The sequence below is a fragment of the Nakamurella sp. GG22 genome, assembly GCF_052976845.2.
Window position 1 is genome coordinate 1 of sequence record NZ_JBRIIO020000009.1, and the last position, 57,671, is coordinate 57,671.

The 57,671-nt window shown below is 68.7% G+C and carries 51 protein-coding genes and 1 pseudogene (1 of these 52 running past the window's edge); 32 read left to right on the forward strand and 20 right to left on the reverse strand.

All coding sequences use genetic code 11. The features are described from left to right. The first annotated feature begins 201 nt into the window (after nt 1-201). The 3 genes from ACVBEQ_RS11505 to ACVBEQ_RS11515 all read left to right on the forward strand — a co-directional run bounded on the left by ACVBEQ_RS11505 (nt 202) and on the right by ACVBEQ_RS11515 (nt 4,879). Nucleotides 202-576, forward strand: coding sequence for a hypothetical protein (locus ACVBEQ_RS11505; protein WP_447153404.1), 375 nt, complete (start codon nt 202-204; stop codon nt 574-576). A 328-nt stretch (nt 577-904) separates the two neighbouring features. Then, complete coding sequence (pknB, locus tag ACVBEQ_RS11510) at nt 905-3,157, forward strand: Stk1 family PASTA domain-containing Ser/Thr kinase (RefSeq protein ID WP_447153405.1); 2,253 nt, start codon at nt 905-907, stop codon at nt 3,155-3,157. A 180-nt stretch (nt 3,158-3,337) separates the two neighbouring features. Further along, nucleotides 3,338-4,879 carry a S1C family serine protease gene (locus ACVBEQ_RS11515; protein WP_447153406.1) on the forward strand — a complete coding sequence of 514 codons (1,542 nt, stop codon included), beginning with the start codon at nt 3,338-3,340 and terminating at the stop codon, nt 4,877-4,879. 136 nt (nt 4,880-5,015) lie between these two features. On the opposite strand, the gene ACVBEQ_RS11520 is transcribed toward ACVBEQ_RS11515, so the two are convergent. The 4 genes from ACVBEQ_RS11520 to ACVBEQ_RS11535 are packed head-to-tail and all read right to left on the reverse strand — an operon-like array spanning nt 5,016 to nt 7,516. Further along, on the reverse strand, nt 5,016-5,660 hold the full coding sequence (locus ACVBEQ_RS11520; protein ID WP_447153407.1) for an aminodeoxychorismate/anthranilate synthase component II: 645 nt from the start codon (nt 5,658-5,660) through the stop codon (nt 5,016-5,018). A gap of 57 nt (nt 5,661-5,717) precedes the next feature. Continuing rightward, nucleotides 5,718-5,873 carry a hypothetical protein gene (locus ACVBEQ_RS11525; RefSeq protein ID WP_447153408.1) on the reverse strand — a complete coding sequence of 52 codons (156 nt, stop codon included), beginning with the start codon at nt 5,871-5,873 and terminating at the stop codon, nt 5,718-5,720. 3 nt (nt 5,874-5,876) lie between these two features. Next, on the reverse strand, nt 5,877-6,764 hold the full coding sequence (locus ACVBEQ_RS11530; RefSeq protein WP_447153409.1) for a class E sortase: 888 nt from the start codon (nt 6,762-6,764) through the stop codon (nt 5,877-5,879). Further along, entirely contained in the window at nt 6,761-7,516 is a 756-nt protein-coding gene (locus ACVBEQ_RS11535; protein WP_447153410.1) for a DUF881 domain-containing protein, read from the reverse strand. Before ACVBEQ_RS11535 ends, ACVBEQ_RS11530 begins: the two co-directional genes overlap by 4 nt. A gap of 146 nt (nt 7,517-7,662) precedes the next feature. On the opposite strand from ACVBEQ_RS11535, the gene crgA reads away from it, so the two are divergent. Both crgA and ACVBEQ_RS11545 read left to right on the forward strand, forming a co-directional pair. Then, on the forward strand, nt 7,663-7,950 hold the full coding sequence (gene crgA / locus ACVBEQ_RS11540; protein ID WP_447153411.1) for a cell division protein CrgA: 288 nt from the start codon (nt 7,663-7,665) through the stop codon (nt 7,948-7,950). 89 nt (nt 7,951-8,039) lie between these two features. Continuing rightward, nucleotides 8,040-8,468: a PH domain-containing protein gene (locus ACVBEQ_RS11545; protein ID WP_447153412.1), complete on the forward strand. Its 429-nt coding sequence runs from the start codon at nt 8,040-8,042 to the stop codon at nt 8,466-8,468. Between the two features lie 21 nt (nt 8,469-8,489). Here ACVBEQ_RS11545 and ACVBEQ_RS11550 read toward each other — a convergent pair whose 3' ends face one another. From ACVBEQ_RS11550 to ACVBEQ_RS11560, 3 genes are all read right to left on the reverse strand, one after another. Then, the gene (locus ACVBEQ_RS11550; RefSeq protein ID WP_447153413.1) at nt 8,490-9,422 is read right to left on the reverse strand and encodes a rhomboid family intramembrane serine protease; all 933 of its coding nucleotides are present in this window, start codon (nt 9,420-9,422) and stop codon (nt 8,490-8,492) included. Between the two features lie 34 nt (nt 9,423-9,456). Beyond that, nucleotides 9,457-9,993 carry a peptidylprolyl isomerase gene (locus tag ACVBEQ_RS11555; protein WP_447153414.1) on the reverse strand — a complete coding sequence of 179 codons (537 nt, stop codon included), beginning with the start codon at nt 9,991-9,993 and terminating at the stop codon, nt 9,457-9,459. Nucleotides 9,994-10,064: 71 nt separating this feature from the next. Continuing rightward, on the reverse strand, nt 10,065-10,682 hold the full coding sequence (locus tag ACVBEQ_RS11560) for a DUF2020 domain-containing protein (RefSeq protein WP_447153415.1): 618 nt from the start codon (nt 10,680-10,682) through the stop codon (nt 10,065-10,067). A gap of 142 nt (nt 10,683-10,824) precedes the next feature. On the opposite strand from ACVBEQ_RS11560, the gene ACVBEQ_RS11565 reads away from it, so the two are divergent. Further along, a complete protein-coding gene (locus tag ACVBEQ_RS11565) occupies nt 10,825-11,244 on the forward strand; it encodes a Fur family transcriptional regulator (protein WP_447153416.1) in 420 nt (139 codons plus the stop codon). On the opposite strand, the gene ACVBEQ_RS11570 is transcribed toward ACVBEQ_RS11565, so the two are convergent. Next, nucleotides 11,245-12,342, reverse strand: coding sequence for a cation diffusion facilitator family transporter (locus ACVBEQ_RS11570; RefSeq protein ID WP_447153417.1), 1,098 nt, complete (start codon nt 12,340-12,342; stop codon nt 11,245-11,247). A 23-nt stretch (nt 12,343-12,365) separates the two neighbouring features. On the opposite strand from ACVBEQ_RS11570, the gene ACVBEQ_RS11575 reads away from it, so the two are divergent. The 6 genes from ACVBEQ_RS11575 (at nt 12,366) to ACVBEQ_RS11600 (ending at nt 18,423) form a co-directional block, all read left to right on the forward strand. Next, entirely contained in the window at nt 12,366-12,839 is a 474-nt protein-coding gene (locus ACVBEQ_RS11575; protein WP_447153418.1) for an NUDIX hydrolase, read from the forward strand. 96 nt (nt 12,840-12,935) lie between these two features. After that, nucleotides 12,936-13,646 carry a head GIN domain-containing protein gene (locus ACVBEQ_RS11580; RefSeq protein ID WP_447153419.1) on the forward strand — a complete coding sequence of 237 codons (711 nt, stop codon included), beginning with the start codon at nt 12,936-12,938 and terminating at the stop codon, nt 13,644-13,646. 263 nt (nt 13,647-13,909) lie between these two features. Then, a complete protein-coding gene (locus tag ACVBEQ_RS11585; RefSeq protein ID WP_447153420.1) occupies nt 13,910-14,110 on the forward strand; it encodes a hypothetical protein in 201 nt (66 codons plus the stop codon). Nucleotides 14,111-14,327: 217 nt separating this feature from the next. Next, nucleotides 14,328-14,636: a hypothetical protein gene (locus tag ACVBEQ_RS11590; protein WP_447153421.1), complete on the forward strand. Its 309-nt coding sequence runs from the start codon at nt 14,328-14,330 to the stop codon at nt 14,634-14,636. A 71-nt stretch (nt 14,637-14,707) separates the two neighbouring features. Beyond that, nucleotides 14,708-17,059: a sulfatase-like hydrolase/transferase gene (locus ACVBEQ_RS11595; protein WP_447153455.1), complete on the forward strand. Its 2,352-nt coding sequence runs from the start codon at nt 14,708-14,710 to the stop codon at nt 17,057-17,059. Continuing rightward, on the forward strand, nt 17,041-18,423 hold the full coding sequence (locus ACVBEQ_RS11600) for an anaerobic sulfatase maturase (protein ID WP_447153422.1): 1,383 nt from the start codon (nt 17,041-17,043) through the stop codon (nt 18,421-18,423). The genes ACVBEQ_RS11595 and ACVBEQ_RS11600 overlap by 19 nt, the downstream gene beginning before the upstream one ends. A gap of 9 nt (nt 18,424-18,432) precedes the next feature. On the opposite strand, the gene ACVBEQ_RS11605 is transcribed toward ACVBEQ_RS11600, so the two are convergent. Further along, the gene (locus ACVBEQ_RS11605) at nt 18,433-18,699 is read right to left on the reverse strand and encodes a hypothetical protein (RefSeq protein ID WP_447153423.1); all 267 of its coding nucleotides are present in this window, start codon (nt 18,697-18,699) and stop codon (nt 18,433-18,435) included. 280 nt (nt 18,700-18,979) lie between these two features. Between ACVBEQ_RS11605 and zwf the strand changes: the two genes are divergently transcribed. From zwf to ACVBEQ_RS11620, 3 genes are all read left to right on the forward strand, one after another. Beyond that, nucleotides 18,980-20,476, forward strand: coding sequence for a glucose-6-phosphate dehydrogenase (gene zwf / locus ACVBEQ_RS11610; protein ID WP_447153424.1), 1,497 nt, complete (start codon nt 18,980-18,982; stop codon nt 20,474-20,476). 88 nt (nt 20,477-20,564) lie between these two features. Beyond that, nucleotides 20,565-24,248, forward strand: coding sequence for a BTAD domain-containing putative transcriptional regulator (locus ACVBEQ_RS11615; protein ID WP_447153425.1), 3,684 nt, complete (start codon nt 20,565-20,567; stop codon nt 24,246-24,248). A 142-nt stretch (nt 24,249-24,390) separates the two neighbouring features. Continuing rightward, nucleotides 24,391-25,806 carry an FAD-binding oxidoreductase gene (locus tag ACVBEQ_RS11620; RefSeq protein ID WP_447153426.1) on the forward strand — a complete coding sequence of 472 codons (1,416 nt, stop codon included), beginning with the start codon at nt 24,391-24,393 and terminating at the stop codon, nt 25,804-25,806. 87 nt (nt 25,807-25,893) lie between these two features. On the opposite strand, the gene ACVBEQ_RS11625 is transcribed toward ACVBEQ_RS11620, so the two are convergent. The 4 genes from ACVBEQ_RS11625 to ACVBEQ_RS11640 form a co-directional block, all read right to left on the reverse strand. Beyond that, complete coding sequence (locus ACVBEQ_RS11625) at nt 25,894-26,682, reverse strand: deoxyribonuclease IV (RefSeq protein ID WP_447153427.1); 789 nt, start codon at nt 26,680-26,682, stop codon at nt 25,894-25,896. Between the two features lie 82 nt (nt 26,683-26,764). Beyond that, the gene (locus ACVBEQ_RS11630) at nt 26,765-27,592 is read right to left on the reverse strand and encodes an ABC transporter permease (RefSeq protein WP_447153428.1); all 828 of its coding nucleotides are present in this window, start codon (nt 27,590-27,592) and stop codon (nt 26,765-26,767) included. Then, on the reverse strand, nt 27,589-28,614 hold the full coding sequence (locus ACVBEQ_RS11635; RefSeq protein ID WP_447153429.1) for an ATP-binding cassette domain-containing protein: 1,026 nt from the start codon (nt 28,612-28,614) through the stop codon (nt 27,589-27,591). Before ACVBEQ_RS11635 ends, ACVBEQ_RS11630 begins: the two co-directional genes overlap by 4 nt. A gap of 223 nt (nt 28,615-28,837) precedes the next feature. Beyond that, nucleotides 28,838-29,053, reverse strand: coding sequence for a hypothetical protein (locus tag ACVBEQ_RS11640; RefSeq protein WP_447153430.1), 216 nt, complete (start codon nt 29,051-29,053; stop codon nt 28,838-28,840). A gap of 128 nt (nt 29,054-29,181) precedes the next feature. Here ACVBEQ_RS11640 and ACVBEQ_RS11645 point away from each other — a divergent pair, with 128 nt between their 5' ends. Beyond that, nucleotides 29,182-29,571 carry a DUF7715 family protein gene (locus tag ACVBEQ_RS11645; RefSeq protein WP_447153431.1) on the forward strand — a complete coding sequence of 130 codons (390 nt, stop codon included), beginning with the start codon at nt 29,182-29,184 and terminating at the stop codon, nt 29,569-29,571. Nucleotides 29,572-29,701: 130 nt separating this feature from the next. Here the strand turns inward: ACVBEQ_RS11645 and ACVBEQ_RS11650 are convergent. From ACVBEQ_RS11650 to ACVBEQ_RS11675, 6 genes and pseudogenes are all read right to left on the reverse strand, one after another. Next, nucleotides 29,702-30,639 (reverse strand): annotated as a pseudogene (locus tag ACVBEQ_RS11650) (hypothetical protein); the annotation flags it as partial. Between the two features lie 107 nt (nt 30,640-30,746). Continuing rightward, the gene (locus tag ACVBEQ_RS11655) at nt 30,747-31,868 is read right to left on the reverse strand and encodes an AAA family ATPase (RefSeq protein WP_447153432.1); all 1,122 of its coding nucleotides are present in this window, start codon (nt 31,866-31,868) and stop codon (nt 30,747-30,749) included. Between the two features lie 67 nt (nt 31,869-31,935). Beyond that, nucleotides 31,936-32,349 carry a response regulator gene (locus ACVBEQ_RS11660; protein WP_447153433.1) on the reverse strand — a complete coding sequence of 138 codons (414 nt, stop codon included), beginning with the start codon at nt 32,347-32,349 and terminating at the stop codon, nt 31,936-31,938. Next, nucleotides 32,346-34,400 (reverse strand): sensor histidine kinase, encoded by a 2,055-nt coding sequence (locus ACVBEQ_RS11665; RefSeq protein ID WP_447153434.1) that lies wholly within the window; start codon nt 34,398-34,400, stop codon nt 32,346-32,348. The genes ACVBEQ_RS11660 and ACVBEQ_RS11665 overlap by 4 nt, the downstream gene beginning before the upstream one ends. Before the next feature lie 131 nt (nt 34,401-34,531). Next, nucleotides 34,532-35,872: a patatin-like phospholipase family protein gene (locus ACVBEQ_RS11670; protein WP_447153435.1), complete on the reverse strand. Its 1,341-nt coding sequence runs from the start codon at nt 35,870-35,872 to the stop codon at nt 34,532-34,534. A gap of 127 nt (nt 35,873-35,999) precedes the next feature. Next, nucleotides 36,000-36,428 (reverse strand): hypothetical protein, encoded by a 429-nt coding sequence (locus ACVBEQ_RS11675; protein ID WP_447153436.1) that lies wholly within the window; start codon nt 36,426-36,428, stop codon nt 36,000-36,002. Between the two features lie 158 nt (nt 36,429-36,586). Here ACVBEQ_RS11675 and ACVBEQ_RS11680 point away from each other — a divergent pair, with 158 nt between their 5' ends. The 12 genes from ACVBEQ_RS11680 to ACVBEQ_RS11735 all read left to right on the forward strand — a co-directional run bounded on the left by ACVBEQ_RS11680 (nt 36,587) and on the right by ACVBEQ_RS11735 (nt 51,629). After that, on the forward strand, nt 36,587-37,357 hold the full coding sequence (locus ACVBEQ_RS11680) for an SDR family oxidoreductase (RefSeq protein WP_447153437.1): 771 nt from the start codon (nt 36,587-36,589) through the stop codon (nt 37,355-37,357). Nucleotides 37,358-37,404: 47 nt separating this feature from the next. After that, nucleotides 37,405-37,668, forward strand: coding sequence for a DUF1918 domain-containing protein (locus ACVBEQ_RS11685; RefSeq protein ID WP_447153438.1), 264 nt, complete (start codon nt 37,405-37,407; stop codon nt 37,666-37,668). 16 nt (nt 37,669-37,684) lie between these two features. Continuing rightward, entirely contained in the window at nt 37,685-39,235 is a 1,551-nt protein-coding gene (locus tag ACVBEQ_RS11690; protein ID WP_447153439.1) for a bifunctional aminoglycoside phosphotransferase/ATP-binding protein, read from the forward strand. A 249-nt stretch (nt 39,236-39,484) separates the two neighbouring features. Further along, nucleotides 39,485-40,048 carry a hypothetical protein gene (locus tag ACVBEQ_RS11695; RefSeq protein ID WP_447153440.1) on the forward strand — a complete coding sequence of 188 codons (564 nt, stop codon included), beginning with the start codon at nt 39,485-39,487 and terminating at the stop codon, nt 40,046-40,048. Between the two features lie 30 nt (nt 40,049-40,078). Next, the gene (locus ACVBEQ_RS11700; RefSeq protein ID WP_447153441.1) at nt 40,079-40,531 is read left to right on the forward strand and encodes a hypothetical protein; all 453 of its coding nucleotides are present in this window, start codon (nt 40,079-40,081) and stop codon (nt 40,529-40,531) included. Between the two features lie 47 nt (nt 40,532-40,578). Next, complete coding sequence (locus ACVBEQ_RS11705) at nt 40,579-41,505, forward strand: PAS domain S-box protein (RefSeq protein ID WP_447153442.1); 927 nt, start codon at nt 40,579-40,581, stop codon at nt 41,503-41,505. 70 nt (nt 41,506-41,575) lie between these two features. Then, nucleotides 41,576-43,228, forward strand: coding sequence for a hypothetical protein (locus tag ACVBEQ_RS11710; RefSeq protein WP_447153443.1), 1,653 nt, complete (start codon nt 41,576-41,578; stop codon nt 43,226-43,228). Continuing rightward, nucleotides 43,225-44,151, forward strand: a complete 927-nt coding sequence (locus tag ACVBEQ_RS11715; RefSeq protein ID WP_447153444.1) for a hypothetical protein — start codon at nt 43,225-43,227, stop codon at nt 44,149-44,151. Before ACVBEQ_RS11710 ends, ACVBEQ_RS11715 begins: the two co-directional genes overlap by 4 nt. A gap of 80 nt (nt 44,152-44,231) precedes the next feature. After that, nucleotides 44,232-44,654, forward strand: a complete 423-nt coding sequence (locus tag ACVBEQ_RS11720; protein WP_447153445.1) for a ChaB family protein — start codon at nt 44,232-44,234, stop codon at nt 44,652-44,654. Beyond that, complete coding sequence (locus ACVBEQ_RS11725; protein WP_447153446.1) at nt 44,651-46,255, forward strand: DNA polymerase domain-containing protein; 1,605 nt, start codon at nt 44,651-44,653, stop codon at nt 46,253-46,255. The genes ACVBEQ_RS11720 and ACVBEQ_RS11725 overlap by 4 nt, the downstream gene beginning before the upstream one ends. A 58-nt stretch (nt 46,256-46,313) precedes the next feature. Next, nucleotides 46,314-47,711, forward strand: a complete 1,398-nt coding sequence (locus tag ACVBEQ_RS11730; RefSeq protein WP_447153447.1) for a sensor histidine kinase — start codon at nt 46,314-46,316, stop codon at nt 47,709-47,711. Between the two features lie 303 nt (nt 47,712-48,014). After that, nucleotides 48,015-51,629, forward strand: coding sequence for a S8 family serine peptidase (locus ACVBEQ_RS11735; protein WP_447153448.1), 3,615 nt, complete (start codon nt 48,015-48,017; stop codon nt 51,627-51,629). Nucleotides 51,630-51,670: 41 nt separating this feature from the next. Here the strand turns inward: ACVBEQ_RS11735 and ACVBEQ_RS11740 are convergent, their stop codons facing one another. After that, nucleotides 51,671-53,326: a glycoside hydrolase family 13 protein gene (locus tag ACVBEQ_RS11740; RefSeq protein WP_447153449.1), complete on the reverse strand. Its 1,656-nt coding sequence runs from the start codon at nt 53,324-53,326 to the stop codon at nt 51,671-51,673. 363 nt (nt 53,327-53,689) lie between these two features. Between ACVBEQ_RS11740 and ACVBEQ_RS11745 the strand changes: the two genes are divergently transcribed. From ACVBEQ_RS11745 to ACVBEQ_RS11760, 4 genes are all read left to right on the forward strand, one after another. Then, on the forward strand, nt 53,690-54,682 hold the full coding sequence (locus tag ACVBEQ_RS11745; RefSeq protein WP_447153450.1) for a LacI family DNA-binding transcriptional regulator: 993 nt from the start codon (nt 53,690-53,692) through the stop codon (nt 54,680-54,682). Nucleotides 54,683-54,959: 277 nt separating this feature from the next. Beyond that, complete coding sequence (locus ACVBEQ_RS11750) at nt 54,960-56,180, forward strand: ABC transporter substrate-binding protein (protein WP_447153451.1); 1,221 nt, start codon at nt 54,960-54,962, stop codon at nt 56,178-56,180. A 179-nt stretch (nt 56,181-56,359) separates the two neighbouring features. Further along, entirely contained in the window at nt 56,360-57,526 is a 1,167-nt protein-coding gene (locus tag ACVBEQ_RS11755) for an endonuclease/exonuclease/phosphatase family protein (protein WP_447153452.1), read from the forward strand. A gap of 54 nt (nt 57,527-57,580) precedes the next feature. Further along, a protein-coding gene (locus tag ACVBEQ_RS11760) for a class I SAM-dependent methyltransferase (RefSeq protein WP_447153453.1) crosses the window boundary here: on the forward strand, nt 57,581-57,671 show its start. It continues 725 nt past the right edge of the window; 91 of the gene's 816 nt are visible here — the first part of the coding sequence; its start codon is at nt 57,581-57,583; the stop codon falls past the right edge of the window.

The following is a 57,671-nucleotide window of genomic DNA, read 5'->3' on the forward strand; positions in this document are numbered from 1 at the left end:
AGTCGGTGATTAAGCTATTAAGCGCCCGGTTCATCGAGCACGAATCGATTGCGGACCGCCGGGAGTGGCCGGCCGGCCCGGCCCACCGGTTCGCTGCGGGTCGCCGGGCCACCCCGATCCGATGCGCCCGGAACCAATGTGCCCCGCTCCGATGCGGCCCGATCCGATGCGCCCGTTCGACGACCGGCGCCGCGCGCCACCATGGTCCAGCCGATCGTGGCCGAGCGGAGCGCCCCGATGGGCGGCGCCGGTGGCCGCGGGACCGCGACGGCGGCCCGGCCGGGTTCCCGCCCTCCGGCACCGGCCCCGGCACGGCAGTCGGTTCAGCCGCAGGTGGCGCGCCCACAGACGGTTCACCCGCGGCCATCCGGCCCGCCACCGATCTCTCAACCGCAGCCGCCCGCCAGATCGGCGTCACGGCGCACCGGGCTGTCGATCCTGCTCGCCGTTCTCGTCCTGCTGCTCGCCGCGCTCGTGCTGTTCGCGGTGGACCACCTCGTCGGCCAGATGTCCGCGGGACTCCTCGAGGGGTGGTCCGCAGCGGCCGGTACCAACGCACCGTCGGTGCTGCGATGACCTCGGTGCTGAGATGACGCCGGTGCTGAGATGACGCCGGTGCTGAGATGACGCCGGGGAGATGCCGACCAGTGACCCCGGCCGACCACCTCGCCCGGCGGAACGCCCCGGACAAATGGCACACTCGGCCCGGCCGACGCGGCGGCCGGAAGATCCGGTGCGGCCTCGACGCAACCCGAAGGTCCTGCTCCGCATCCTGCCCAGGGGCACCTCTGCGTGCCCTGCGAGCGGCCGGATCACCCGGCGCCGCGGTCGGCACGCCCATTCGGGCACGGCGGCACGCGGACGTTCGGCAAGGGATTTCGATGACGGGCAACAAGGGACGGCAATGACGGGATACCTGTTCGGCGATCGCTACCAGGTCGGGGACACCCTCGGCTTCGGCGGCATGTCCGAGGTGCACCGTGGCCGCGACCTCCGGCTCGGTCGGGATGTGGCGATCAAGGTGCTGCGCGCCGATCTCGCCCGCGACCCGTCGTTCCAGGCGCGGTTCCGCCGCGAGGCGCAGAACGCGGCCTCGCTCAACCACCCCGCGATCGTGGCGGTCTACGACACCGGCGAGACGACCGGTGAGGCCAGCACCATCCCGTACATCGTCATGGAGTACGTCGACGGCGACACCCTGCGCGACGTGCTGAAGAAGGAGGGTCCCCTTCCGCCTAAACGCGCGATGGAGATCGTCGCCGACATCTGCGCTGCACTCGACTTCTCGCACCGGCACGGCATCGTGCACCGGGACATCAAGCCGGCCAACGTCATGCTGAACCGGGCCGGCGCGGTCAAGGTGATGGACTTCGGCATCGCCAGGGCCGTCGCCGACGGCCAGGCCACCATGACGGCCACCGCCGCCGTCATCGGAACCGCGCAGTACCTGTCCCCGGAGCAGGCCCGCGGCGAGGCCGTCGACGCCCGCTCGGACGTCTATGCCACCGGCTGTGTGCTGTACGAGCTGCTCACCGGCGCCCCGCCCTTCACCGGCGATTCGCCGGTCGCCATCGCCTATCAGCACGTCCGCGAGGCGCCCCGCCCGCCGAGCGAGACGAAGCCGGGGCTGCCCAAGGAAATGGACGCCATCGTCCTGAAGGCGCTGAACAAGAATCCGCTGAACCGGTACCAGACAGCGGCCGAGATGCGGTCTGACCTGGTGCGGGCACTGTCCGGCCAGGCCGTCCAGGCGACCCCGCTGATGAGCGACGACGAGCGCACCGAACTGATGCGGGTGGGCCCGACGCGGGTCGGCGGCGCATCCCCGCCGTTGCTCGCCCCGCCGACCCGGGCGGTGCAGGACGACGACTGGGAGCCCGAGGAGACCGACCGGTCGAAGCGGGTGTGGGGGTTCGTCGGGATCGGGGTGCTCTGCGTCGCCCTGCTCGCCGGCGCCATCTGGCTCACCCTGCGGGTGGTCAGCGCCCCACCACCGGCGGCGCTGGTCGCGGTGCCCGACCTTCGCGGGATGACGCAGGAGGAGGCCACCGCCAAACTGCGGGAGAGCCGGCTGACCCTCGGCACCATCACCCCCACCGAGTCCAGCGACGCCGACAAGGACAAGGTCGTCAACCAGCGCCCGTCCAGCCAAACCCAGGTCGCGCAGGATTCCGCCGTCAACCTCGAGATCGGCAAGGGCGTCAGCCTGATCAGCGTGCCGAACGTGGTCAGCTACTCCCCCGACGAGGCCAAGAAGGCCTTGGAGGAGGTGAACCTGCAATACCAGGAAGTGCCCAAGTCGTCGTCTGACGCCGACAAGGGCAAGGCGCTGGCGCAGGACCCCGCCCCCCAGGCGCAGGTCAAACCGGCGACCGTCGTCAAGGTGACCGTCGGGACCGGCCTGGAAACCGTCCAGGTGCCCAACGGCCTGGTCGGCAAGTCGCTCGACGAGGCCACCGACCTGTTGACGAAGGCGAAGCTGAAGGTCGTCTCCCTGGAGGCGGACGGCGTCGAGCCGCTCAACCAGGTCAAGGCGATGGACCCCGCTGCGGGCTCGCGCGTGCAGGAGGGCACACCGGTCACTCTGACGGTGTCGAACAACCTGCTGATGGTGATGCCCAACCTGATCAACAGCAGCCCGGACCAGGCCTTCGGCCAGCTGAAGGACGCGGGCTGGGGCGGTGAGAGCGGCGACCTGGGTCGATCCGAGGTGGAGGTCACCGATCCCGCGCTGGTCGGAGCGGTGGTCAACCAGAATCCGGCATCCGGGAACGTCGTACCCAAGGTCGGAACCGCGGTGCAGGTACAGATCGGCATCCCGGCCAAGGTCGACATCCCGGACGTCGTCGGAAAGCCGGTCGCCGAGGCCAGGGCGCTGATGGCGGGCATCCCGAACGTCACCTTCGCCACGGTGGGCGGCACCCCTCCGGGCAAGGCCGGGACCGTGCAGGGCCAGTCGGTGGCCGGTCGGGTCAACGTCGGCACGCCGGTGCTGGTGAACGTCTACGGTGCGGAACCACCGCCGACGACGCCGACGACCCCACCGACGACGACCGCGCCACCGCCGTCATCGGCCGCGCCGCCGGGGCCGCCGGGGACCACGCCGCCCGCCGGTCCGCCGGCGTCCGTACCCAACTCCCGGGCGCCGGGCGGCTGACCCACGGCAAGAGGACCCTCGGCAACAGCCATGGGAAGTGACGGAGGGGCCGTGGCCATCGGCGGAAGCCGAAGGTCACAGCCCCTCCGTCGGTCTTTCACAGAACCCTGACAGTCATTCACCGGCGGAGCGCAATCGGCGCTCACCGATTCCACAAGCAGTGCGGACATGGTGAGAAGCATGAGCCAGGACATGACCCCACGACCCGGCGATCTGCCCGCCGCCGGTTCCGCTGATCGCGCGCGCCAGGGCGAGACCGCTTCCCCGCACACCCAGTACTCGGCCCCGTCGCCCGCCGACCGCCCCACCGCCACACCGCGCGTCGGTGCCGGTCCGGTGCCCCCCGGCGGCCAGGCATGGAGCCAGGACACGAACGACACCGGACCGGTCCGGGTCCAGCACCCGGCCGATCAGGCCTGGTGGGAGCCCCGCCCGAGCGGCGCCTGGTCCACCCCCGGCTGGGGTGCGAACCGATCGGCAGGCACCCCCGGCCAGCCCTACGCGGGAGCACACGGAACCAGCTCCTTCGGCGCTCCGAACCAGCCCGGTCGGGCCGGCTATCCCGGTACCGCCACCATGCCGCCGGTGCAGGATCAGCAGGCCGCACAGAAGTCGACCAAGGGCCGCCGCACCTCGACCCTGGTCGCCACCACCGCCGCCCTGGCGCTGGTCGCCGGCTTCGGCGGCGGCTACCTCGGCGGCCAGTTCAACGCCGATTCGGTGGCCGGCGACAGCTCGCTGAGCCAGCTCAGCACCAGCGCCCCCGTCTCCGACAACCGGGCGCCTGCGCCCGCGGGATCCGTGCAGGAAGTGGCATCCAAGGTGCTGCCCTCCACCGTCTCGGTGCTGGCCAGCTCCGGCTCCAGCGGCGGTGAGGGATCCGGCGTCATCCTGACCGCCGACGGAATGATCCTGACGAACAACCACGTCGTCGAGGGCGCCACGACCCTCGAGGTCCGGTTCAACGACGGGACCACCGCCGCTGCCAAGATCGTCGGCACCACCGCCACCGACGACCTGGCCGTCATCAAGGCGGAGGGCGTCTCCGGGCTCACCCCCGCGACTCTCGGCAACTCGGCCGACCTCCAGGTGGGCCAGCCGGTGGTTGCCATCGGCTCGCCGCTCGGCCTGTCCGCCACCGTCACCTCCGGCATCGTGTCGGCCCTCAACCGGCCGGTCCGCACCGGATCGGAGTCCGGCCAGGCGCAGGACACCGTCATCAACGCCGTGCAGACCGACGCCGCGATCAACCCCGGCAACTCCGGTGGCGCGCTGGTCGACATGAACGGCAGCGTCATCGGCATCAACTCGGCGATCGCCTCGCTGTCCGCCTCCGAGTCCGGCGGCCAGGCCGGCTCCATCGGCGTCGGCTTCGCCATTCCGGTCGACCAGGCCAAGCGGATCGCCAAGGAGATCATCGAGACGGGCAAGGCGACGCACGCGGTGCTCGGCGCAACGGTCTCGGACGCGGCCGGCCAGTCGAGCCAGATCCCGACCGGCGCCAAGATCGCCCAGGTGACCGAGGGCAGCGGTGCCCAGGCGGCCGGCCTGCAGTCGGGCGACGTCATCACCGCCATCGGCTACCAGACGGTGGAGAGCGCGGACGCGCTGATCGCCGCGGTGCGCTCCGCCACGCCGAACGGAACCACCAACGTGACCTTCGTCCGCGACGGCGCCGACCAGACCGTCAGCGTGACGTTGGGTTCGGCGGAAGCGAACTGACCTCCCGCGGAGTGCACTCCGCGGCGGGCCAGCTCAGTTGAGACCACAGCTGAGGGGTACGGCAGAGCCCATGACCGGGATTCCGGTCATGGGCTCTGTCGTCTGTTCTCAGGGTCGTCTGTGCTCGAGGTCGTGTTCAGACGGCGCTGAGCCGGAGCCGCTCGACGTCCGCCTCCAGGGGTGCGACAAGGCCCGCGGCGGCCGCGTCGCCGCACGCGGCAAGCCAGTTCGCCAGCATCCGGTGGCCGCCCTGGGTGAGCACCGATTCCGGGTGGAACTGGACGCCCTCGATGGCGTACTCGCGGTGACGCAGACCCATGATCACCCCGCCGGTGGTGCGGGCAGTCACCTCGAGCTCGGCCGGCACGGTTCCGTCGACCACCGCCAACGAGTGGTACCGGGTCGCGGTGAACGGGTCCGGCAGGCCGGTCAACACCCCGACGTCGGAATGCTCCACCAGTGAGGTCCGTCCGTGCAGCAGTTCCTCCGCGCGGTCGACGACGGCGCCGTACACCTCGGCGATGGCCTGATGTCCCAGGCACACCCCGAACACCGGCAGCCGGCCGGCCGCCCAGCGCACCATGTCCTCCGTCACGCCCGCGTCGGCAGGGGTTCCGGGTCCGGGCGAGAGCAGCACGCCGTCGACACCCAGGTCCTCGACCTCGTCGGTGGTGACGGCGTCGTTGCGCCGGACGATGCACTCGGCGCCGAGTTGCTCGAGGTACTGCACGAGGTTGAACACGAAGGAGTCGTAGTTGTCCACGACGAGGATGGTCGTCACCCGTCCAGCGTGGCACACCCCGCCGACTGCTTTTGCCGCCCGCGGGGGCGTGCGGGCTCAGCCGGTGGTCACCCGGTCGAACGGCAGATACGGCTCCAACCACGGGAACACGACGAAGAACAGCAGTGCCACGACGAGCAGGAACAGCAGCATCGCCTGCAGGGTACGGGCCGCTGTGGGGCCCGGAAGGTGACGCCAGATCCAGGTGTACACGCCTCAGCCCTCCGTGAGCTCGGGCGGCAGGAAGCCCGCCGACTTGCCGTAGCTCCGCACCAGCACGCCGTGGATGATCATGCGCTCGGCGTCGGAGAACTGCGGGTGACAGGTGGTCAGGGTGATCAGCCGCTCGGCGTCCGGCGGCACGGCGGTGGAGTCGACGTGCGGGACGGGCAGGATCTGTGCGTAGTCGGTCGGCTGGGTGATCTCACGGCCGAAAACGCCGTCGTAGGCACCGGTCTGGACCTCGACGCCGTCGCAGTTGGTCCGTGGCGTCTTCGTCCAGGATGCGACGTCCTCGGCCATCGGCAGCACCCGGTAGAGGAACCAGTCGTCCTCGGTCTCGACCACGATCGCGTCACAGGCGGCGAGCAACCCGAGGTCGTTGAACGGCGAACCCTTGGACACCCGGTGACCGGCCACGGCGAAATTGCCCTGCTGGCCCGGCAGCTGGGTGGTCGCGTAGTGCCCGGGGCCGATGTACAGATCGTCCGGGTCGGTTCCCTCGACGACGGTGAAGACGTAGTCCGCGCCGAATGCGGGCACGTACAGCTTGGCGAAGCCCTCGCCGGTCAAAGTCTGGTACTTGGGCGTGCGCTGCCGTGGGTCCGTCACCAGCTGGTCGGGGTCGTCGACGACCACGGTGCTGGTCGACTCGACCTCGGCCTTCGCCCAGACCCGGTCCACCGCCGAGGTGGCCGCCGCCTGCTTCTGGTGCCCGAACAGATCGGTGACGTAGACCTCGTAGACGACGAACAGCAGCACGATCACGCCGAGCGTCATCAGCAGCTGACCGGTGCCGCGCAGGAACAGTCGCACCACGTCGCCCGCCGACCGGCCGCGGCTGGTGGCCGGTCCGGTCCCGTCGGTGCGCTCGTCGACGCTCATCGTGCCGCCGCCCTGGCCGACGCGAGGCGCACCGGCGCGTCGTAGGCGGGCAGGGTCACCGAGTCGAGTTCGGTGACGGTGTACCCGAGCTGGTACTTCTCGACGTACTGAAGAAGCAGTTGCACACCCGGTTCGGCGTCGAGCGCGGCGGACATCGAGGTGGCATCACCGATCGCTGTGACGACGAACGGCGGCGAGTACGTCCGCCCCTGGAGCAGCAGGGTGTTGCCGATGCAGCGCACCGCCGAGGTGGTCAGCACCCGTTGGTCCATGATCATCATTGCCTCGGCGCCGCCCGCCCACATCGCGTTGACCACCGACTGGACGTCCTGCTGGTGGATCACCAGATCGTCCGGGTCCACGCCTGCCGGGTAGTTGCCGTCGGCGTCGCGGGGGGCGTCGGACATCGAGACCGACATGCCGGGTCCCTCCACGGCCACCAGGCCGGCAGCCGGTTCGAGAGCGGTGACCTCGTCCCTGGCCGCCTCGACCAGTGGGGAGACATCCCCCTCGGCGGCCGCGTCGATCTGTGCCTGCAACGACGCTGCCTGCGCGTCGGCGGCCAGTACGCGCTGTCCGGCCTGCCGGACGACGGCGGACAGGTCGATCGACCGGTTGCTGATGTCCTCGCCCTGTGAGTAACTACGTGCGGTGCCGAGCAGCACGCCGGCGCCGAGGCAGACGACCAGGACGCCGACCCGCCAGGCCACGGCAGCGGTGGACCGGCGGGGGCGCGGAGCGTCGTTCGTCACCGGCATCCCTCCCCCGTTCGCCGCCGGACCGGCTGTGCAGCGCGGCCGACAGCGGTCCCAACCTCTGTCAACACCGTAGGCTAGTAGCAGAGATGTACGGTTCCGGTGATCCCGGATGAGCACGGTCTTGTCAGCAGGAGGAACGAGTGCCCAAGTCGAAGGTCCGCAAGAAGGTCGCCACCACGACCGCGCGGTCGAACAACGAGGCGAACGCCGCGGCTGCGGCCGCTTCACGCGCGCACGTCGCCGCCCCGTCGTCGCCGATCTATGTCGGGATCATGCTCGGGCTGATGGTCCTCGGCCTGCTCTGGCTGGTTGTCTACTACCTGTGGGGCTCGAGCATCCCGTTCATCGCCAACCTCGGTAACTGGAACTTCGCCATCGGCTTCACGCTGATGATCGCCGGTCTGCTGATGACCATGCGCTGGCGCTGACGCCCGCATCTCCCGCAGAACAACACCGTTGTGATTCATCCCCATTGTGGACAGCTCGTGTGCACAACCCCCGCTCCAGCGCGACACCGGTGACCGAAGGATCCGACTTTCCGGGGCGGGGCTCGCTGGTCTGGCGACCACACCCCGCGCTGCTGGTGATCGGCGGCCTGGCCGCGCTCGGTTCCGTCGCGTCGGCCGTCCTGTCGTCGGACCCGCTCGATCGGCTGGTCGCGGTCTTCCTCGCCCTGGTCTTCATCGGGGTGACCGTCGTCGGCCGCCGGCGGCGGCTGGTCGGCGGCCCCCGGGGGCTGCTCGTGCAGCGGTTCTCCGACACCCGGATCGTCCCGTGGTCGCAGGTGCGCAGCGTGCACAGCGCGCGATCGGCGCGGCTGGGCATCGCCAACACCACCGTCGAGATCGACCTGCTGGACGACGATCTGCTGGTCTTCGGGCGGACCGAACTGGGGTCCGATCCCGCCGACGTCGCCGATGTCCTGATCCGGTGGTGGCGCGGCTGAGGGCGTCCTGCCGCCAGACGGTCAGTGCGCCGGGACGCAGGTGATGCCGCGGACGTTGTAGACGCAGAACCACTCGCCGATCTGGGCGTTGCGGAAGATCAGCAGGGCGGCGCAGACCACCAGCACCGCAACGGCCGTTCCCCACTGCCACTGCTGCCTGGTCTCCCTCGGCGGGAAGACCATAGAGGCACCCACGATGGCACCCACCACCAGCCCGCCGAGGTGCCCCTGCCAGGAGATCCCAGCGAACTGGAACGTCACATACACGTTCAGCGCCAGCACGATCAGCAACGGCCGCAGTTCGTAGTTGAGCCGTTTGAAGGTGACCAGCAGCGCGCCCATCAGGCCGTAGATCGCCCCGGAGGCCCCGATCGTCGGCGTGAACAGCCCGCTGAACAGCATCACGCTGATTGATCCACCGAGCAGGCTGAGCAGGTAGATCACCAGGAACCTGCCGCGGCCGAGGATCCGTTCGAGCGGGATGCCAAGGATGTACAGCGAGATCATGTTGGTCGCGATGTGGATGAGGTTGGCGTGCAGGAAGCCCGCCGTCAGCAGCCGCCAGTACTCCCCGGACGCCACCTCGATCGGCAGCAGCGCGCCGTGCTGGTACGCGGCCGAGTCGGACAGATCCATCGCGGACTGCGCCTGGACCGCGGTCAGCAGGAACGCCAGCAGGTTGATGCCGATCAGCACGATCGAGACCAGCGGCTTCTGGCCCAGCCGCGCACCGGACACCGTGCGCGGAGCCTGCTGGTCAACCCGTCCCTCGGCCACGCAGGCGCGGCACTGGAAGCCGACGCTCGCCGGCGTCAGGCACTCGGGGCAGGCCGGCCGGCCGCACCGGGAGCAGGCCAGCGCGGTGGCCCGGTCGGGGTGCCACGGGCACACGGCGACCGGCTGGGGTTGGTACCCGGCCGGTCCCTGTGACGGGTGCGGCGGTGGAGTGCTCACGTGGTCAGGCCCCGTACCGCCGCTGCCGGATCGATCAGACCGAGGCGGGCGCGTCGGTGTCCTCGACGCTGATCGAGGTGATCACCACATCGTCGGCGGGCCGGTCGAACCGGTCCGTCTTGGTGCTCTCGATGCTGTCGACGACGTCGCGGGATGCCTGGTCGGCGACCTCACCGAAGATCGTGTGCTTGTAGTTCAGGTGCGGGGTCGGGCCGACGGTGATGAAGAACTGCGAACCGTTGGTTCCGGGGCCGGCATTGGCCATCGCCAGCAGGTAGGGCTTGTTGAAGGACAGTTCCGGGTGGAACTCGTCGGCGAAGGTGTACCCGGGACCGCCGCGGCCGGTGCCGGTCGGGTCACCGCCCTGGAGCATGAAGCCGGAGATCACCCGATGGAAGATGGCGCCGTCGTAGAACGGTCCGCTCGTCTCGCCCGACGCGTTCTTGGTCGTGTACTTCGCGGTGCCCTTGGCGAGGCCGACGAAGTTGTTGACGGTCTTCGGCGCCTGGTTCGGGAACAGCTCGATCCGGATGTCGCCGCGGTTGGTGTGCAGGGTTGCGTAGAGGCTCACGGTGATCCATCCTGCCACGGCGTGCGGGCCGCCCCGCCCGGCTGGCACCGATCCGGACCGTGCGCGGGGGGTCAGAGACCCAATTTCTCGACCGTCATGACGACCATCTGCCGGCCCTTGATCGACTGTTGCTGGTTCGATTCCGCCACGATCGCGATGGTGCCCTTGGAGACCGCGTACACCGAACCGTTGTCGGTGACCATCGACCCGCCCGTCCAGCCGGGGGGCTGGTTCGCGGGATTGGACGCCTCGATCGGCACGTGCGCGTCCACCGCGGCGACAGCGGCCTGCGGGGTGTCGGCCTCGATCACCCGGACCGATGCCAGCGCGCCGCCGTCGGACCTGCTGAACACGCAGATCGGGTAGGGCTCGACGGCGATGACCTGCGTCGTCCCGGTGCGCTGGCCGTTGATCTGCGCCACGGCGTCGTCCGACAGGTAGGGGCACGGACCGTCCACCGGTGCGGGTTCGGAGGTGGCCGGCGGAGGGGCGGCGGTGATGGTGTTGCCGGCGGCCGTCGACGTCACGGTGGTCGCGATCTCGCTGGTCAGCGTGCCTGCGGTGACCGTCCTGGTGCTCGCCGGGGGCGCCGCGGTCGTACCGGTCGGCCCGGCCTGGGTCGATGAGCAGCCGGTCGCCAGCACCAGGAGCACGGCGGTCGCCAGTGCGATCCTCCCCCGGGTCGACATGAGCACACCGTAACGCGGCCATCACCGGGCGACGTGCGTCGACAGGCTGTGCGGGCCTCCCGAGTACCCTCGGCAAGCGAAGTCATCGCTGCGGCGCACGGGGGATCCGGTGCCGCGGACCCGGCAGTGGAGGCAAGCGCAGATGGTCGTCACCCAGCGTCGGAACACCACCCAGCGGGCGGCGATCCTGCAGGTGCTGGCGGGTACGGACGAGTTCGTCTCGGCCCAGGACCTGCACGGGGCGTTGCGCTCGTCGGGTTCGACGATCGGTCTGGCGACGGTGTACCGGGCGCTGCAGGACATGGCCGGCGGCGGAGACCTGGACACCGTCCGTACTGCCTCCGGCGAGGTGCTGTACCGGCAGTGCGCGCAGCCTGCACACCATCACCACCTGGTCTGCCGCCAGTGCGGGCGCACCCAGGAGGTCGAAGCGCCGAGCGTCGAGAAGTGGGCCAGGACGGTGGCGGCCGAGTACGGCTACACCAACATCAACCACGAACTCGAGCTGTTCGGCACCTGCGCCGAGTGTTCGACCGGAGGCCAGGCGCCGGACCCGGTCTGATCACGGAACCAGCGCCGGCTCGTCCGGAGCGGACAGGCTCAGCGTGCAGTCCGCGACGGCCGGCGAGCGGCGGATCTCCGCCTCCACCGCGCGCAGCCGCAGCGCCAGATGCGTCTCGGTGTCGTCACCGGTCAGGTCGACGTCGGCCACCAGGTACACCTGCCTGGGCCCGATGAACTCGAGCCGCAGCGCCGTGACGTGATCCACCGCGGGCAATGCCATCAGCGCGGTCAGCGCGGCGGACCGGGCCTCAGGGCTCACTTCCTGGCCGATCAGGAACTGCCGGTTCCGATTGATCAGCACAACGGCGACGACGGCCAACAATACGCCGACGAGGATCGAACCGATGGCGTCCGGGGTCGGCGAGCCGGTGATCTGGTGCAACGCAAGGCCACCGAACGCCAGCAGCAGGCCGATCAGCGCGGCCGCGTCCTCGGCGAACACCGCGCGCAGGGTCGGATCCGAGGTTGCCAGGACGTGGTCGAACAGATCGCGGTGCAGGTCGGTAGCCTCCCGTTTCGCCTGCCTGGTGGACTGCAGGAACGACACCCCCTCGAGCACGAACGACACCCCGAGAACGATGTAGCCGACGACGAAGTCGGTCGCCGGCTCCGGATCGAAGAGCTCCTGGACGCCGTGCATGATCGACACCGCGGCACCGGCGACGAACAGTCCCAGCGCAGCGAACAGCGACCAGACGTACGCCTCCCGGCCGAAGCCCAGCGGGTGGCCGGGCGCCGGTGGACGCCGCGAGCGTTTGTCCGCGACGATCAGGAAGATCTCGTTGCCGGTGTCCGCCCAGGAGTGCGCGGCCTCGGCGACGAGCGAAGCCGAGCCGGTGATCATCGCGGCCCAGCTCTTCGACACGGCGATCAGCAGGTTCGCGCCGAACGCGATCAGGATGGTCAGCGTGCTCTCGGATGTGCCGGAGTCGGCGGAGCCGCCCGACGCCGACCCGAGGGTGATGATCGGTCCTGGACCGGTCACCGGCTCCGGGGCCTCCGCATCGTCACCGGGGCCGTTCGGCTCGTCACGGACCGGGCGATCGCTCACCACGGCGGCACCGCCCTGCGCGGGCGACCGCCGGTCCAGCACCATGACGTCATGACGGGAACTCCGAGATGAAGCGCAGCGCGGGTCTGCTGCTGTACCGGGTCACCGGCGCTGATCCCGAGGTGCTGCTGGTGCACATGGGCGGTCCCTTCTGGGCGCGCAAGGACGAGCATGCGTGGTCAATTCCCAAGGGCGAGTTCACCGACCCGGAGAACCCGCGCGACGTGGCGATCAGGGAGTTCACCGAGGAACTCGGATCGACGCCACCGGACGGTCCGGAGGGCGATCTGGGTACGGCGAAGCAGAGCGGGAAAGCGGTCACCATATATACGCGGGAGGCTGATTTCGACGCCGCCTCCTGCCGTAGCAACACCTTCGAGATCGAGTGGCCGCCGCGCTCCGGCCGGTTGCAGAGCTTCCCCGAAGTGGACCGGGCCGAGTGGTTCGGGCTGGACACCGCCCGGCAGAAACTGGTGAAGGGGCAGGTCGTGTTTCTCGACCGGCTCAGCGCCGTCCTGACGGCCGCCGATCCGGCCGGCTGAGTGCTGGGTCGCCGGATGGGACAGCAGCGCGCAACAGTCCTAGCGTGGGGTCGGGACACGGAGGGCCCGGTATCCGGGCAGACAGGGACGGCACCGATGAAGCGTCGATCACTCGCGGCCGTCGCGGCTGCACTGCTCATCTCCACACTCGTCGCCTCGTGTGGCTTCTTCCGTGACGCGGGCGCGCAGACCACCCAGCAGCGCACCATCTCCGGAGTCACCGCGGTCCGGGTGCTCACCAGCGGTGACCTGACCATCACCGCCGGCAGTACCGAGACGCTCAGCGTCACCGCCGGCGAGAACCAGATGGCCGGGCTCACCTCTCAGGTGATCGACGGCACGCTGATCCTGGACAACAAGTCCAACGACTTCTCCGACGGGCGCATCAGTTACGCGTTGACGGTTCCTCCGCTGCAGGCCGTCGAGCTCAGCGGGTCCGGCGGAGTCGACGGCGTCGGTGTCCTGACCGGGGATGCACAGATCAGCGTCACCGGATCCGGCAATGCCACGTTGACCGGCCTCGACCTGTCGGGTGTGACAGTCGACATGACCGGCTCGGGCAACGTGACAGTCGCCGGCCGGGCGACGTCGCAGCAGGTCACCGGCACGGGATCGGGTAATTACCAGGCCGGTGAGTTCGCCACCGAACGCGCGGATGTCCGGCTCAGCGGATCGGGTGACGCCGTAGTGGACGTCACCGGGTCCCTGTCGGCGACGGTCACCGGAAGCGGTTCAGTCACCTATACCGGCAACCCTGCGGAGGTGAACCGGTCCACCACCGGCAGCGGCGATGTCGTCCCGGGCTGATCGAAACGGTAACGAGGGTCACCTGCATGAAAGTCGCAGGAACCCTCTTTCGACCGCGACGGTTTGTAGACTGAGGGAGCTGGATCGATCCAGAGCCCGTCGTACCACCGGGCACCACGAGGGCGATGACGCCCCTCCCGTCGCGCGGCATCGAAGCCCCCGACTCCATTGAGTAGTTATCCACTGAGAAGTTCGGCTCCTTCGGCATTCCGCTCGAAGGTCCATTCGGAGATCGCTGCCCCGTTCAGAAAGTCATAAGCACCATGGACCTCTCCGATGAGGGGTGGCCAGCCGACAGCGAGGCCGGGCTGACCGCACATCCCACGTTCGACACCGATCCCGCGGTGACCACCGACCACCTGCGTCGCCTCTGGCAGGCGGGCGGCCGGAGCATCACTGTCACCTATGACGAGACGACGGTCCGCCACCGCGCGTACCTCGCACACCCACGTACCGATATCTGAGGAGAACCACCATGAACGACATTCGCCAGATGTTCCGCGCAGCCCCCGGCATGGTCATCACCGTCGGCTCGCTGCTGGCCGTTGCCGCCCTGCTCGGCGTCACCGCGCTGATCATCAGCTGATCGCCACCCAAAAGATCACCAAGAAGATCGCCACCCAGAAGATCACCACCGAGAAGTTCGCCGAGCCCCAACGACCAACGGGACAGCTGCCAATCATGGACCAGGCCGGCTACGACGACGCCTTTCTGCAACTGACCGGCACACCGGAGCTGACCGCCGCCGCGGCGGCGGTCAGCAACCGTGAGCACCTGCGGCGGGACGTCGTGCGCGTCGCGAGCAGTCTGTTCTGCGCGGACGGGCTCGACCCGTCGGTCGTCAGCTTTGCCGCGGTGCGCCTCGCGGCGCACTGGGGCCGCAACGAGGAGGAGATCGACCTGATGATCGCGCACCGTTTGTTGCTGACGGCAACGGGTTTGATGGCGGCCTCTGAAGCGGCCGGCGAGCACACCACCCTTCATGGATGAGGCCAACCGCGCCCTCCCCTGGCACGGTCGGTGAAGGCGACGACCGCCGCCGGGTTCAGGAGGGATCGTCAGTGCCGACGTTCAAGGGAAAGATCGCGCTCGATATCCGTGATTCGACGCCCGACTGGGAGCCGTACCTCGCGCCGAAGGCGGCCGAGGGCGCGCCCAACGTGCTGTTCATCGCCTGGGATGACGTCGGCTACGGGACGATGGATGTCTTCGGCGGGCCCGTGGAGACGCCGACCATGCGGCGCATCGCCGACCGCGGCGTTCGCTACTCGAATTTCCACACCACGGCACTGTGCTCGCCCACCCGCGCATCGCTGCTGACCGGCCGGAATGCCACCTCCAACGGCATGGCCACCATCGCCGAGTTCAGCTCCGGTTTTCCCGGGATCTCCACCAGAATCCCGTTCGAGAACGGTTTCATCTCAGAGGTTCTGGCCGAGCACGGCTACAACACGTATTGCGTCGGTAAGTGGCACCTGACGCCGGGCGAAGAGACCAGCATGGCCGCGTTCAAGGGCCGGTGGCCGCTGGGCCGGGGCTTCGAGCGGTTCTACGGATTCCTCGGCGGCGAATCGAGTTCGTGGTACCCGGATCTCATCCACGACAACCATTCCATCGATCCGCCGGCCACCCCGGAAGAGGGCTACCACCTCTCGAAAGACCTTTCGGATCAGGCGATCCGGTTTGTCCGGGACGCCAAGGTCGTCGACCCGGACAAGCCGTTCTTCCTGTACTTCGCCCCGCAGGCCGGCCATGCGCCGCACCATGTGTTCTCCGAATGGGCCGACAAGTACAAGGGCCGATTCGACGAGGGGTACGAGGCCATGCGCGCCGGAATCCTCGAGCGGCAGAAGGAACTCGGGCTGCTGCCGGCGGACACCGAACTGTCCGTGATCAACCCGCATGGGGAGCCGTCGGCCACCGGGCCGGACGGCCAGCCCTGGCCTGTGCTGGACACGGTCCGGCCGTGGGACACCCTGTCCGACGACGAGAAGCGGCTGTTCTGCCGGATGGCCGAGGTCTTCGCCGGGTACATCTCCTACGCCGACGACCAGCTCGGCCGGCTGATCGACTTCCTGGAGTCCTCCGGCGAACTCGACAACACCATCGTTGTGGTGATCTCGGACAACGGCGCCAGCGGAGAGGGCGGGCCCAACGGCTCGTTCAACGAGTGGCGATTCTTCAACGGGGTAGCCGACACCACCGCGGAGACCCTGCCGCACATCGACGAGTTGGGCGGACCGAAGTCCTATAACCACTACAACACCGGGTGGGCGTGGGCTCTGGACACCCCGTTCCCGTACTGGAAGCGCTGGGCCGGTTACGAGGGCGGCGTCTCCGACATGTGCCTGATCTCGTGGCCGGCGAAGATTCCCGCTCAGGCGGCTGTGCGCCACCAGTACGTGCATGCCGTCGACGTCGTGCCGACGGTGTACGAACTGCTCGACATCACACCACCCGCAGTTCTCAAGGGCTATCCGCAGAACCCCATCGAGGGCGAGAGTTTCGCCGCGTCCCTCATCGATCCGAGCGTCCCGGGAAAGTCGACGCAGTTCTACACGATGCTGGGCCAGCGATCGATCTACCACGAGGGCTGGCTGGCCTGCACGGTTCACCCGCCGCTGTCCGGGTGGGGCAAGTTCGAGACCGACGTCTGGGAGCTCTACGACATCGAGCACGACCGGTCGCAGAGCACCAACCTCGCGGACAAGGAACCTGTCCGGCTGCAGGCCATGAAGGACCTCTGGTTCTACAACGCCGGCATCTTCCACGGCCTGCCGCTGGACGACCGGTCCGCCCTCGAACAGATCACCGCCGTTCGCCCGCACGGCGCACCCGACCGCGACCACTACATCTACTACCCGGACTGCGCGTCGGTCCCGGAACAGTCCGGCGTGCTGATCGGCGGCCGGTCCTACACGATTGCCGGCAGCGTCCAGATGGATGCGGCCGACGCGGAGGGCGTCATCTACGCCCACGGCGGCATCGCCGGCGGGCACAGCCTGTACGTGAAGGACAGCCGGTTGCACTACGCGTTCAACTGGGTCGGCACCTACCTGCAAGAGATCCACGGTGATCGCGACATCTCGCCGGGCTCACACGTTCTCACCGCGGAGTTCACCGCCACCGGCCGCAGCACCGACCCGAAGATGCCCGGCGCGCGCGGCGACCTGGTCCTGTACGTGGACGGTGTGCAGGTGGGGGCCGGCGAGATCACCACCCAACCCGGCTACTTCTGCGTCGTCGGCGACGGCATCACGATCGGCAGGGACGATGCCTCGCCGATCACCTCCGACTACCAAGGCCCGTTCCCGTTCACCGGGGGGAGCATCGACAAGGTTGTCGTCGACGTGTCGGGCGAGCGGTTCATCGATCACGAGGCTCAGGTTCGCGCGTGGCTCAGCCTGGACTGACCGAGCGGGCGAGTGGAACCGGAGATGCGCCGGGCGGGATGCTTCTGCCGCCCGGCGCCCCGCGGGCGTTCCACCTGCTCGCCAAGCCGACGGGCGCAGTCTGCAATCTGGACTGCACGTACTGCTTCTTCCTGTCGAAGGAGATGCTCTATCCGGGAAGCCGTTTCCGGATGGCCGACGATCTTCTCGAGATCTATCTCCGGCAATTGATCGAGGCGCACGCACACTCCGCGGAAGTGGTCGTCGGCTGGCAGGGCGGCGAGCCGACGATGATGGGCCTGGACTTCTTCCGCCGTTCGGTGGAGCTGGCCGAGACGATGCGGCTTCCCGGGCAACGGCTGGTGTACACCATCCAGACCAACGGCACGCTGATCGACGACGACTGGGCTGCCTTCTTCGCCGAGAACGGCTTTCTGGTGGGCCTTTCGATCGACGGCCCACGCGAGATCCACGACACCTACCGGGTGAACAAGGCAGGCAGGGGCAGCTTCGACAAGGTCATGGCCGGCCTCGCTGCGCTGCAGCGACACGGGGTCGAGTGGAATGCACTCACGACCGTGCACTCCGCGAACCAACGCGCCGGCCGGGAGATCTACCGGTTCCTGACCGACCAGTGCGAGGCGCGGTACCTGCAGTTCATCCCGATCGTCGAACGCACGACGCGGGCGCTGTTGCCGATCACCGATGTGGGATGGGGTGACGGCGTACGGGACCGGCCCCTCTACGTGCAGGACGGCGACCTCGTCACCGACCGGTCGATCGCACCGGACGGATTCTCACGCTTCATGATCGATGTCTTCGAGGAGTGGAAGCGCCGCGACATCGGCACCGTCTACGTGCAGATGTTCGACGTCGCGTTGGCGAACTGGTACGGCGAAACACCGAGCCTCTGCGTCCACTCCGAGACGTGCGGCCTGGCCGTCACTCTCGAGCACACGGGCGATCTGTACTCGTGCGACCACTTCGTCGAGCCCCAGTACAAACTCGGCAACATCCGCGAACATCGGCTGATCGACCTGATCGTCCTCCCACAGCAGCAGGCCTTCGGCCGCGACAAACGCGAGTCACTGCCGCAGTACTGCCTGGACTGCGATGTTCGGTTCGCCTGTCACGGCGGCTGCCCGAAGGACCGTTTCACCACGACTCCCGACGGCCGGTCCGGGCTCAACTATCTCTGCCCGAGCTACCGCGGATTCTTCACGCACATCCGCCCGGCGATGGCGGACATGACCGCGCTGTTGCGGGCGGGTGGAGCACCCGCGTCCTTGATGTCGATCTACACCGCGGAAGACGCCGGACGGGGACGGAACGAACCGTGCACCTGCGGGTCCGGCAGGAAGTGGAAGGTCTGTCACGGTCGTTGAGCCACCGCGTCAGCCGGAACCGACGAGCAGTGCGGCACCCTCGCCGGTGAGCTCGCCGGCCGCAGGGCCGCGCCCGGTGAGCAACAACAGCAACGGCCCCATCGAACCCCGGATCGGCGGGTCCGCGATGATCTCCCCGGTCGGCCGGGCCGCGGCCCGCTTCGCCTCCTCGAACATGCACCGGTTGAAGTTTCCCCTTGCCCGGATCAATGCCGGGATCACCTCCAGAGTCTCGACCAGAGCGAACGAGGCGACATGAACCGCAACATCTCTCATCGACCAGCCGGGTCAGACCGAGGGGTGCTCCCATTCCTCCGGACCCAGGTCCTGAAGGATGACTGCCAGCGCAGCGCGCTCGTCGTCGATCACTCTTCACACCGTGTCGTCGTCCACCGCGATCACTCCAGTTGTCGGCGAGTGTGACCGACCGATTCAACCAGGCGAGCAGAGCGCAGTTCGGCGCAGGTGACCCTGATGCGCAGCTGTTTAACAGATGTTGACGCGCGCGAAACGACCGTCGGTCACAGCACGGCGACGCGGTGAGATCATCTCCACCATGACCGTCGCACACGCGCAGAGCATCGCCTACCCGGCACCGGGATCCCGGCCCTCCCGTCGCGAGCCGGAGCACCTGGACCCGCACGTCATCGTGCTGTTCGGGGCGTGTGGTGACCTTTCCCGCCGCAAGCTCCTCCCCGGGCTGACACACCTGGCGCTGTCGGCGCTCACCCCGGACGTCCGGGTGGTGGCAACCTCGCTCGAGGACATGGACAGCGAGAGCTTCCGGCACTTCGCGCACGAGGCCGTCACCGAGTTCAGCAGCCGGCCGTTGAACGAGGAGCAATGGACGTCCTTTGCCAGCAAACTGCGGTACGTCCCCCAGGGCGCCGGTCCGGAGGCGTTGGCCGCCGCCGTGCACGAGGCAGAGGTCGAACTCGGCGAGAACGTCCTGCGACTGCACTATCTGAGCGTCCCGCCGAAGGCGGCGCTGGCCGTCGTCACGATGCTCCGTGACGCCGGCCTCGTCGAGCGGTCCAGGGTGGTGATGGAGAAGCCGTTCGGCACCGACCTGGAGAGCGCGATCCAGCTGAACGATCAGGTGCACGGCGTCTTCCGGGAGAGCCAGGTGTTCCGGATCGACCACTTCCTCGGCAAGGAGGCGGCGCAGAACATCCTGGCGTTCCGCTTCGCCAACGGCCTTTTCGAGCCGATCTGGAACCGCAACTTCATCGACCACGTGCAGATCGACATCCCGGAGACACTCGGGCTGGATCGCCGCGCCGGGTTTTACGAGGCCACCGGCGCGTACAAGGACATGGTGGTCACCCACCTGTTCCAGGTGATGGCCTTCGTCGCGATGGAGCCGCCGACCGCGCTCGAACCGCGGGCGATCAGCGAGGAGAAGAACAAGGTATTCCGGTCGCTGCTGCCCATCGATCCGGACCAGGTGGTCCGCGGCCAGTACATCGGCTATCGCGACGAGGACGGGGTGAACCCGGAGTCCGACACCGAGACGTTCATCGCCCTCAAGGCGCGCATCGACAACTGGCGCTGGGCAGGCGTGCCGTTCTACCTGCGGACCGGGAAGAAGCTGGCGGAAGGCCAGCGGATCATCTCCATCGCGTTCAAGGAAGCCCCCAAGTCGATGTTCCCGCCGGGCTCGGGAGTTGGAACCCAGGGACCGGACCACCTGACGTTCGACCTGGCGGACGAGACCAAGGTGTCGCTGTCCTTCTACGGCAAGCGACCCGGACCGGGCATGCGGCTGGACAAGCTGAGCATGCAGTTCTCCACCCACGACACCGGCCGCGCCAACGACGTCCTGGAGGCCTACGAGCGCCTGCTGCTCGACGCCATGCGCGGCGATCACACTTTGTTCACCACCGCCGACGGTATCGAGAGCCTTTGGGAGCGGTCGATTCTGCTCCTCGACGACCCGCCGCCGGTCAAGCCCTACGCGCCGGGCTCCTGGGGCCCGAATGCCATTCACCAACTTGTCGCTCCGCACGCCTGGCGGCTCCCGTTCGAGAGGACCTGGCGGGCGCCGAGGTAACCGGCAGCGACTCGTCCCGGCACACTCATGGCGCAGCACTCGGTTGCCTTCTACTCTCTTCCTGGAGTGCCTGACCAGCGGAGATGACGTGGCCGACCCTGCCAGCCCGACCCCTGTGGGATTGACCGTCGGCGTGCTCGGGCCACTCACCGTTCGCCGTGACGGCGCACCGGTCGTGCTCGGCGGGCACCGGCAGTCCGCCGTGCTGGTCGCGCTTGTCATCGAGCAGGGGCGGGTCGTGTCGACCGACGCCCTGCTGGACGCGGTGTGGCCCGATTCGCGGCCGGCCGCTCCGCAGGCAGCCCTGCAGGCCCACGTGTCGCATCTGCGCAAGCGCCTCGATCCCGACGGCCGGCCCGGGCTGCGCAGCGCATCCGTCGAGCGGGTCGGCTCCGGCTACGCGCTGCGCGTCCCGGACGACGCGGTCGACGCCTGGCGGTTCGAGTCCCTGGTGCGGGCGGCCGCCGGGCAGTCCGGCCGGCAACTCGCCGGGACACTCGATACCGCCCTCACCCTCTGGCGCGGGCCGGCGCTACCGGAGTACGCGGACGAGGCCTGGGCCCGGCCGACCGTCCAGCGATGGACCGAACTCCGCGCGGCCACCCGTGAACGGCTGTATGCGGTGCGCCTGGAGACGGGCGAAAGCGCGCTGTTGGTCCCTGAACTGGAGGCCTTCGTCGAGGAGGCGCCGCTGCGGGAGGAACGGTGGCGGCTGCTCGCCCTGGCGCTCTACCGATCCCACCGGCAGGCCGACGCGCTGGCCGCGCTGCGCAGGGTACGAGACCTGCTGGCCGAAGAGCTCGGCGTCGACCCGGGTCCGCCGCTGCGGTCACTCGAGGCGGAGATCCTCGCCCAGGCAGCCAGCCTGCAGGCACCGCTGCCTGTCGTCGAGAAGGGTCCGGCTTCGATCGCTACAGCGCCGATCGATACAGCGTCGCCCGGGCAGGCGTCGCTCGGGCCGGCGCCGCTCGGGCCGGCGTCGGCCGGTCTGCCGGCCGTCCCGGGTGCCGCTCCGACGGGCATCGTCGAGCGGGCGGCCGATCTCGCTGCCATCGACCGCGTGCTGTCCTCGGGGACGGACGGCGATGGCCGGGTGGTGCTGATCGAGGGGCCGGCGGGAATCGGCAAGACCAGCCTGCTGCGGGAGGTCAGAAGCAGGGCGGGCTCGGCGCGGGTGCTGGCCGCCCGCGGAAGCCAACTGGAGCGCGAGTACGGATTCGGTGTGGTCCGGCAGCTGTTCGAGCCGCTCGTGGCCGGCGGCAGCCAGGACGCCATCTTCGCCGGAGCGGCAGGCCCTTCCCGCTCTGTGTTCCAGCAGGCCGATGCCGACCAGTCCGGCGACACCGTCTTCGGTGTGCTGCACGGATTGTATTGGCTCGCAGCTGGTCTCGCCGCCGCAGGGCCGATTGTCATCACGGTGGACGACGTCCAGTGGTGCGATGTCGGATCACTGCGTTTCCTCGGCTTTCTCGCGCATCGCCTCGAGGGTCTGCCGATCGTGCTGGTGGTCACCCTGCGCACTGGCGAGCAGCATGCCAACGAGGACCTGCTGGCCGAGATCGTTTCGGAGGCAGGCGTTGTCGTCATCACACCGCGGCCCCTGAGCAACGTCGGGGTGCACGACCTGGTGCGCAGCCAACTCGGCGCGGAACCCGACGACGCGTTCGTCGCGACCTGCCGGCGCACGACCGGCGGCAACCCGCTGCTGCTCCGGCAGTTGCTCAGAGCGCTGGACGCGGACGGCGTCCGGCCGGCCGCCGCCAACGCCGACACGGTCCGCGCGATCGGTTCTCGCGCGGTGTCCAGCCTGGTGCTGCGGCGCTTCACCAGGCTGCCGGCCGAGAGCCGCTCGGTGGCCAGGGCCGTCGCGGTGCTCGGCGACGGCGCGACGCTGACGCTCGTGGCCGAACTTGCCGAACTCCCGCCGGGCACCGTCGCCGAGGCCATCGGATCGCTGGCCAGGAGCGAGGTCCTCCGCCCTGACTACCCGCTCGAATTCGTCCATCCACTGGTTCACGACGCCGTGTACGGCGACATCCCGCTCGGGAGCAGAGAGATGCAGCACGAGCGGGCCGCGCGGTTGATGGCCGAGGCGGGATTCGCCGCGGAGCAGGTCGCGGCCCAGTTGCTGAAGTCACCGCCGCGCGGCGACCCGCGCACGGTCGAGGTCTTGATGGCGGCCGCCGCACGCAGTGTCACCCGCGGCGCGCCGGACGGCGCCGCCACCTACCAGCGTCGGGCGCTCGCCGAACCACCGGCCGCGCACTTGGAGGGTCAGATCTTCCTCGAACTCGGCCGGGTGGAGACGATGACCGACGTGCCCGCCGCGCTCGAGCATCTCACGGCGGCCTACCGGCGACTGACCGACGTCCGGGACCGCGCCGACGCCGCCGTGATGCTCGGCCGCGTCGAGATCTTCGCCGGCGCCCGCGGCCACGCCAAGGACACCGCTGATTCCATCATCGACGAACTCGGTCCCGAACACGACGACGAACGCCAATGGCTGCTTGCGATGTCGCGGATCAGCAAGCACATGCATTCTCTCGGCCCGCCCGCCGACGAGCAGCCGGCGGTCGTCGGGACCGGCCCGGGCGCGCGCAGTCTGGCCACCACACTGTCCTGGGAGGTGACGCTGGCCGGCGTCGACCGGCAGCGGGCGATCGACCTGGCGCGATTCGCGCTCGACGGTCCGGTGCTGGACGACGTCGACCAGGGCTTCATGGGCGTCATCGCACGCAACGTGCTGCAGATCGCCGAGGCCGAGCCGGCCGGTCAGTGGGACGACGCGCTCGCGAAGGCGTACCGCCGGGGCAGCCTTTTCGCCGTGCTCGGCGCGCAGGTGTGGGGCGGCTACTGGCACTGGACGGTCGGTGACCTGGACGAGGCTCTGCAGTGGCTCCGCAACTGCACGGAGCAGAACGATCTGTGGGGGGCGCACCAGATCGGGCAGACCTATACCGACGCCTTCATGATCGAGGTACTGGCGGACCGTGGCGATCTCGCCTCCGCGCAGGCGCTGCTCGACCGGAACCCGGCGTACTGGAATCTGATCAGCGAGGGCCATGCGCTGTTGCTGAGTGCGCGGGCCAGGGTGCTCACCGAGCAGGGCCGCCTCGACGAGGCGCGCCGGGTGATCGACCGGGTCCGGGAGCTCAGCGACGGGCTCGAGAACCCGGCATGGCGTTCGTGGCAGTCGCCGCTCGCCATCGTCCTCGCGGCCTCCGGGGACGTGCGGCAGGCACGCGAGCTGCTCGACGTCGACCTGGCGTTCGCGCGGCGCTGGGGCACCGCGCGCGGTGTCGGGCGCGTCCTGCGGCTGCGCGGCAGCCTACCCGGCGGTGACGTCGAGGACCTTCGTTCTGCGGTGGCCGTTCTGGCGCAGCGCCCTGCGCGGTTGGAGCTGGCGAAGGCGCAAGCGGCCCTTGGCATGCGGCTCTCAGCTGCCGGGAGCGCCGTGTCCCGCGAGGCGGCCGACGCCCTGCAGGCGAGCTTTGTTCTGGCGGCGCAGTGCAGCGCCGCCGGACTCCGCCGTCGGGTCGAGGACCAACTCGGACGGCTCGGCCTCCCGGTGCCGCCCGTCCCGCGGCGGACCGCCCTGACCACGACAGAGCGCCGGATGGTCGAGATGTCCCTCGACGGCGCCTTCGACCAGGAGATCGCGCAGGCCTTGTTCATCACCCCGCCGACGGTCAGGCAGACGCTGGCAGCGGTGCGCGACCGGCTCGGCGTCACGTCGAACGATCAGCTCAGGGCGGTCGCCGCCCATCGGTAGCGGCCGGCTGACAGCACCGACAGCCACTGACGTCGGCCTGACAGTCCCGCTTCAGCCGTTCTTCAGTGGTTCTCAACCGGCGGAATCCAGGGTGGTGCCAATCAGGAAGGGCCGTAGGGCCACCCACCAGGAGGATCCAGCAATGAGCATTCAGGACATCGCCCGGCCGGGCACCGAGCGCCGGACCCGCGCGGAATCACTGCGCGGATTGTGCGGCGGTGCAGTCCATCTGCCCGGTGACCCCGGCTTCGACGAGGCGCGAATGGCATGGAATCTCGCCGTGGACCAGCGACCCGCCGCGGTCGCCTACCCGGCAACGGCGGAGGAGACGGCAGAAGTGGTTCGCGCCGCAGCAGCAGCGGGACTGCGCGTCGCCCCGCAGAGCACCGGGCACAACGCCGGACCGCTCGGCCGGCTCGACGATGTGGTGATCGTCCGGACGTCGGCGATGACGCAGGTCAGCATCGACCCGGTGCGTCAGGTGGCCAGGGTCGGTGGGGGCGTGCTGTGGCTTCCGGCAGTCGAGGCCGCTGCGGCTCAGGGCTTCGCGACGCTGCACGGGTCATCCCCGGACGTCGGTGTCGCCGGCTACTCACTGGGCGGCGGCATGGGTTGGTACGCAAGGAAACTCGGGCTCGCGACGAACAACATCACCGGCCTCGAGGTCGTCACCGCGGACGGCACGGTCCGGTGGGCCGACGCCCAGCAGAATCAGGAGCTGTTCTGGGCGCTGCGTGGTGGCGGCGGCAGCTTCGGCATCGTCACGGCGCTGGAGTTCAGGATCTTCCCGTTCCGGTCGGCGTTCGGCGGGATGATGGTCTGGGATCGCACCGAAACCGAGCGGGTGCTGCGCCGGTGGGTCGTCTGGACCGGGGACGCCCCCGACGAGGTGACCACGTCCTTCCGGGTGCTCAACCTCCCGCCGATTCCGGACATCCCGCCGCCGTTCCGTGGCCGGTCGCTCGTCGTGATCGACGGCGCGGTGCTGGCCTCGGACGAACGGAGCAGCGAGATCCTCGCCGCCCTCCGGGATCTGAAGCCTGAGATCGACACGTTCGGCAGGATGCCTGCCGCGTCACTCGTCGGGATTCATATGGATCCGGAGGGACCGACTCCGGCCGTCTCCAACACCGTGATGCTGGACGGGATGCCGGACGCGGCGATCGACACCTTCGTTGGTCTGTCCGGCCCGGACTCGCAGTCGTCTCTGCTGATGAGCGAGCTGCGCCAACTCGGCGGCGCGCTCGGCCGTCCGCACCCGGGTGCGGGAGCGCTGCCGATGCTCGACGGAGCGTTCGTCGCCTTCGGCGGGGGCATGGCGATGACGCCCGAGATGGGCGCCGCCACTCTTGCGGACGCCACTGCCTTCGTCGATGCGCTGTCGCCCTTCGGTTCGGCGCGGCAGTACCTGAACTTCGTCGAGCACGCGATCGACCCGAGCGTCGCCTACGACCCGGTGGCCTGGGGCCGGCTGGTGACGATCAAGTCTGCATTTGACCCCGACGGCATCATCGTCGGAAACCACTCGGTGCGCCGGACCTTCGAGATCGAGGACTGAGCGCACCTTCCCCGCAGCGGCGACCTCGGTTGCGCTGACCATCGTCCCGGCACCGTCCCCTCCGGTGCCGGGACGATCTGCGTTCGCCTACGCGATGCCCGCGCGTAGCAGCTCGATCTCCGACGCTCTGCTCTCCGGTCCTCCCGGCGTTTCGAGAATCACCGGTGCGCCCGCCTCGCGGACGATGTCGACGAGCGCCGCGGTGGCGATCTCGCCGTCGGCCAGCGGGGCATGGCGATCCCGGCCGGAGCCCGCTTCGTCGCGGGAGTTGTTGCAGTGCACCAGGTCGATCCGGCCGGTGATGGCGGTGACGTCCTTGACCGCGGTCGCCAGGTCGATGCCGGAGGCATGCGCGTGGCAGGTGTCCAGGACGAAACCCGGCCCGAATTCCCCCACCGCCTCCCAGAGCCGGGCGATCGCGTCGAGATGACGGGCCATCGCCTTGTCGCCGCCGGCGGTGTTCTCGATCAGGATCGGCAGCGGGAAGCCGCCCTCCGCTGCCTGTCGCTCGAACACCTTGCGCCAGTTCTGCACACCGACCGCCGGATCGGCGTCGGCGGTGACATGGCCGCCGTGCACGATCAAGCCCCTGGCGCCGAGCGCCGCGGCCGCCGTTGCGTGCGCGCCGAGCAACTTGCGGCTCGGGATGCGGATCCGGTTGTTCGTCGTCGCGACGTTCAGCACGTACGGGGCATGAACGTAGACCGCGAGGTCCGCGGACTGCAGTTCGGCGGCCCTGGGGTGTGGCTTCGGCGTCTTCCAGCCCTGCGGGTGTGCCAGGAAGATCTGCACTCCGTCGGCTCCCGACAGGCGCGCCTCGGCAACCGGATCGGCATCGTCCTCGCGTGCCCCGACATGGACACCCAGCATCGTCATGGTTCCCGAGGGTAGTGGCGTGTGCCGACAACGCCGGACCCGGAGCGGCCGCCGCTCGTGTCGAGCGGCAGCCGCACCGTCCTCAGGCGTTCCGTTGGTAGGAGCGGAAGGCCCGGGTCGCCACCCAGGTCATGACGAGCGCGAAACTCGCGAGCAGTCCGAGGGACCGCAAGATCACGATCGCATCAGGGTCCTGGCTCAACGCCTCGCGCCCCGCCACGACCGCCCACTCGAACGGGTTGAACCGCGCGACGTCGTGGACCCAGCCTGCTGAGAGTTCGGTGTCCATCAGTGCTGAGCTGAGGAACATGAGTGGGATCGTGAGCAGCTGCGAGATCCCGATCAGCGCGGTCTGGTCCCTGGCGATCAACGCCACCGCGTTGGACAGCGCAGAGAACGCTGCGGTCAGCAGCGCCGCCGCGAGCAGCAGGATCAGCACACCGCCGACCCCGCCGTCGAAGCGCGCCCCACCGAGCCAGGCCACCCCCAGCACGACGAGCGTCTGACCGACTATGAGCACCGCCTGATAGGACAGCGTCGAGACCGTGAGTGCGCCGCGGCTGGTCGGCGAGGTGAGCAACCGGTCCAACACGCCCCGCTGCATGTCCTGGATGTAGGCCGTTCCCGCCCAGGCACTGGCCAACAAGGCCATCATCATGACGATGCCGGGGGTCAGGAACTCCAGGTAGCTGCCCGCGCCCGCGAAGCCGGGGATGTCCACGACAGACCGGAACAACTGGCCGAACAGCAGCAACCAGATCAACGGCTGCAACAGGTTCATCGCCAGAAACGCCGGCACGCGCGCCGCGGCCCGCACGTGACGTCCGGTCAGCAGAGCGGTGTGGCGCAGCGGGGTCAGGCCACGCCGGCCCGGCTTGGCGGCAGGGTGGACCACGATCGCGGCGCTCACGCCGCCACCTCGGACGCCGGCGAGCCGGACTCGCTCATCACAGGGCGGAAACCCGACCCGGTGTAGGAGCGGTAGACGTCGTCCAGGCTGGGCCGGGAGACGGTTGCCTGCTCGACCCGGACGCCCGCGTCTTCCAGCGCGGCGAGTGCCGCGGGCAACGCCGTGGCCCCGTCGGCCGTGCGTACGCGCACCTCGCGGCCCTCGACGCTGATGTCCGCTGACCCGGTGACCCGCCCCACGATCGCCGCTGCCCGTTCGCCGTCGTCCGCTCGCACCTGCACGACAACGGCGTCGCCCTGCAGTTGCGCCTTGAGAGCGTCCGGCGTCCCGGTCGCAACGACCCGTCCCCGGTCGACGATCGCCAGCCGGTCGGCCAGGTGGTCGGCTTCCTCCAGGTAGTGCGTGGTGAGCAGGACCGTCACGCCGTCGTCGTCGGACATCCGTCGGATCTCGGCCCACAGCTCCGAGCGCGCCTCAGGGTCCAGCCCGGTGGTGGGCTCGTCGAGGAAAAGCACTTCCGGCCGATGCATGAGCCCGATCGCGATGTCGAGCTTGCGTGCCATGCCGCCCGAGTAGGTCTTCACCTGCCGGTCGCCGGACTCCCCGAGCGCGAACCTCGCGAGCAGATCCGCGGCGCGGGAACGTGCCGCACGTGTGCTCATGCCATGCAGCTGACCGGCGAGCACGAGGTTCTCGCGCCCGGTGTCCATCGGGTCGGCCACCTGCTTCTGGGCGACAAATCCGATCCTTCGCCGCACGAGGTCGGGCCGGGCCAGGACGTCCGCGCCGGCTACTGAAGCAGTCCCCGAGTCGGGGCGGCACAGGGTCGCCAGGATCTTGACCACCGTGGATTTGCCGGCGCCGTTCGGGCCGAGAAGCCCTAAGACACTGCCCTTCTCGGCGGCAAGAGTGACTCCGTCGAGTGCGTTCAATCGGGGCTTGCCGCGCCCGCCCGGGTAGGTCTTGACGAGCGCTCGCGCGTCCAGCGCGAACTCCCCATTGGGTGCCGTGGGTGCTGCCATGGTGCTGCCATGGTGCTCCTCCTTGCGGTAGGAGCCGCCCTGCGTGACGTACGGCGATAGGATCGCGGCACGCTCTGAGCCGACTGTTCGCAACAGGTTTCAGTTCACGCTGGGACGACTCGGATGCCAGGTGGCTCGGATGTTGACGCATCCGGGCCACCGTTCTTTCTCCTCCCGCGATGTACGGGAGGCGTTCTGGGCCCCGGCCGGACGCCGGGGCGGTTCAGCCGGACGTCACCGCCTGTTCGGCTGCGCGCGACGCGAGGTGGTGCGCCATTTCCTGCGCCAGATCGGCCGGGGAACGGCCCTGCGCGAGCTGCTCGTGCATCCGGACCCACAGGTCCTGTCCCCCCAGCTCGCCACGCCCCAACCGATCGACCAGAGACGCCACGAATTCACGCTCCGCCATGAGCATCGCCATGCGGTAGGTGAACTCCACGACGAGGAGTGAGCGCTCCGGTCAAGCTCTGACAGCCGAACCATCACGCCACTGTCGGACCCCGCTGGTACACACGTTCGAACGGCCGATGACATTGTGTCCGGCCGCCTCGAGAGTCGGAGAACGTCATGAAGGTGCTGGTCGCCACCACCCGGACACAGGGTGCGCGGAGCAACGATTTCGATTTCTGCGTGGAGGGCGAGCTGGTCTGGATAGGGGCGGTGTGCGCCGACGACCGCCGCGATCCGGACGGCGGCTGCGGCTGTGGGCGGGCGTTCGCCGGGATGAGCTCGCACCGGGGCACAACAACGGCCCGGGTCGCCGAGCTCGACCTCGACTTCGCGCACTACGCCGAGGCGCTCCGATCCAGCCTGAAGGCTCAGGGCTGGCCGACGCGGCAGGCCATCCCGATGGCCGGCGAACTGACCGATCTCGCCGACGATTTCCCGATCGGTGCGGTGCTCGAACGCCGCCTCGACGAGATCCGGTGGCGCAGCGTCTCACCGGCCGTCGGCTGATCACCGGCCGCGTCGCGGAAGCCGGACTGCCCGGCTGCGTCGCGGAAGCCGGACAGCCCGGCCGCGTCGCGGAAGCCGGACTGCCCGGCCGTGCTCGCCCGCTCCCGGGGGGTAGCGGGCGAGCACGCCGTCAACCCTCGCCCTCCGCGATGGCCAGCTCCACATGACGCCGGTCGATCCGCTCGGCCTCCGGGTCGTCCACCGCAAGAGTGAGCGCGGCGTGCAGCACCAGCAGGACGTTGCGGCGGACATCGGACGGGCTGCTCGCGTAGTAGTAGTGGACGGTGACCAGCGCGGCGTCGGCGAGGACGTCGCCGACCTCCACCGCAGGCAGACCCCGGGCACCGAAGGCCAACCCGATCCGCCGGTACAGGATGGCCGACACGGCACCCGCCGACGGAACCTGCGGAACCGTGATCGACCGGGACAGGAAACCGCGCGCCGCCCGGAACGCCGCGTCGTCCAGGTAGGTCGGGTGCACGGCGATGACGGCGGCCGCCGCCAGTTCCTCCGACATCAACCGCGGGATGGTGTTGAAGAACGCGGACCGGATGTGCCCGCTCTCCGGCAGCCAGGTGGTACTCAGCCAGCGATCGGTGTCATCCAGGACCAGCACCGGGGTGAGCCCGCGGGAGCGGAACAGGTCAAGGATCTGGCGTCCCTGGTCCATGATCTGGTCGCTGGTCGTACTCGGTTCCTGAACGGCCGCCTCCAGCTCGTACGCGAGCCGCACGGAGACCCCGGCCAGTCCCGGTGCGACACTGAAGCCCTTGCCGCGCTTGACCTTCGGCTGGGTCTCGCTCTCGATGGCCCTGGCCTGACGACCGCGCTCCGGCTCGGTCAGCTGGACCAGCCTGCTGACCACCTGCACCAGGTGACGGACGAACGCCACCGGGTCGCCGGCCACCGCCGGCCGCTCGACGGCCACCGGAATGGCCAGCGGAACCAGGTCCTCCACCAACGGATGCAGGGTCGCGGCGATGACGCTGGACTTCCCGGCACCGCTGGTGCCGACCAGCGTCACCCGCTCCGAGCGGCGCAGGGCGGCCGCGAGCGCCTGCTCGCAGCTGTGCGTGCCGGTCATCGTGTCGAACGGGACATGCGTCGCGTAAAGCTCCTGATGCCGCGGCGACGGGTTGAAAGCGCTGGTGTCGTGCAGGATCTCGAGATCCGCCCTACTCATGACGATCCACCCCGTCCGATCCCGTGCCTCCGGCGGGCTTCGTACCCCCGACGGACCCAGCACCCCCGACGGACCCAGCACCCTCAATGGACCCCGTATCCCCGACGAACTCCGTGGCCGGCGTCAGCCGGTACAGCTTCCGCGGGCGGCCACGCCCGGTGTTCTCCTCCCGCATCTGGACCAACCCCCTTCTCTCCAACTCCCCGATGACCTGCACCACACGCGGACGGGTCCAGCCCATCCGGTCGAGCAACTGCTGGTCCGATGCGCTTGCCCAGCCGATGCTCTCGAGTTCCTGAGCGAGCATCCGCGCCGGCCGGCTCACCTGTTCCAGTGCCGCTGCCCTCCCCCTCAATCCCTCCGTCAACCTCACTGCCTCGACGCCAGTCAACCCCCTGCCCCCGACAGTGGGCTCAACCAGCAGCTCCCTGGCGATTTCCAGCAGCCGGCGCGGGGTTTCGGGATCGGCCTGTGCGACGGCCGCGATCAGGCTCTCCTCCGCGACGCCGAGGGGCTTGTCGAACCTGAGCCGCAGCAGGTCGGCGACCTCGTCCGCTGTCAGCGGCGCCAGGCTCACCCTGGTGTCGAAGAAGACGTCCGCCGGCGGCCGCAGCAGACCGGCGGCATGTGCGGTCGACGCGGTGACCAGCCAGCGGGCGTCCACCTGCCACAACTCGTCCCGCAGCGCCCCGAAGAGTTCCAGCCCGGCGGCGGGCTGCACATCGTCGACGACGACAACCCGCGGCGGGAGCGCGTCATCGGGCTCCGCGAACGCATCGACAAGGGCGGCGACCATTTCGACCGGGTTCCCGGTCGGCTGCGGACCCGGCGCCGACCCGTTCCGCGTCGCCGTCAGGATGGCCGCCAGCAGATCGGCCGCTGTGTGCGCCGATTTTCCCCGGACGTAGGAGTACCGCAGACCGTCGGCCGTGTCGTGCGACCGGTACATCAGTGCTCTGACCAGCGATGTCTTGCCGCTGCCGGGGTCACCGGTCAGTAGGCAGTTCAGGCCGGAGCGCAGGGAGAGTTCGATCCGGCGGAGGGTCGCTGCGCGCCCGGCGAACAACGCATGGTCGCCGAAGTTGTCCAGCAGGGGCCGACCACTGAGATTCATAACCTAACTATACTTACAGTAAGAAGTGTTAGGAATCATGCCCGTCAAGCTGGAACGACGGGATCCTTCACGCCCGGTCGACGATCGCCTCGCGCCCGGATCTCGACACCCGATCCAGCGCATCCATCAGCGGCCGCAGTCGCCCGGTCTTCACGACGAACTGGTCGGCGCCGGCATCGAGCATGGCGTCCCGCACGGATGGGTCGTGCCGCCCGGTGAACACGATGATGTGGATCCCGGGATGCATCTCCCGCGCCGACCTGGCGACCTGCGGCCCGCCGCCCGGCATGCTGTAGTCGAGGATCAACACGTCCGGACGCCATTTCTCGACCTGCTGCACGCAGGTCTCGCCGTCAACGGCCTCACCGACCACCATCAGCCGCCCCGCGCCGGACAGCACCACCTTGATCGCGTCCCGGATGTGTTGCTGGTCGTCACAGACCAGCACGGTCCGGACATCGCCGGGTTGCTGCGGTATCACCGGACACTCCCCCCGTCGGTCACGCCCTCGGCTGCAGCCCGGGCGTTCCACTGCGCTGCTCCGCCGTGTCGCCGTGCTCCGGTCGGCAGCATGAGCGCAACCACTGTTCCATGCCCGGGCGAGCTCTCGATGGTCAACACGCCCCCCTCCGCGTCGGCGCGGGCACGCATCGTCGCGATGCCGAAATGCCCCGCCCCTGCGTCGAGGCTCTGGGCTCCGACACCGTTGTCGGTGAGGGTGAGCCGGACGCAATTCGCGCGCTCCTCCACCTCGAGGGTGACCCTGGTCGCCCGGGCGTGCTTGCGGACGTTCATCAAACCCTCGCGCAGGATGCGGTAGGCGGCCTCCCTGGCCGCGAAGCTCAGCGGCACCGGTTGCGACGACGTCACGGTGAACACCGTCGGCGTCCCGGTGAAGATGCCGTCGGCCAGGGCCGCCAGGGCGGGTTCGAGGCCGGACCGCAACTCGTACGGGCTCAGCGCGACGACGATGAGATTGCGCAACCAGCCGACGGACATCTCCAGCTGCACGGCAATCCGGTCCATCTCCTCGCGGACGGTGTCGTCCGACCGCAGGGCGAGGTTGTCCAGTCGGAGCATGGCCGCGACGATCCGCTGGATCGGCTCGTCATGGATGCTCTCGGCGAGCATCGACCGTTCCCGGGTCTCGATGCCGGCCAGCGTCTCCAGCAGTTCCTGCTGACGTCCCGCCAACGCGGCGAGCCGGAGGTCGCGGTCATCGTCGGCGACCTGTCGCGCGCGGGCGGCGGCGATCACCGCGCCCGCCGCATCGGCCAGCACCTGGAGCAGATCCTCGTCGCCCACCTGGTACGGCGCGGCGGGGTCGGTACGGAACACAGCCAGTTGACCGAGTACATCGCCGTTGTGCCGGACCGGAGCGGCCATGAAATGAGCCAGCCCGTCGAACGGCCGCAGCACGGCGGGGTTCGTGCCCTGCGGCCACGGATGGCCCGAACGAAGTCCCTCGAAACCCGGGCCTCCCGCGGTCACCGCCCGTTCGAGGGCGGTGATCATCGCCGAGCGCACGGCGTCGTCGGGGTACGTCACCAGGTTCCATTCGACGGTGCTCTTGTCCCAGGACCTGTTGCGCAGCACCACCCCATCCCCGAGGGCCGCCGTCGCCAGCCCGGCGATCCGCTCGATCAGTTCGTCGGCAGGCAGTTGACCGGCCGCAAGGGTGTCGCCGATGCGCCTGATCAGCTGGAGCCGGGAATGCGCGGCGACGGCCTGCTGACGCTGATCCGGTTCGCGCCCCACAACGGTGTCGGTGACATCGACGTGAGTGGCGTCCGCCCGCTGCAGCACCCCGGTCTCATCGATCACCGTCTCGACGATGCAGTGGAACTGCCGGCGGTCGCCGGTACTCGGGTGCACGATGCTGTAGGCCAGCGCGTGCCGGCCCGCCGCACGGACCGCCACCTGCCATTGCCGCAGCACAGCCGCCCGCTCGGCGGCGGGGACGATCTGTTCCGGGATACCGATGACCACCGTTGACGGTTCGACGCCCCACAGCGCCAGCAGCGCGGCCTCGACATTCCACCCCGTCCTGCGGTCGAAACGGCAGGTTCCCCATCGTCCGCGCGCCTCTTCTTCGGAAGGTTGCTGGTGTCCGTGCACCCGCACCTCTGGCGTCAGCTCCCGCAACTGAGCGAGGAAGTACTGCTCGCCGTCCGGCGCCCGGACAGCGGTGACGAACACCTCTACCTGCAGGGTCGCGCCGGAGACCGTCACCTGGGTCCGCCTGCTTGCGCCCGGGACCAGGTCGTCGCCGGTGTACGGAGCAGCGAACCAGCACGCCGAACGCCCGCCGGACTCCGGTGAAGGGTCGAGACGCCGGAAGTCGGTCACAGACCGGCCGAGGACCGGTTCGGCGCCGAAAAGTTGCTCGGCCGCCGGGTTGGCAGCGGCGACCTCGAGCTCCGCATCGACGAGCAACGTGGGCAGCACCGAGAGCTGAAACGACAACCCCAGCCAGGAATGTCGGGTGAAGGGGTCGGCAGCGGTCAACACGGCGCCGTCGAAATCGTCCATCCCCACCCACATCCGGTTCCAGCGATTTACGCTCGGCTACCGCGCTGTCACCATACGCGACGATGGCGACGGTGCGTAAGGGCCAGCGGATGGGTGACGTCGAGCCGGCGGACGACCATCAACTCGTCCCGTCAGGCGGAAACCTGCCGATCGACGGAACGGCGCTGGGCACCGGGGAGCAATCGGAAAGACGTGAGCCTGCGGTCCCGCACGGTCGCCTCGACCTCGCCGCGGCGGACCTCGCCGTTCTCGCCGTGCGCGCGGACCCGCCAGGTGAACCGGTCGCTGGCGAACTGCCGGCGGGTGGGGTCGATGTCGATCTCGACGGTCAGGCGCTCGTCGATGAAGCGCCGCGCCGCATCCGGGTCCTCCGCGACGGAGACGTCGAATTCGGTGAACGGCGGCGCCGAGGTGATCTGGCAGTCATCAGCGAAGAAGCCCCAGACCGCGTCGGAATCACCGGCACGCCAGGCACTCTCGAACTCCAGAGCGGTGACGAACTCGTCGGCGCTCGCCTCTCCGTAGGAGATCAGACCGTCGAGGAACTGCGGGTCCCTGTTCATCTTCGAGGTCACGCCCAGCATGTCGGAGCGGGAGGACCGCGCCATCTCGATGATCCGCAGCGCGACGGGCCGGTAGTTCCCCGCGACCAGCACGCCCTCCTCCAGCAACTGGTCGATCTTCTCGATGAAGTGCAGCTCCTGGTAGAGCGAGAGATTGCCGGCCAGCTCGTTGCGCCGGTCGCTGATGTCGCTCATCGAACGCGGCTCGGTGGCCCGCTCCTGCGCATTGATCTGGATGAGCCAGATCTCATCGGGCTTGGCGCGCAACAGGTCGCGCACCGGCGGGTTCTGCGAGAACAGGCCGTCCCAGTAGACGCCCCCGTCGGCCGGCATCGACCGGAACAAGGTCGGGATCGCCGCCGAGGCCAGCACCGCGTCCGGGGTGATCTCGCCGCGTGTGCTGTCGAACCCCTTGAAGACACCCGACAGAACGTCAACGGCGCCGAGCACCAGGAGCGGCTGCTCGACATCCGGCAGAGCCCGCTCGCGTTCGGCGAGCTTGTCGAAGTCGACCCATCGCTGCAGCATCGACCTGAGCTGCTCCATCGCCAGCTGCGAGGTGAAGGAGTCGTACGGGCTGATGGCCGGCGTCGCCACGTAGTCGACCAACTTCCCGGCCCACTGGATCCAGGAGTTGAGCATCCGCTCCGGCGGGGTGGATGCGGAGTTGTCGGCCCAGAAGCCCTTCAGCAGAGACCCGGCCCGCGCCGGGTCCTCCTCGATCAGCGCCGACCAGGCGAGCAGCGCGCAGATCGCCCCGCCCGAGGTGCCGCTCAGTCCGACGATCTTGTACTTCGAGGTGACATCCGCCTCGAAGAGCCGGCTCAACACTCCCGCGGTGAAGGCCGTGTGGCTGCCGCCGCCCTGGCACGCGATCGCAACCCTGATCGGCTCATCCTGCTCTGCCATCGGTACTCCCTCCGTCTGCCGTGCATACGTCCTCGGCGCCCAGGGGTCGCTGAACTGGACAAAGCGTGCGCAACCACCGTAACGCCGCACACCGACGACGGCTAACGCAGTGATCAGGAGGCCGTTCTCACCGGCTCAGCAACTGCTGCAGCCTGGCGTGCTGGGACCTGGACACCCACGACGGATTCGATCCCATCGGCTGGAGCTGCACCTCGAGATCGTCGATCCCTCGTGACCTCAGCTCGCCGTCGGTGATTCCCTCGCTCAGTAGCGGTATGTCGACGGCGACGGTCAACCCGCCGGTCGGTCCGGGGCGCCGGGCAGGCGCGGTGACGACCCCGCTACCCCAGATCCCGCGGGCCAGCAGCCGTCCGTTGCCGGATACCCACAGCAGCACCGGGTCACCGTCGGCCATCATCGTGCTGCGGTAGTTGCTCACCACGCACCACTGAGCGACCCGCCCGCCGACGGCGGCAAGCCCTGTCACGGCCGGGTTGTTCGATGGATTGCAGCGCAGCAGCCACGCGCCGAACTCCGCCCTGGTGATGGCCGTCATCGGTGATTTCTACCAGGCGCACCGACCCGGCCGGCACGTGAGCCGGTCGTTCGGATCAGCCGGTGGCCGATCCCACCGCACCGACGGGACCAATGCCTCTGTCATCACCAGATGGGCTGTGGTGGCATGGAAATGCAGCCATCGGGCGAGGAGGAGTCATGCGCACATACGTCGTCACCGGACCTGCATCCGGTATCGGGCTCGCCACCGCGAAACTGCTCACCGACCAGGGGCACACCGTGCTCGGCGTCGATCTGCACGACGCGGACATCACCGCCGATCTCGGCACAGCGGCCGGGCGGGCCGAGATGATCGCGCAGGTGACGGAACGGACCGGCGGGCGACTCGACGCCGTCATCGCCAATGCCGGGCTGGCAACACCCACCGCCGCGACCGTCGCGGTCAACTACTACGGAGCTCTCGCCACCCTGACCGGTTTGCGGCCGTTGCTGCTGACCTCACCCGCTCCGCGCGCCGTGACCACCGCCTCGATGGCGTCCCTGATGCCGGTCGACGAGCAACTGGAACTGACGCTGCTCGACGGCACCGAAGACGACGCGCTCGAACTGGCGGCCAAGCTCGAGTTGTCCGGCGGCGAACGGATCTACGCGAGCACCAAACGGGCACTGGTCCGCTGGATCAGGCGCAACGCCGCGACGCCCGACTGGGCCGGCGCCGGCATCCCGCTCAACGCCATCGCACCCGGCGTGATCAGGACACCGATGGTCGCGGATCTGATCTCGACGCCGGAAAGCGTCGCGGCCATCTCCGACATGGTTCCCATGCCGCTCAACGGTTTTGCCGAGCCGGAGGTCTGCGCCAGGGTGCTGGCGTTCCTCACCGACGTGGGCAACACCCATCTGTGCGGCCAGGTGATCTTCGTCGACGGTGGCTCCGACGTCGTCATCCGCGGTGATTCCACCTGGTGATGCCCCACTCACTTCGTCGTACGTCGGAACCGACAGGAGGTCGCGTCATGCAGGCTCGGTCAGGTGATTGGCTCGTCGTGCACAGCCACAGCGACGGTGGTCACGTCCGGAAGGCGGAGATCATCGCGACGCACGGCGGTGAGCCCCCGTACACGGTGCGGTGGCTGGACGAGGACAAGGAATCCATCGTCTTCCCCGGCCCGGACGCACAAGTCGTCCCGGCCGCCGAAATGGCCGAACTCAACGAGGCGGCGGCCACGCGGATCGGTCGTGTGCAGACCGCCATCAACGGAGGCCACGTCGCAGGTTGACGGCGTTGATGTGACGATGTCCCGTCACGGGGCTGAACAGCCCGCATATGCGGACCTTCGCGAGACGCATATCGGCGTTGTCCTGCTGATGGGAAATCGGGCCTACAAATTCAAGAAACCCGTCGACATGGGATTTCTCGACTTTCGGGAATTGCCCGCACGCGTGGAGTGCTGCCGCCGCGAGGTCGAGTTGAACCGGCGATTGGCCCCCGACGTCTACCTGGGCGTCGGGTCGCTCGTCGGCCAACCCGGCAGCCCGGCCGAGCCGGTCGTCGTGATGCGTCGCATGCCCGAGGACCGGCGGCTCAGCACACTGCTGCGCTCCGGCGAGGACTGCACAGTCCACATCACCCGGTTGGCCAGGATGATGGCCGCCTTCCATACGAGGAGTGCTCGTGCAGGGCACATCTCGGCAGAAGGATCGCGAGACGCGATCGGCGTCAGATGGGCAGCCAGCCTCACCCAGGTCGCGCCGTTCTCGGACCTGGTGGGCAGATCTGCGCAGGCCGAGATCGGGCGCCTCGTCGAGCGCTTCCTCGCCGGTCGGGCCGACCTCTTCGCCCGGCGGATCGATCAGGGACGGATCGTCGACGGTCACGGGGATCTGATCTGTGACGACATCTTCTGCCTTCCTGACGGACCAGAGGTGCTGGACTGCCTCGAATTCGACGATCGACTCCGGTTTGTGGACGGTCTCGACGACGTGGCATTCCTGGCGATGGACCTCGAGAAACTCGGCTTCGGACACCTCTCGGCCGTGCTGCTGGACTCTTACGCCGATTTCGCCGGCGACCCCGCGCCCACGTCGCTCCGGCACCATTACATCGCCTACCGTGCCTTTGTCAGGGTGAAGGTCGACTGCCTGCGTGCCGCCCAGGGAGACCCGAATGCTGTTGCCGACGCGCAGGTCTCGGCCGCCATCGCGCTGCGTCATCTGCACGCGGGCACCGTTCGGATGATTCTTGTCGGCGGCCTTCCGGGCGCCGGCAAGACGACGATCGCCGGGATGACGGCCGACCGGCTCGGCGCGGTGCTGTTGTCCGGTGACCGGATCCGCAAGGAATGCAGCGGTGTGTCGCCGCTGCGCAGCGCCCGCGCGCCGTACCACGAGGGCATCTACGACGATGCCCACACCCGGCGGACCTACCGCGAGATCCTCGACCGGGCAGCGGACCTGCTTGCACTGGGTGAGTCGGTGGTGCTGGACGCGTCATGGACGGAGGCCGCATTCCGGGCCGACGCCGTCGAGGTCGCCCGGCAGTTCAGCGCCGACCTGCTGCAATTCGAGTGTCGGGCACCGCCGGAGGTGCGGCACCGCCGATTGGCGCGCAGGAGAGCCGGGATCTCCGATGCGGACGCGACGGTCGCCGATCTGATGGGCCACGACGCGGCGGCCTGGCCCGAAGCCGTCGGGATCGATACGACGGTGAAACCAGAGCAAACCGTTGAACAAATGCTGCACGGGATCGACACGGGAATTCCGGTGACCGACGTCCGATCCGTCACCGACCAAAGGCCCTTCATGGTGGCGCCGCACCACCGCGCGAAATCATCCCGGGAGGTTTAGGATACGACTGACCCGGTCGCCCTGGACCTCGGCGGCAGCCGGCGAGATATGTTGGGACACGGCCCTCGTCATCATTCCCGAAGAACTGTCCGGGACACAGATCCGAGTCCGTGCACCACCACTCTTCGCTGCGGTGCACGTGCACCGCATACCGGCACTCGCAAAACACCGGACGCAGGCAATTTCGACATTCGCGCCCGTGGTTGCGCCATTCCGACTGTCAACGCGAACATTTCGAGGGAGTGCCACATGCCGGATCACAGCATCATCGGAAGCGTCGGCACGGCCGGCCAGGATCCGGACGGATTCCGTTATCCCTGGATCGAGTCGGTCTGTGACGACGCGGGGGTCGGTACGAAACGGATCTCGCGCGGCCAGACGCTCGGCGCCGTGCTGGAGACCGAGCGCACCCTGACCCCGGGTGATCGAGTGACCTTCACCTGCCACGGCGGTGATCCCTACGGCCGTGAGCTTCGGTGGTGGGTCCACCCGTTCGGCTGCGACCGCCAGCAATCCGTCCGGGGCGACTCCGTCGAGCTGACCTGGCTCGTCGAGCCGGCCTCGGTGGGTCGAAAGGTCTACGTCGGCATCGGAATGGCCGCCGACAGCCGGTACCACCGTGAGGGAGCTCTCTACGACCAGGGGTACGACGGCTGGATCGTCTTCTACTACCGGGTGATCCCCGCCGTCGGCGGCACCGCACCACGTCCGGCGACCGGCGGGGACGAGCGCCCGTACGGCTGGGCGGAGTGGGAGGACTCGTGGCAGCGCTTCGTCACGCGGTCCATCGGCTGGTACCGCGACGGCCAGTGAAGCAGACGCATCGAGACTGAGGGATTGACCATGAACACGCGGGCACCGACCCATCACCATCCCGTCCTGCAGGCCGTGCCGGACTGCAGCCTCGCAGCGGATATCGCCGCGGGCGAACCGGATCACGAGCTGGCGAGGTCGGAGGCGGAGGCCCTGTGGGCGGCACTGGGCCGCGCGCGGTCCACCGGGGTGCCGAGCGTCGTCGCCGCAGCGGAAGACGCGGTGTTCCGGTTCTACCTGCCGTTGTCCCACGCACTCGCCGCGGGGGCCGCTCCGAGAGGGTCGAGAGTCCCGGCCGGCAGCGTGCACGCCGCCGAACTCGGGTTGGCGTCGGCGGTGCTGTCCTGGCACGGGTCCGAGCCCGGCTTCCTGAGATTCGCCAGTGGGTCCATCACCGATCGCCTCCACCGCGCGGTCCGGGGAGGCGAAAGCCCCTGGCCTTCGGGCGCTCCGGCACGTGCGCCGGTGGGTACCCGGTCCTAGGCTCGAAGTACGGGACGTTGTGATCGTCCCCCGAGAAGGTGACCACCATGGCCGCCGCGATGGCCGCTTCGAACGTCGAGCCGGCTGAACTGCTGGCCGCGATCGGGCAGGCCATCATCGCCACCGATCTGGACGGCGTCGTCTTCTACTGGAATCACGCGGCGCAGGAGTTGTACGGCTGGTCCGCCGAAGAAGCCACCGGACGGAACATCACCACGCTGACGGTTCCGGAGGTCGCGCAGGACGTCGCCGCCGACATCATCGCGGCACTGCGCGACGGCGTTCCCTGGTCCGGTGGATTTCCGGTGCGGTGCAAGGACGGTCGCCGGTTCCCCGCGCTGGTCACCGATGCCGGGATCTACCGGGGCGGCGAACTGGTGGGCATCATCGGTATCTCGACGAATCTCGGCACCGCTCTGCGGCCGCTTCTCGAGCGCGCGGCGGACGCAGCACTGGTCCTCACCGCGGACGCGATCGTCACTTACGCCAGCCCTGCAGTCGGCCAACTGTTCGGCTGGCACGACGACGCGCTGATCGGCAGTTCGATCGTGCCGCTGATCCATCCCGACGACCGGCCGGTGCTGGGGCACTTCCTCGAGCACATGCTCACCGAGCCGGGCGCTCATCCACCGGTGGAGCTGCGGGTCCGGCACGAACAGGACTGGGTCGGCGCCGAGGCCGCCTTCACGAATCTGCTCGACGACCCCGTCGTGCGCGGCGTCGTCTGCAATCTCCGCCCGAGCGGCCGCCCGGCGGCCCTGGTGGAGGCACAGACGAGAATCGCCCAGTTGGAGCACGCATTGCATTCCCGGCTGATCATCGAGCTTGCCAAGGGTTTTCTCGCCGGCCGCGACGGTGTCTCCCCTGACCTGGCGTTCGAGCGGATCAGGGGGCATGCGCGCTCGCATCATCTGACGGTGCAGGAGGTCTCGATCCGGGTGGTTGCCGGCGAGCTGCTCACCGACCCCGAGTGACGACTGCCGCAGGTCACGGTCTGCCCTAAAGGACCTTGTATCGCCGACGTTCCGGCGGTTCAGTGAACCGATGCAGCGACGAGAGCTGCCGGGTCGCTCGGCAGCAGCGCGCCCGGCCGAGCTCGCGGCGACCCAACGCCGGGCGGCCGGCGTACGTCTGCCCGGCGTGCTGCGACTGCAGCGGTCGGCCGGGAACCACGCTGTCAGCCAACTGCTGAGCGGGTCGCGGGTTGTGCAACGCGTCGAGCTGTACCCGAAGGGCGGCGGCAAGGTCACCGACGTCAACGGGCCGGGCACGAACGAGCGCGGCCCGGTCCTGCTGGTACAGGAACGGCTGATCGCGCTCGGCGACCTGACGAAGGCCGAGGCCGACGCGGACCAGGCCCGAATGGATGCGCAGACCGGCCGGATCCAGGCGTCGGACATCGTCAACACCACGGCGGCCATCACCAAGTGCGAGACCCCGACGCTCACCGAGCCCGCGGCGCGCAAGGCGTTGAAGGTCGATCTTGTCGGCGGCGTCGGCACCGGCCAGCTGAACGACGCGGAAGACGTCGAACTGGTCCTCAACCTGCTGCACGAGGAATGGCATGTCAGCAACGCCGACTTCGACGCCGGCAGCGTGGTTCTCGAGGGAACGGGACACACCGTCGATCCCGCGCTGCTGCCCGGTTTCCTCGCGGGACTGACGAAGCTGAAGAAGGGTTACGCCGGTGGATATCCGTGGCGTGGCTCGACGAAACGCCGTAAAGGGCTGAAGGTCACCGAGGGCACCGCCGCCTATCAGAAAGCGGTGAACTACAACCTCGCCGGCCGCGCGGCGATGAATTCCTGGCTGGACGGGGCACTTGCGCAGACGAAGGACAAGGTGCTGCGCAATTCAGCGGAATGGGTGCGCTCGGGCCGGGTGAAGCTGTACTGCCAGACGCGGACCCACGACTCCGCGGCGAGGGTGAAGGCCGCACACCAGCCGAGGCGATTCGTTGCCATCTTCGGGCACCCGGCCGGCGCCCTCACCGAGGCCCAGGTGCCGTACGTTCGGAAACTGAAAGGTGAGACGACATTCGACAACACAAATGTGTCCATCGAAGCGGACTCGGGTGGGTTCAACACCCCGGGCGAGATCGGGATCGTCGACCCGGTGCGTTCGGGCAAGAAGTACTTCCTGGACAGCATCAAGCACGAGGTTCAGCACGACGCCGACCACACCGCCGAGGACGACGAGGGGCATTTCAAGTCCGAGGTGAACGCGCGCTGGACCGAGGGCAGGTTCGACCACCTGTCGGCCCGCCGCCGCATCCAGCGGATGGGCCAGACCTGGACCGTCCGGCAGTACGCCACCTTCCGCGACCTCTACGACAATCATGATCTGTACGGGTATGTCAAGGACAACTGGAACGATTCGAATGTTGCGAAACGGACTGCGTGGCGGACCATGGTGGTCGGTTACCGGACGCCGCAGGGATTCAATCCCATCAACTCCGTCCGCATTGCCGACCTCGGTGACAAGATCGCCGCATGCTCCACAACGGACTGTCTTGCGGATGACAAGTTCCGTGAAGGGAAAGGGCCGCCCAACCCGAAGGCGACGGACGTGAAGACGGCGATCGCGGCGCTCGACGAACTCGATCGGAAAACGGTGGTGAGCAACGTCGCGCTCAATGCGCAGGCCCTGACCAATCTCGCGGGCAAGCTCCGCGAAGAGTATTTCGCGATTCGATGACGGCCCGACCGCCGCGAGCCCGCGGCCTGATCGACGGGCAGACAGCCGAGATTCTGGCGGTCACGCATCAGGGTGTTTTCCGGTTGCACTCCGACGGGTCGACGTCCGACGTCACACCCCCCTTTTCCTGGCATTGCGCCGCGGCAGGAGGCGGGGCCGTCGCACTCGCTGGGCCTGACCGGCTGGAATGGCGCGGCACGGACGGAGAGGTCGCTGCTGCCGCCGCACCCGCGGCGGGCGTGTCCCATCTGGCCGTGCTGGCGCAGCGTGTCGCGGCAGTCAGTGGGTCCGGTCGACTCACGGTGTGGGAGCGGTTAGGTGCTGGGGAGCGGTCTGTCGACCTCGACCTCGAACCCGAAGGGTTGGCCTTCGACGAGGACGGATCGCGGGTTGTCGCCTGGGGGTGGGACGGCGCGGGCGACTCGGCGTTGGCCGTGGTGGAACTCGACAGGGGCGGCCCGAGGGTCGTCCGGCCGCATACTCCGTGGCCCCCTGCCGACACCGGCGCGGCGCCGCTCACCGGCGGTGTGCTCGCCGTCGGCGGTGTCGACCGCGTCGTCCTGCTGGCTCGCAACGGTCAGCCGCTGACCGAGGTCGAGCTGCCCGGGCTCGAACGGATCACCGGATCCGGTGCCGCGGTGGGCTGGTTCCGCAACCGCGGCGGCGACGACATCGTTGTGGGGATAGGACATGTCGACTCCGTGCGCGGTGCACTGACGGTCGACGCGGAATTGCCCGTCACATCCGCCGACCCCTTCCCGGAGTTCGCCGTCGTACGGGATTCCGTGGTTGTCACCGTCGGTGTCGGTCCGCGACTGCTCGAGATTCACCGGATGACGGCGGCCGGCTGGCAGCCCACTGTCACGGTTGAACTGCCCGACCGACCCGCGACCGCCGCCGAAGCGGCTCCGGTCGGCGAGTGACCTCCCCGATTCACGCAGCCCCGGATCGGGTACCGGTAGCGAGTCAGGATCAGTATCGGACCAGACGGGCAGGTGCACAGATGCCGAAGACAACAAAGAGCGGAAAAGCGAAGGACAGCGAGCTGCCCAGCACCCTGCAGCGGTCCGACACCAAGGCCAAGCAGACCTTCGCGAAGACCTACGACTCCGCCATCGAGCAGTACGACGACGAGCAGCGCGCACATCAGGTGGCGTTCGCATCGCTGAAGCACACGCACGAAAAGGTCGGCGATCACTGGGAACCGAAGGACGAGTACGGCCCGTCGGACGCCCAGGCCGAAGGCGGCAGGAACACCTCACGGCCGACGGCCGGCGGTGTCGACGCCAACGCTTCCAAGAAGCACCTCTACGAACTCGCCACCCGGCTGGGCGTGCAGGGCCGGTCCACCATGACGAAGGACGAGCTCGTCACTGCGCTGCAGAAGGCCAACGACCGGGAGTCCGCACGGGCCCGCGCGAAGTGACCTCCGGGTCGGCGGCGGCGCTGGACACCTACCGCCGTAAGCGGGACTTCACCCGCACCCCGGAACCGTCCGGCACGGCGGCGCAACCTGCTGCCGCCGGGGCGCGAAGCTTCGTGGTGCAGCGCCACCGGGCCAGCAGGCTGCACTACGACTTCCGCCTGGAGATCGACGGCGTCCTGGTCAGCTGGGCAGTCCCGAAGGGACCCACCCTCGATCCGGACGTCCGCCGTTCGGCGTTCCACGTCGAGGATCACCCCCTCGAATACTTCGATTTCGAGGGCATCATCCCGGCCGGCGAGTACGGCGGCGGTGACGTCATCGTCTGGGACGCCGGGCGGTGGGTGCCGCACGAGGCACCGGACCCACGACGGGCGGTCGAGAAGGGCGAGCTGCACCTCGACCTCTACGGCGAGAAGCTCCGCGGCCGCTTCGTCCTGGTGCGGACCAGGACCGACTCCGGCGGCAAGGAACAGTGGCTGCTGCTGCACAAACACGACGAGCACGCCGTCAGCGGGTGGGACGCCGAGGACCATCCGTACTCGGTGGTCAGCGGACGCACCAACGACGAGGTGAAGGCTGATCCGGAGCGCCTCTGGCGCTCGGACCTGCCTGCCGCCCGCGCCTCCCTGCTGCTGAAGTCGTCCGAGGTCGAGCCGGTGACCGCCGACGAACTGCGGGCTCTGGATGCCATGAAAGCGTCCGGTAAATGGTCGGTGTTCGGCCGCGAACTGCGGATCACCAATCTGGACAAGGTGCTGTTCCCCTCACGGGACGGTGAGGACCCGGTCACCAAAAGGGATCTCATCCGCTACGCCGCGCAGATCGCGCCGACGCTGTTGCCCTACCTGACCCGGCACGCCCTGAACATGCACCGATATCCCAACGGCGCGGGCACGAAGGGTTTCTGGCACAAGGAATTGCCGACCCATGCGCCGGAATGGTTACCGCGCTGGGACAACCCGGACGCCGACCCGGGGGAGAGCCGGACGTATCTCGTGGTCGACGAGCCGGCCGCGCTCGTCTGGGCGGCGAATTTCGGCGCGCTCGAATGGCACGCCTGGACCTCCCCCGTCGATCATCCCGACCGGCCGAGTTACGCGCTGATCGACCTCGACCCCGGGAGCACCACCAGGTGGGAGGACCTGCTGGCGCTCGCCCGCCTGCACCGGACGGCGTTCGAACACCTGGGCGTGGTCGCCAGGCCCAAGGTGACCGGGCGCCGCGGCATCCAGATCTGGGTGCCGATCGCTCCGCGGCTCGACTTCGACGAGACCAGGGCGTGGGTGGAGAAGTTGTCCCGCACCGTCGGGCAGGTGATGCCCGAGCTGATCAGCTGGAAGTGGCAGGTCACCGACAGGCAGGGTCTGGCGCGCCTGGATTACACCCAAAATGCCGTCAACAAAACGCTTGTCGCGCCGTACAGCCCGCGGGCCGCACCCGGTGCGCCGGTGTCTGCGCCGATCGAATGGGACGAGCTCGACGACCCCACCCTGCGGCCGGACGGGTTCACCATCCGCAGCATCATCCCGCGGCTGGCCGAACGCGGTGATCTGTTCAGCGCAGTCCTCGATCACCACCAGGTGCTGCCGACCCTGCGCTGACGCCCTACCGTGTCGTGCACAACGGACTTCCGGTGCAGGGAGGGGTTAATCTCGCGTGGTGGAACCCGCCGAACTCAGGTCCATCTCCCTGTTCGACGGACTCGACGACGCGCAGCTCGCCCAGCTCGTCGCGGTGGGCGAGGAGGTCCATTTCACCGCAGGTAAGGAGCTCTTCCAGGAGGCACGTCCGGCCCTGCACTGGTGGGTGCTGCTGGCCGGAACAGTCGATCTGCTGCGCACGGTCGGGCACGAGGAGACGGTGCTCGGCCACATGGAAAGACCGGGGCAGTGGGCCGGCGGCTTCCAGGCCTGGGACAGCTCCGGCGTCTACCTGGCGACCGCCCGCGCGGCGACCGCCGGCAGGATGCTGCGGGTCCCCGCCGAACGGCTGCGGGACCTGGCGAACGTCTGGTTCCCCTTCGGCGTGCACTTCATCAGCGGGCTCGTCCACACCGTGCGCAACATCGAATCGATGGCGCGCCAGCGCGAGGCCCTGGTCGCGCTCGGCACTCTGGCGGCCGGCCTGGCGCATGAGATCAACAATCCGGCGTCCGCGGCCACCCGTGCCGTCGATGCGCTGCAGGAGACCGCTGCCACGCTGCTGTCGTCACTGGGACGCCTCGCCCAGGGCTCGATCTCAGCGGAACAATTCGTCGAACTCGACAAGCTGCGGCAGGCCATCCCACCGGTCACCGGGAAACTCAAGCCGCTGGAACTGGCGGACCGTGAGGATGCCATTTCCGATTGGCTCGCCGAGCACGGCGTGGACAACGGGTGGACCGTCGCCCCGGCCCTGGCCGCCGCTGGGCTCGACCTCCAATGGTGCGACCGGGCCGCCGAGATCCTCGACGGCCCGGCGCTCGGGAGCGGGCTCGAATGGGTGGCCAGTTCGCTCGCAACCGCCACCCTGCTGACGGAGATCAAAGAATCGACCGGCCGCATCTCCGAACTCGTCGCCGCCGTGAAGTCGTACTCGCACATGGACCGCGCATCATTGCAGCGGACGGACATCACCGAAGGCCTGGACAGCACCCTGGTGATGCTGGGTCACAAACTGGGTGACGGCATCGCGGTGGTCCGCACGTACGGCGACGACGTCCCGCCGGTCGAGGTCAACGTCGGCGAGCTGAACCAGGTGTGGACGAACCTGATCGACAACGCCGTCCACGCCATGGCCGGGACGGGCACGCTGACCCTGCGCACCAGCGCCGATACGGATCATGTCATCGTCGAGATCAGTGACACCGGAACAGGTATGCCGCCGGAGGTCCAGGCCCGCGCTTTCGATCCGTTCTACACGACCAAGGGCGTCGGCGAGGGCACCGGCCTGGGACTGGACATCTCCCGCCGGATCATCGTCGAACGGCACGCCGGGGAGATCAGCATCGAATCCTCTCCGGCCGGGACGACGTTCCTCGTCCGCCTCCCGCGGCGTGCGACCCACCGTCAGGGGTGATGCCGCGCGGTCGGCCGCGCCGGGTTCGAGGCATCCCACGCTGAGGTGAGCCCCGTCCAGTGACGTCCCAGCAGGGACTTCCGACCCTCAGCGGAAGGATCTCCCTGCACCTATGGCACTCGACCGCGCCGGCCGCACAACCCGCCCGGACCTATCCAGGCAGCAGCCCGTGCGGTATCAGTTCTGTTTGTCCTGGTCTCCCGAAGGGTGAGCGGCACGACCGCCGCTGTCCTGCCCCCGAACAACGGGGCGGGTCCCGGCCGGGGGGCCGCCAGGTCAGCCGGACTGCACCGAGGGAGCGCGATGACCATCGAAGATCTGCGCCTGCGAACCACCGACCCGCTGTCCGAGGACGACATCGCCCAGTTGGCCGGTCTGGGCCTGCGCGTGGTCGACCGGCTGCCCGATGGCGGTTACCGGGTGAGGGGCGTAACCGCGGCTGCGCCGGCGGATGTGCTGGCGCTGAGCAACATTCGGGACGTCAGCACGTTCGACCCGATCGAGAAGCTGGATCCGACCTTGGCCGCCGGGGTGACCGGCGGAGCGGCGGTGGCGGGAGTGGGCGCCCTCGGCGATTCCGGCGCGCCTCTTGATCGGGTCGCCGAGCAGGCGGTCGACGTCCTGGTCACCCTCGATCAGACCATCGACACCGCGGAGACCACCACGGCACTCGGCGGCGTCGGCGAGGTGGGTGAAGCCAGTGCCCGGCGGGCGGTCGTCCACACCACCACGGGGCGGCTCGCCGACCTGGCCGCGGTGCCCGGGGTGTTGCGCGCGGAGGTCCTGCCGGACGTGACGACCCAGAACAACATCGCCCGTGGTCTGACCCGGGCGGAACCGATCAGCACCACCCTCGGACTCGACGGCGCAGGTGAGATCGTCGGTGTCGCCGACAGCGGGCTCGACACCGGCGTACCCGCAACGGTTCTCGCGGACTTCGCGGGCCGGGTGGTGAACATCCGGGCAACCGTGACGAAGCTCCCCGCGAACGGTGCGGACCTGAACAACCATGGCACCCACGTCTGCGGGAGCATCGCCGGTGACGGCGCCAACTCCAACGGCACGCTCCGCGGCATGGCCCCCGGCGCCCGGCTGACGGTGCTCTCGATGGGACCCAACAACTCCAGTGGTCTCAGCGTCCCCGCTGACCTGGTTACCGGCGTCTTCACCGACGCGTACGGCGATGGCGCCCGGATCCATTCCAACAGTTGGGGTTCGAACAACAACCTCGGCAAGTACACCGCCTTTTCCGAGGACGTCGACGACTTCGTCTTCAATCACCCCGACATGCTGGTGGTGATCGCCGCCGGCAATTCCGGGCCGGGGGCGTCGACGGTGAGCGCACCGGGTACGGCGAAGAACTGCCTGACGGTGGGCGCCGCGGAGAGCGTCCGCCCGCTGCCGGCGGCGATCTCGATCAACCCGAACCTGCAGGACGCCGACCACAACCCGGCGACCCTGAAGGTGAATGTGCCGCTGACCCTGAACGGGATCGCCGGCCAGGCTGACAACGCGAGCGACATCGCCACGTTCTCGAGCCGCGGTCCGGTCAACGACACCGGCGACACCCGGACCAAGCCCGACATCGTCGCGCCGGGCTCGTTCATCCTGTCCTGCCGGTCGACGGTCAGCACCGCTGATCGCGGCCCGGACGGGCTCGCGCACGACCCGAACGTCGACTCCTTCTACGCCGACGACGCGGACGGCGTCGCCACCCACGCGGAAGCCGTCGGCCGGGGCCTGCCCGGCGCACCGTTCTTCGGTACCTGGAACGAGACCACCCCGCCCGCACCGGCCGGTTCCGGACCGTTGGCCCAGCAGAACTACTTCTACGACTCAGGCACCAGCATGGCCACGCCGATCACCAGCGGCGGCGTGGCGATCCTCCGCCAGTACCTGCGTCAGCGACGAGGCCTGGCAAACCCGTCCGCGGCGCTGATGAAGGCGATGATCGTCAACGCCGCCGCGGTGCCCGGCGGCGGACCCGCCGCGCCCGACAACACTCGTGGTTTCGGCTGGCTCGATGTGCAGCAGATGCTGACACCTCCTGGCGCCGGCCAGCAATCGTTCAGCGATGACGTGCAGCTGGCCGTCGCCACGGGCGAGATCCGGACGATGTCGGTGACCGTGGCGGACCCGGGGCAGCCGTTGCGGATCACCCTGGTGTGGACCGACCGTCCCGGGAAAGGACTGCAGAACCGGCTCTACCTGCGGGTGGTCGCGCCGGGTGGCGGCGCTGCCGTCGACGGCGACGTCACCGCCTTCCCGACGGTGACGAACAACGTGCAGCGGGTGCACATCGCCGCACCGGTCGCCGGCACCTACACGGTGCAAGTGCACGGGCTGTCCGTACCCTTCGGCATCCCGGCGCTGGCACCTGCGCTGCGGCAGGACTTCGCCCTGGCCATCTCCAACGGCGTCGGCTTCTCGCCGGAACCCGTTGACGTCGTGGAGGTTGTCGACCGCAGCGGCAGCATGGGGTTCTACAACTTCATGACGCCCGCGCGCGAGCGCTCCAAGCAGCTGATCGACGTGCTGCGGATCAGCGACCGGGCGGGCGTGGTGATGTTCGACCACGCGCCGGCCACCGTCAGCCCGGTGGTGCCGATCGCGGGTGCCGCCACTCAGGACGCCCTGACGACAGCCATCGACACCATCACTCCCGCCGGTGCGACGTCGATCGGCGCGGGCCTGCAGCAGGCGGTCGGCGACCTGGCCGCCGGTGGCGATGCCACGCATCCGCAGGCCATCGTGCTGCTCAGCGACGGGCACGAGAACACCCCGCCGTGGGTGGGCGGCGGGCTCACCAACTCTCCACCGTCCTGGTACAGCGGGCCCGACTTCACCGAGGCGCTGCCCTCGGTGCCGGCAACGACGAAGGTCTACACCGTCTCGCTCGGCGTGGCCAGCGACGAGATCCTGCTGGCCGGGATCGCCGCCGCCCGCGGTGGTCTGTTCCAGTCCGTGCACAGCGCCGCGGACAACGGCAAGCTGCACGAGATCTACGTCCACCTGCAGGCTCTCGTCGGCGGCGAGCAGGTCATCGCCGCCGGCAGCGACGAGGTCGACGGCATCGGCGGATTGGTTCCGGGACCGCAGGATCTCGCCGCTGTCGCCTCCGATCGGCCGGAGTTGATCGGCCTGCTCTCGCCGACATCGCCTCTGGGCGAGGCGATCCGGCACGCCCGGAAGCTGCAGAACATGCATTCCGCTCTCATCGACGACACGGTCTCATCGGCAGCGTTCGTGGTGAGCTGGCACGACCCGACGCGTCCCGTCGAGCTGACGCTGACCAGCCCGTCGGCCGCGGTGATCACCGCCGCCACCCCGGGCAATGTGGTGACCACCGGCTCGAGTTACCTGGTCATCAGGATCGATGCCCCGGAGCCGGGCGAATGGACGCTCCGGGTCGGAGCCCGGGACGCGAAGGGGCCGCACGGCTACACCTGGGGTGTGCACGGTGAATCGCCGTTCGGCCTGCAGATCGCACCGCCCGCGAAGTCGGTCGGAGCGGGCAAGCTCACCCTCCGGGCCCGGCTCGATGACCCGGACAAGCTGACCCGCTCGCCGCGGTTCTCCGGAACCGTTGCGGTGCCACTGATCTCCATCGATGACGTGATCACCAAGCATCGGGACGAATTGGACCGTGTCGATCTTCGTGACAAGCCGGACACGCCCGACCTGGATCCGAATCTCGCGAAACTGCCTTTGCTGGAGCAGGCACTGGTGGGATCCGGGAAGCCGTCGCTGTTCGACTCGTCGACGTCCGCGTTGAACTTTCGCGGACGGTCCACCACGAGAACGGCGACCTTCTCCTCGGCGGTCCCTGGAACGTCCGCCGTCGACGTGTCGGTGACCGGCGTGACGGCCGGCGGGCACCGGTTCAGCCGCATCGCGAGGTGCGACATCCCCGGCTGATTCGTGGGGCCGGCCGCTCAGCAGGGGGAGCGGCCGGCTTCTCAGCGCGGTGACTGCGGAGCGAGCCAGACGGTCGTCTCGGGCGGAATCCGGTCACCGGTCAACGGCGCGGAGCTGATCAGCACCTCCCGCTGGGAGTCGAGCGGGAGCTCGGCCGGGGACAGATTGACCAGGCACTCCCAGCCGTTGGAGCGCCGGAAGTGCAGGACGTCCAGCTCCTGCACGTCGAGCCATTCCAGCGCACTGTCGGCCGTCAGCAGCTTCCGCCGCAGCGCCAACGCCTCGCGGTACAACTCGAGGGTGCTACCGGTGACGCCGTCCTGTGCCTCGACCGAGTATTCACCGAAATCGTGCGGCTGGGGCAGCCAGGCGCCGTTGCTACCGAACCCGAACGACGAGCCGGATCGCTTCCACGGCAGGGGGACTCGGCAGCCGTCGCGACCCTTGACGGTGTGCCCGGTCCGCTCGAAGACCGGATCCTGCAGCGCATGCACAGGAAGATCGGCCACTTCCGGCAGTCCCAGTTCCTCACCCTGGAAGAGGTAGGCGGAACCCGGCAGCGCCAGCATCATCAGGGACGCCGCCCGTCCGCGCCGCTGTGCCAATTCCGCGTCCACGACCGGCGACGTCCCGTTGCTCGCCAGCCAGCTGTCCGGGTGGATCCCGGGCGGAAGCGCCAGGCGGGAGGGATGACGAGGCACGTCATGGCTGGACAGCACCCAGGTCAGGCCGCCACCCACGCCCCGATGGTCGTCGATCGAGCGGCCGATCACCCGGCGGAACTGCTCGCGGCTCCACTCCGATTTCAACAGGGAGAAGTCGAAGACCTGGCCGAGTTCGGTGGGACGGGCATAGAGATAGGTACGGGCGCTGGTCGGATGCCAGGTCTCCGCGACGGCCATGCGGGGCGGATCGTATTCATCGAAAACTTTCCGCCATTCCTGGTAGATGCCGTGCACCTCGTCCCTGTCATACAGCGGATCGGTACCGTCCACCGGCAGTTCCAGGTCGAGAGACGGCTGGCTGCGCAGAGGTTCGCTGAGGTCTTTCGCGAGTGCGTGCGCCACGTCCACCCGGAAGCCGTCGACGCCGCGATCGGCCCAGAACCGGAGCGTGTCGAGGAAATACTGCCGGACTTCTTCGTTCGCCCAGTTGAGGTCCGGCTGTTCCCTGGCGAAGAGATGGCAGTACCACTGCCCGTCGGGCAGTCGCTCCCATGCACTTCCGCCGAAATGCGATCTCCAGTCCGACGGCGGCTCGGTTCCGTTCGGGCCCGTGCCGTCCCGGAAGACGTAGCGATCCCGGGCCGCCGATCCGCGTGGCGCCGACAGGGCCTCCCCGAACCAGGGGTGCTGATCGGACGTGTGGTTCGGCACGATGTCGACCATGATCCGGATGCCACGGCGGTGGGCGTCCTCCAACAGCCGGTCGAATTCGTCGAGTGTGCCGAGGCGGCGGTCGATATCCCGGTAGTCGGTAATGTCGTACCCGCCATCGGCCAGCGGGGACGGGTAGAACGGCGTCAGCCAGATGGCGTCCACCCCGAGATCGGCGAGATAGGGCAATCGACTGCGGACGCCGGCGAGGTCACCGATGCCGTCACCGTTCGAGTCGGCGAAGCTGCGCGGATAGATCTGGTACACGACTGCGGTCCGCCACCAGTCGGGGTCGACCGCTGGAAGGGTGTCGTTGACCATGCGGGCTCCTGGGGAGTCGGCGTTCGGAGGGATGGGCTCGGAACATGGATCTGCAGGCTCGGTGAAGGGGCGACGGGGTCGTCGGCATGACGTGCCACCGCCGACGGGGTGCGGGACTGCTGGACCCGCACCCCGTCGGCGGCCTTGAATCCCCACCCTCCATGCGCCCTGGAGGGAGAGGAGCTGTGCGGGCCCCATCACGGCGGCACCGGTCGGCGGGTCTTGCCCTGGTATCTGAACGTCTGTTCCCCGCCGCGGCGGTTTCACTCCCCCAATTTCCGGTCCTGGGTGGGCGCTCGGTGGAATCCTTTCCGCGAGGATATCGTGTGAAGGGTGACTGCGAAACCCCCATCTTCGCCACGCGTGACGCTGCCCGACATCGCCCGGATCGCCGGCGTCGGACTCGGTACCGCGTCACGCGCGCTCCGGGACGCACCCGGCGTCTCGCCGGCGACCCGAGATCGCGTGCTGGCGGTGGCCGAGCAGATGTCGTACGTCGTGTCCCCGCAGGCGTCGAGCCTGCGGCTGGGCATCACCGGGCGGGTGGCGGTCGTCGTCCCACATCTGGACCGCTGGTTCTTCGGCGCGATCGTGACCGGGATGCAGAGCGTCCTGCGCGAGGCCGGCCTGGATGTGCTGCTCTATGCCGTCGGAGATTTCGACGACCGGCGCGACTTCTTCGAGCGATTGCCGGCCCGGCGGCAGGTGGACGCGGTCATCGTTGTCGCTTTCCAGCTCACCGAAGCCGAACACCGGCGGCTCAACCTGATGGGCGTCCGGACCGTCGCCGCGGGCGGCCAGGCGGCGGACTATCCGCACGTCGGAATCGACGACGAAGTCGCGGGCCGGCAGGCGATGGATCACCTCATCCACCTCGGGCACCGGCGGATCGGGATGCTCGAGGCGATGGACCCCGATCAACCCACCCTGATCTCGGGGCGGTCGGACGCCTACTACGCCGCGCTGCGGGAGGCCGGCCTGCCCGTCGACGATCAGCTCGTCGCCAGCAGCGACTGGGGCGGCGAGAACGGGGCGGAATCGATGGCCAGGCTGCTCGGCCTGCGGACACCGCCTACCGCGGTCTACGCACACTCCGACGAGGTAGCACTGGGCGCCCTGCGGACCCTGCGACGCGCGGGACTGCGCACCCCGCAGGACATCTCCGTCGTCGGCATCGACGACCACCCGCACGCCGCGCTGGCCGACCTCACGACGGTGCGCCAGCCGGTGGCGCAGCAGGGCGCACTCGCCGCGGAGAACCTTGTTGCCCTGCTCAGCGGCGAGCAGGTTCCGCAGGCGGTCACACTGCCGACGCAACTGGTGGTCCGCGGCAGCACGGCCCCACCGACCCGCTGAGCCGGGTTACTCAATCGTTACCCCCATCTTGCCGCCCCTACTTGCGGAACTGGATTGGAAAGGTTTCCATATCGGGGGTGTCATCCGCACACCTCGACCACGAGAAACGGAGGGTCAACCGAGTGACCTGGAAACCGGCAAGAAGATCGTTCACCGCCACTGTCGTCGGTGTCAGCGCGCTGGCTCTGGTGCTGACGGCGTGCGGTGGCAGCTCTGACACCGCAGGCAGCAGCTCGGCGCCGGACCGGTGAGCCCGGACAGCGGTTGGTGCGACGCCGTGAAGAGCGAGTTCGGTGACCTGACGGGCACCACCGTCAACGTCTACACCGTGATCGTCGCACCCGAGGACAAGCCCTACGTCGAGGCGTACAAGCCGTTCACCGAGTGCACAGGCGCGGCGGTGAATTACGAGGGCAGCAAGGAATTCGAGGCTCAGATCGTCGTCCGCGTGCAGAGCGGCAACCCGCCGGACGTCGCGATGTTCCCGCAGCCCGGGCTGCTCAGCCAGATCGTGAACGCCACCGGCGCCGTCAAGCCCCTTCCCGAGTCGGTGAAAGCGCTGTCCCAGCAGTACTTCCCGGCCGACTGGCTGACCTACGGCACCGTCAACGACATTGCCTTCGGCATTCCGAACAATGCGGACTTCAAGTCGCTGGTGTGGTATTCGCCGAAGACCTTCGAGGAAAAGGGCTACGAGATTCCCACGAACTGGGAGGAATTGACCGCGCTGACCGAGAAGATCGGCGCGACCGGTGAGAAGCCGTGGTGCATCGGCATCAAGTCCGGTGAGGCCACCGGCTGGCAGATCACCGACTGGCTGGAGGAGTACGTGCTCCGTCTTGCCGGCCCCGATGTCTACGACCAGTGGGTCAGCCACGAGGTCAAGTTCAGCGACCCGCAGGTCGCCGACGCCCTCAAGCAGGTCGGTGACCTGATCAAGAACCCGAAGTACGTCAACGCCGGTCTGGGTGACGTCGCGACGATCGCCTCGACCGAGTTCAACGATGTGGCGCCGCTCATCCTGAACGGCAAGTGCACGCTGTCCCGCCAGGCGGCGAACTTCGACTCCAACTACCAGAACGTCGAGATCGGTCCGGACGGCGACATCGACGCGTTCTATTTCCCGCCGATCAAGACCGACTTCGGACAGGTCGTCCTGGGCGGCGGTACCTTCTACGCGGCGTTCGCGGACCGCCCTGAGGTGCAGGCCTTCATGTACTACATCACCACCCCGGAGTACGCGAACACCCGGGCGAAGGCGGGTAGCTGGATCTCCGCGAACAAGGGACTCGAGCCGTCCTCGGTGCCGAGCCCCGTGCAGCGGACGGCCCTCGAGGTGCTGCAGAACCCGGAGACCGTATTCCGTTTCGATGCCTCCGACCTGATGCCGGCATCTGTCGGTTCGGATGCGGAGTGGAAGCAGTTCACCGCATGGATCACCGGTCAGGACGATGCAACGACCCTGGCGAACATCGACAACGCGTGGCCTACCAGCTGAGGTAGCCGCGCCGCGGTTCACGAAGGCGCCGGGACGGAAGTCCGTCCCGGCGCCCTTCGACTCTCCGTCGTCCACTGTCCGCTGTTCCCTCGGGCGGGGAGGATGTATCCGGTTGGCTCGCTCACCGCTCCTGACGGCAGGGTGGGCGGCATCGCCGGCTCGCGGGGAGGGGACCTGACATGAGGTTGGCGTCGTTCAATGTGGAGAATCTCTTCGCCCGCGCCAAGGCGCTGGACACGGCAACCTGGTCGGAGGGCGGCCCGGTCCTGATGGCGTACGGGACCTTCAATACCCTTGCCGCGCAGGCGGAGTACAGCGAGCAGGACAAGCGCAACATGCTCGCCGCGCTGCTCACGTTGCGGGTCCTAGTCACCACCAGGGCGGGAGTTCGGCCGAATCCGCAGCCGTTCCAGGCCTGGGCGCTGCTCCGGGAGAATCGCGGTGATTTCCTGGTCGCGCCGACGAACGCCGAGCCCCGCATCGTCGCCACCGGCCGGGCCGACTGGTCGGGTTGGGTGGAACTGGTGACCGAGCCGGTCGACGAGGTGGCGATCCGGATGACAGCCAGGGTGATCACCGACGTCGGCGCCGACGTGCTGTGCATGGTCGAGGCCGAGAACCGTCCCGCGCTGGTGCAGTTCAACACCGAGTTGCTCGACAGCCGTTACCCGCACGGCATGCTCATCGACGGCAACGACCCACGCGGCATCAACGTCGGCCTGTACGCGGCGGCCGGTGTGGACATCATGTGGATGCGCAGCCATGTCGACGATCCGGACCCGTCACGGCCCGATCGCCCCCTGTTCTCCCGCGACTGCCCCGTGTACCGGCTGTCCCTCCCCAGTGGAAACGAGATCTACGTCCTGCCCAATCATCTGAAATCGCAGTCGTTCTCGTCCGGCAATCCGGATCCGCTGCGGACCCGGCAGGCGAATCGCGTCCGGGCGATCTATGACGACCTGCGCGCCGAGGGAGCGGTCAACATCGCGATCGTCGGCGACTTCAACAAGGGGCCGGACCGCAACGACCCCACCCATCACCCCACGCTCGAAGCACTGCTCGATCCCGGGACACCGCTGGTGAGCGTCTACGACCTACCCGGCTTCGACGTCGGACCACGGCCCGGCACCTTCCAGTCCTGCTCCCTTGGCAACCGGCTCGATTACATCCTGCTGTCCCCCGAACTCGCCGCGACCGCCACCACCGGCGGGGTCTTCCGACGAGGGCTGTGGGGGAACCCGAAGAACAAGAACAAACCGAGTGATTGGCCGATCTACGACGAGATCACCGGCTCGCGCCACGCCGCCTCCGACCACGCTGCTGTTTTCGTCGATCTGGAAATCTGAGGATCCATTCCTTTTCGTGTGGTCAGCGCTGCGCCGTCGTGGGAAGGTGCCGCAATGTCATCGCTGCAGGGTCCCGCAGGTGTGTTCGACCGAGCCGCGGACACCTATGACGCCGTTGGTGTCCCCTGGTTCCGGCCCATCGCCG

What these genes read in the sequence shown, in the direction of transcription:
- ACVBEQ_RS11670 (WP_447153435.1), bottom strand. Translation starts at nt 35,872, where the DNA reads ATGGCAGAGCAGGATGAGCCGATCAGGGTTGCGATCGCGTGCCAGGGC.
- ACVBEQ_RS11620 (WP_447153426.1), top strand. Translation starts at nt 24,391, where the DNA reads ATGAGCATTCAGGACATCGCCCGGCCGGGCACCGAGCGCCGGACCCGC.
- ACVBEQ_RS11585 (WP_447153420.1), top strand. Translation starts at nt 13,910, where the DNA reads ATGGACCTCTCCGATGAGGGGTGGCCAGCCGACAGCGAGGCCGGGCTG.
- ACVBEQ_RS11685 (WP_447153438.1), top strand. Translation starts at nt 37,405, where the DNA reads ATGCAGGCTCGGTCAGGTGATTGGCTCGTCGTGCACAGCCACAGCGAC.
- pknB (WP_447153405.1), top strand. Translation starts at nt 905, where the DNA reads ATGACGGGATACCTGTTCGGCGATCGCTACCAGGTCGGGGACACCCTC.
- ACVBEQ_RS11720 (WP_447153445.1), top strand. Translation starts at nt 44,232, where the DNA reads ATGCCGAAGACAACAAAGAGCGGAAAAGCGAAGGACAGCGAGCTGCCC.
- ACVBEQ_RS11715 (WP_447153444.1), top strand. Translation starts at nt 43,225, where the DNA reads ATGACGGCCCGACCGCCGCGAGCCCGCGGCCTGATCGACGGGCAGACA.
- ACVBEQ_RS11735 (WP_447153448.1), top strand. Translation starts at nt 48,015, where the DNA reads ATGACCATCGAAGATCTGCGCCTGCGAACCACCGACCCGCTGTCCGAG.
- ACVBEQ_RS11705 (WP_447153442.1), top strand. Translation starts at nt 40,579, where the DNA reads ATGGCCGCCGCGATGGCCGCTTCGAACGTCGAGCCGGCTGAACTGCTG.
- ACVBEQ_RS11570 (WP_447153417.1), bottom strand. Translation starts at nt 12,342, where the DNA reads ATGGTGCTGGACCGGCGGTCGCCCGCGCAGGGCGGTGCCGCCGTGGTG.
- ACVBEQ_RS11530 (WP_447153409.1), bottom strand. Translation starts at nt 6,764, where the DNA reads ATGAGCGTCGACGAGCGCACCGACGGGACCGGACCGGCCACCAGCCGC.
- ACVBEQ_RS11575 (WP_447153418.1), top strand. Translation starts at nt 12,366, where the DNA reads ATGAAGCGCAGCGCGGGTCTGCTGCTGTACCGGGTCACCGGCGCTGAT.
- ACVBEQ_RS11755 (WP_447153452.1), top strand. Translation starts at nt 56,360, where the DNA reads ATGAGGTTGGCGTCGTTCAATGTGGAGAATCTCTTCGCCCGCGCCAAG.
- ACVBEQ_RS11625 (WP_447153427.1), bottom strand. Translation starts at nt 26,682, where the DNA reads ATGACGATGCTGGGTGTCCATGTCGGGGCACGCGAGGACGATGCCGAT.
- ACVBEQ_RS11710 (WP_447153443.1), top strand. Translation starts at nt 41,576, where the DNA reads ATGCAGCGACGAGAGCTGCCGGGTCGCTCGGCAGCAGCGCGCCCGGCC.
- ACVBEQ_RS11580 (WP_447153419.1), top strand. Translation starts at nt 12,936, where the DNA reads ATGAAGCGTCGATCACTCGCGGCCGTCGCGGCTGCACTGCTCATCTCC.
- ACVBEQ_RS11740 (WP_447153449.1), bottom strand. Translation starts at nt 53,326, where the DNA reads ATGGTCAACGACACCCTTCCAGCGGTCGACCCCGACTGGTGGCGGACC.
- ACVBEQ_RS11680 (WP_447153437.1), top strand. Translation starts at nt 36,587, where the DNA reads ATGCGCACATACGTCGTCACCGGACCTGCATCCGGTATCGGGCTCGCC.
- ACVBEQ_RS11655 (WP_447153432.1), bottom strand. Translation starts at nt 31,868, where the DNA reads ATGAATCTCAGTGGTCGGCCCCTGCTGGACAACTTCGGCGACCATGCG.
- ACVBEQ_RS11695 (WP_447153440.1), top strand. Translation starts at nt 39,485, where the DNA reads ATGCCGGATCACAGCATCATCGGAAGCGTCGGCACGGCCGGCCAGGAT.
- ACVBEQ_RS11590 (WP_447153421.1), top strand. Translation starts at nt 14,328, where the DNA reads ATGGACCAGGCCGGCTACGACGACGCCTTTCTGCAACTGACCGGCACA.
- ACVBEQ_RS11515 (WP_447153406.1), top strand. Translation starts at nt 3,338, where the DNA reads ATGAGCCAGGACATGACCCCACGACCCGGCGATCTGCCCGCCGCCGGT.
- ACVBEQ_RS11665 (WP_447153434.1), bottom strand. Translation starts at nt 34,400, where the DNA reads ATGGACGATTTCGACGGCGCCGTGTTGACCGCTGCCGACCCCTTCACC.
- ACVBEQ_RS11605 (WP_447153423.1), bottom strand. Translation starts at nt 18,699, where the DNA reads ATGAGAGATGTTGCGGTTCATGTCGCCTCGTTCGCTCTGGTCGAGACT.
- ACVBEQ_RS11700 (WP_447153441.1), top strand. Translation starts at nt 40,079, where the DNA reads ATGAACACGCGGGCACCGACCCATCACCATCCCGTCCTGCAGGCCGTG.
- ACVBEQ_RS11565 (WP_447153416.1), top strand. Translation starts at nt 10,825, where the DNA reads ATGGTCGTCACCCAGCGTCGGAACACCACCCAGCGGGCGGCGATCCTG.
- ACVBEQ_RS11560 (WP_447153415.1), bottom strand. Translation starts at nt 10,682, where the DNA reads ATGTCGACCCGGGGGAGGATCGCACTGGCGACCGCCGTGCTCCTGGTG.
- zwf (WP_447153424.1), top strand. Translation starts at nt 18,980, where the DNA reads ATGACCGTCGCACACGCGCAGAGCATCGCCTACCCGGCACCGGGATCC.
- ACVBEQ_RS11675 (WP_447153436.1), bottom strand. Translation starts at nt 36,428, where the DNA reads ATGACGGCCATCACCAGGGCGGAGTTCGGCGCGTGGCTGCTGCGCTGC.
- ACVBEQ_RS11645 (WP_447153431.1), top strand. Translation starts at nt 29,182, where the DNA reads ATGAAGGTGCTGGTCGCCACCACCCGGACACAGGGTGCGCGGAGCAAC.
- ACVBEQ_RS11635 (WP_447153429.1), bottom strand. Translation starts at nt 28,614, where the DNA reads ATGGCAGCACCCACGGCACCCAATGGGGAGTTCGCGCTGGACGCGCGA.
- ACVBEQ_RS11505 (WP_447153404.1), top strand. Translation starts at nt 202, where the DNA reads ATGGTCCAGCCGATCGTGGCCGAGCGGAGCGCCCCGATGGGCGGCGCC.
- ACVBEQ_RS11690 (WP_447153439.1), top strand. Translation starts at nt 37,685, where the DNA reads ATGTCCCGTCACGGGGCTGAACAGCCCGCATATGCGGACCTTCGCGAG.